This window comes from Streptomyces griseosporeus, assembly GCF_014656055.1.
Lineage (GTDB): Bacteria > Actinomycetota > Actinomycetes > Streptomycetales > Streptomycetaceae > Streptomyces > Streptomyces griseosporeus.
Map to the genome: position 1 here is coordinate 1585121 of NZ_BNBR01000001.1, position 56968 is coordinate 1642088.

Below are 56968 nucleotides of genomic sequence, written 5' to 3' on the forward strand. Positions count from 1 at the left end.
CTCCCTCCCCCTGGAGGACCTGCTCGACCAGCTGAGGAAGGCGGGCTACGACGGCTGGGTGGGCCTGGAGTACAAGCCGGGCGACCGCCCGAGCGCCCAGGCCTTCGACTGGCTGCCCGCCGAGGCCCGCGCCGCCCGCTGAGGCCCGCGCGGCCCGCTGACCACCCCCGTTTTTCAGAAAGGCCCTCATATGTCCCTCCCCAAGATCGCCTGGATCGGCCTCGGCATCATGGGCTCGCCCATGTCCGAGAACCTCGTCAAGGCGGGCTACCAGGTCACCGGTTTCACGCTGGAGCAGGAGAAGCTGGACCGCCTGGCCGCCGCCGGCGGCACCGCGGCCGGCTCGATCGCCGAGGCGGTGAAGGACGCGGACGTGGTCATCACCATGGTCCCCGCCTCCCCGCAGGTCGAGGCCATCGCGTACGGCCCGGACGGCATCCTGGAGAACGCGAGGTCCGGCGCGCTGCTGATCGACATGTCCTCGATCACCCCGCAGACCTCGGTCGACCTGGCGAAGGCCGCGAAGGACAAGGGCATCCGCGTGCTGGACGCCCCGGTGTCCGGCGGCGAGGCCGGTGCCATCGAGGCCGTGCTCTCCATCATGGTCGGCGGCGAGAAGGCCGACTTCGAGGAGGCCAAGCCGATCTTCGAGGCGCTCGGCAAGACCATCGTGCTGTGCGGTCCGCACGGCTCGGGCCAGACCGTGAAGGCCGCCAACCAGCTGATCGTCGCCGTGAACATCCAGGCGTGCGCCGAGGCCGTGGTCTTCCTGGAGAAGTCCGGTGTGGACCTGAAGGCCGCGCTCGACGTGCTCAACGGCGGCCTGGCCGGCTCGACCGTGCTGACGCGCAAGAAGGACAACTTCCTGAGCCGCGACTTCCGGCCGGGCTTCCGCATCGACCTGCACCACAAGGACATGGGCATCGTCACCGACGCCGCCCGCAACGTCGGTGCCGCGCTGCCCGTCGGCGCCGTGGTGGCGCAGCTCGTGGCGTCGCTGCGCGCCCAGGGCGACGGCGGCCTGGACCACTCGGCCCTGCTGCGGGCCGTGGAGCGCCTCTCGGGCGCCCAGGTCTGACGCGACCGGCCGGACGCCTCCGTCCGGCCCCTGTGAAGACTTCCGGGCCGCGGCGCCGTCGACACCTGTCCCGTCGCGCCCAAGCGGCGCCGCGGTCCGGAAACCACTTCAACAAACTGTTGACGCCCTGATCGCCCCCTCCTAGGCTCCACGAAGCGGAAACAGTTTTCCGCTGACTCTCGTACGGAAGGTCCCCCGATGTCGAAGCGCGTGCTCACGACCGAGTCCGGCGCCCCCGTCGCCGACAACCAGAACTCCGCCTCCGCCGGCGTCGGCGGGCCGCTCCTGATCCAGGACCAGCAGCTCCTGGAGAAGCTGGCGCGCTTCAACCGCGAGCGCATCCCGGAGCGCGTGGTGCACGCCCGCGGCTCCGGCGCCTACGGCCACTTCGAGGTGACCGACGACGTCACCGGCTACACGTTCGCCGACTTCCTCGGCACGGTCGGCAAGCGCACCGAGGTGTTCGTGCGCTTCTCCACCGTGGCCGACTCGCTCGGCGGCGCGGACGCCGTCCGCGACCCGCGCGGCTTCGCGGTGAAGTTCTACACCGAGGAGGGCAACTACGACCTCGTCGGCAACAACACCCCGGTGTTCTTCATCAAGGACCCGATCAAGTTCCCCGACTTCATCCACTCGCAGAAGCGCGACCCGTTCACCGGCAAGCAGGAGCCGGACAACGTCTGGGACTTCTGGGCCCACTCCCCCGAGGCCACGCACCAGGTGACCTGGCTGATGGGCGACCGCGGCATCCCGGCGTCGTACCGCCACATGGACGGGTTCGGCTCGCACACCTACCAGTGGACGAACGCCAAGGGCGAGGCCTTCTTCGTCAAGTACCACTTCAAGACCGACCAGGGCATCCGCTGCCTGACCGGCGAGCAGGCCGCGGAGATCGCGGGCAAGGACCCCAACTCGCACCAGACGGACCTGCTGCAGGCCATCGAGCGCGGGGTGCACCCGTCCTGGACGCTGTACGTGCAGCTCATGCCGGCGGCCGAGGCGGCGAACTACCGCTTCAACCCGTTCGACCTGACCAAGGTGTGGCCGCACGCCGACTACCCGCTGAAGCGCGTCGGCAAGCTGGTGCTGAACCGCAACCCCGACAACGTCTTCGCCGAGGTCGAGCAGGCCGCGTTCTCCCCGAACAACTTCGTCCCGGGCATCGGCCCGTCGCCGGACAAGATGCTCCAGGGCCGTCTGTTCGCCTACGCGGACGCCCACCGCTACCGCCTCGGCGTCAACCACACCCTGCTGCCGGTCAACTCGCCGAAGGCGGTGCCGGGCGGCGCGCAGAACTACGGCCGCGACGGCTTCATGGCGCTCAACCCGCAGGGCCGCCACGCCAAGAACTACGAGCCGAACTCCTACGACGGCCCGGCCGAGACCGGCCGCCCGCTGTCGGCGCCGCTGCCGGTGTCCGGGTACACGGGCAACCACGAGGCCCCGCAGCACACCAAGGACGACGACTTCATCCAGGCCGGCGCGCTGTACCGGCTGTTGTCCGAGGACGCGAAGTCCCGTCTGGTCGCGAACATCGCCGGCGGCCTGTCGCAGGTCTCCCGCAACGACGTGATCGAGAAGAACCTCGCGCACTTCCACGCCGCCGACCCCGAGTACGGCAAGCGCGTGGAGGAGGCGGTCCGCGCCCTGCGCGAGGACTGAGACTCCCTGGCCGCGTCCCGGCCGGCACCGAGCGACCCGGATGAGGGGTGGTCACCGGTGTCGGGGACGCGGCCCGGGTGAGGACCGCGGCGGCCTGCGAGCCAGTGCGGTGGTGAAGGACTCCGGTTCCCCTTCTCGACCTGAGGGAAGTGCGTCCCGGGGCTCCGTCGCAGCCGCCGCGGTCCCGGCATCACCCCCACCCCTCCCCCAGACCCCGTCCGGCGGCGCGAACGACCTGTCGCGCCCAGCCTCGCGCCGTCGGACGGTCACCAGGCTTTCACCACAGGCCCCGAAGCGCCGGGTACGGACGGTCCCGTACCCGGCGCTTCGGCGTGCGTACCGGCGGCTGCGGCAGCAGCCTGAAGGCATGGCACATCCGACGCAGCACCCGCACGTCGTGGTGCATCCCCCGGCGCTGGACGGCTCGCGGCGCGTCACCGCGGGCGAGGAGACGCTGGGGGTCGCCACGCACGCGGACGACGTGAGCGAGATCCTGCGGCTGGCCGACCTGTACGTCACCGATGTGGCGGCGAGCGACATCGTCGAGTGGCAGGGCGGCGGCCCCGACGACTGGCCGGGACTGTCGGAACACCACGAGCAGCACCACGAGCAGCGCGGCGGGCAGCAGGGCGTACAGAAAGGGTCGTAGCCGCCCCTACGGCACCCTCAGATCCTGCTCTGAACCCGGGCCCGGGGGGCTTGGACCGCCCTCGGCCCCGGGCACACCCCTGTCACACGGGGGTGAGGACATGAGCACGGATACGACGACGAAGCCGCCGGGGCCGCACGAGATCGCCCTGCTGCGGGCCGGGCCGCGGGCCGCGGTGACGGTGGCCGTGGTGGCGCTGCACCTGCGCGGCGCGGTCGGCGCGGGACGGCGGGGGACGCTGCGCAGGACGCCGGGGGGCGCCGCCGGGGCCTTCCGGCACCCGCTGGAGAAGGCGGTGCGCTCGGCGCTCTACCGGCCCGCGGGGCTGCGGGAGCTGCCCGGCCGCCTGATGGTGGCCCGCGCACTGGCCCGGATGCGTGCCGAGGCGGTGGCGGCCGGGCTGTCGCGGTCGGTGCCGCCGCGCCGCACCCGCGCCTGGCGCCGCCGGCTGGCCGAGCTGCGCGCGGCACACCCGCTGCCCGGGGGCCCGGAGGGGCTGGGCGAGGACGAGATCGTGCTGGCGGTCGCGCTGTACGGCGAGCCGGCGCTGACCGCCCTGGTGCCGCGCTTCGCCCGCGAGGCGGGACTGACCGGACGCGGCGCGCTCGCCGACGCCGGCCGGTTCCCCTTCGGCCGGAGCGACGACCTGCGGCTGCTCTCGGGCGGCGAGTCGTACGACGGCACGGACGGCGACCGGGGATACGGCGGTCACGGCGGCCACGACCACGCCTCGGGCGGCGGCTTCGGCTGCGGCGGGGGCGGCGGGGGCTTCGACTGACCGCCCGCGGGCACGCCGAAGGGGCGGTCCAGCCCCCCGGGTGGACCGCCCCTTCAACGGGTCGGAGTCGGTGTGTCAGACCTTCAGCGGCTTGATCGAGGTCGGCGCGTGGCCGGGCTCGGTGGCCAGGTCCTCGAACTCGCTGATGTCGCTGATGTCCATCGTGCGGCTCATCGAGATGTTGGTGATCCGCTCCAGGATCGCCTCCACGACGACCGGCACCCGGTACTCCGCGGCCAGCTTCTTGGCCTGCTCGAAGGCGGCGCCCAGCTGCTCCGGCTCGGTGACGCGGATGGCCTTGCAGCCCAGTCCCTCGGCGACCTTGACGTGGTCGACACCGTAGACGCCGATCTCGGGCGAGTTGACGTTCTCGAACTCCAGGTTGACCTGGAAGTTGATGTCCAGGCCGAGCTGCGCCTGGCGGATCAGACCGAGGTAGGAGTTGTTGACCAGGACGTGGACGTACGGGATGCGGTGCTGGGCGGCGACGGCCAGCTCCTCGATGAGGAACTGGAAGTCGTAGTCGCCGGAGAGCGCGACGACCTGGGCGTCCGGGTCGGCCTTGGCGACGCCGATCGCGGCCGGGATGGTCCAGCCGAGCGGGCCGGCCTGGCCGCAGTTGATCCAGTGGCGCGGCTTGTAGACGTGCAGCATCTGCGCGCCGGCGATCTGGGAGAGGCCGATGGTGGTGACGTACCGCGTCTCCGGGCCGAAGGCCTTGTTCATCTCCTCGTAGACGCGCTGCGGCTTCAGCGGCACGTTGTCGAAGTGCGTACGGCGCAGCAGCGTGGCCTTGCGCTCCTGGGTGGAGGCGACCCACTCGCCGCGGTCGGGCAGCCTGCCGGCGGCCTTCAGCTCCTTCGCCACCTCGACGAACAGCTCCAGCGCGGCCTTGGCGTCGGAGACGACGCCGTAGTCCGGCGGGAAGATCTTGCCGATCTGGGTGGGCTCGATGTCGACGTGGACGAACTTGCGCTCGCCGCGGTAGACGTCGAGCTTGTAGCCGGTGTGGCGGTTGGCCCAGCGGTTGCCGATGCCGAGGACGAAGTCCGACTCCAGGAAGTTGGCGTTGCCGTAGCGGTGCGAGGTCTGCACGCCGACCATGCCGGCGTTCAGCTCGTGGTCGTCGGGCAGGGTGCCCCAGCCCATCAGGGTGGGGATGACCGGGGTCTGGGTCAGCTCGGCGAACTCGACGAGCAGGTCGGTGGCGTCGGCTCCGATGACACCGCCGCCGGCCACGATGACCGGGCGCTGCGACTCCAGAAGAAAGGTGATCGCCTTCTCGATCTGGGCGCGGGTCGCGGCCGGCTTGTAGACGGGCAGCGGCTCGTACGTCTCCGGGTCGAACTCGATCTCGGTGAGCTGGACGTCGATCGGCAGGTCGATGAGGACCGGGCCGGGGCGGCCGGAGCGCATCAGGTGGAAGGCCTGCTGGAAGACGCCGGGGACCTGCGCGGCCTCCAGGACGGTCACGGCCATCTTGGTGACCGGCTTGGCGATCGACGCGATGTCGACGGCCTGGAAGTCCTCCTTGTGGATCACGGAGGTGGGCGCCTGGCCGGTGATGCACAGGATCGGGATGGAGTCGCCGATGGCCGAGTACAGGCCGGTGATCATGTCGGTGCCGGCGGGACCGGAGGTGCCGATGCAGACGCCGATGTTCCCCGGCGAGGTCCGCGTGTAGCCCTCGGCCATGTGCGAGGCGCCCTCGACGTGGCGGGCGAGCGTGTGGTGGATGCCGCCGCCCTCCTTGAGCGCCTTGTAGAAGGGGTTGATCGCGGCGCCCGGCACACCGAAGGCGTCCGTGACGCCCTCGCGCTTGAGGATCTCAACTGCCGCGCGGGCAGCGGTCATACGAGCCATCGAGTACTCCTGCTTCGACTGCTTCGGCTGTCGGATTCGCACTCCCGTCGCGCCCCGCGGTGAGCCGTATTCCGTATAGCGGAAAGTAATTTCTACGATCTGGAAGCAATGTAGGCGGGCGGGCGAAGAGCCGTCAAGAGACGGACAAGCGGGGGGCCGGGCGGGCGATGGGTGGAGCACCATGGGGGCGCTGTCCGACGAGCCGTGCTGGAGGGGCCGTGACCGAGAGCGTGCCGGTGCGCTGTCCGGCCTGCCGCCGCGAGCGCCTGTTCACGGCTCCCGGCTATCCGTGCGTGTGCGGGACCCCGGTCGCCCCGCCCCTGGACCCCACGGTCCCGCCGGTGCCGGTGACGCACCGGAGCTGGGAGGACCAGTGGGTGACGGTCCGCTGCCCGGCCTGCGACCGCCGCTCGCAGTGGCCCCGGCCGGAGCTGGGGTGCGCGTGCGGGGCGGTGCTGCGGATCGCGGTGTCGGGGGCGGCGCGGGACACGGAAGCGGCGGAGTCGGACTGGGGACCGACCGAGGAGGCACCGGGGAACGGGCCGCGTTCGGAACCGCCTCGGCAAGGGGCGCCGGAGCGCGAGCCGGAGCCAAGGGCACCGGAGAACGATCGGGAGCCACGTACGCCGGAGAGCGAGCCGGAGCAAGGAGCGACGAGAGGCGAGCGGCGGCGGGGCGTCTTCCGGCCGGTGCCCGTCCGCACCGCGCGGGACGCCGTGACGGTCGCCGCGCTCTATCTGCGCTGGCTCGGCCACGACGACGTGCGGCGGGCCGACCAGCGGCCCCCGAGCGGCATCGGGCTGGCCGCCCGCGGCATGGTGGCGCAGGTCGACCCGTCGGCGCGTCCGGCGTCCCTGCGGGACGTGGAATGCCTGTGGCTGACGGCGATGACGGAGTCGGCGGCCTGCGCCTTCTTCTCGCTCAGCGGCTACACGGCCGGGGCGCGGGCCGGCGCGGACGGCCTGGGCGTCGCGCTGTTCGTCCTGGCCCCCACGGGAAAGGTCCTGCCGGTGAACGCGCCGGCCCGCGCACTGGCCTCCGGGGACCCGGGCTGACCTTCAGCGGCGGGTCCCCGGAGGCCGGGAGACGGTTCAGCCGGCGTACTTCTCGCGCAGCTCCACCTTCCGGACCTTCCCGGACACGGTCATCGGGAAGGCGTCCAGCACCTGGAGCCGGGTCGGGACCTTGTAGTGGGCCAGCCGGTCCGCGCAGAAGGCGCGTACGTCGTCCAGGGTCGGCGGGTCCGCCGGGTCGAGCGGGATGACGCAGGCCAGCACCTCCTCGCCGTACCGCTCGTGCGGCACCCCGACCACCTGGACGTCCCGGATCTTCGGGTGGCCGTAGAGGAACTCCTCGATCTCGCGCGGGTAGATGTTCTCGCCGCCCCGGATGATCATGTCCTTGATGCGGCCGACGATCTCGACGTAGCCGTCCTCGCGCATCACCGCGAGGTCCCCGGTGTGCATCCAGCGGCCGGCGTCCACGGCCTCCGCGGTCTTCTCCGGCTCGTTCCAGTAGCCGAGCATCACGCTGTACCCGCGCGTGCACAACTCCCCCGCAGCGCCGCGCGGTTGGGTGACGCCGGTGGCCGGGTCGACGACCTTGACCTCGATGTGCGGCAGGACGCGGCCGACGGTGCCGGTGCGGTGCTCCAGGTCGTCGTCCATGCGGGTCTGCAGGGACACCGGCGAGGTCTCGGTCATGCCGTAGCAGATGGAGACCTCCTCCATGTGCATCTCGGCGACCACCCGCTTCATCACCTCGACCGGGCAGGGCGAGCCCGCCATGATGCCGGTGCGCAGGGAGGTGAGGTCGTAGGAGGCGAAGTCCGGCAGGTTCAGCTCCGCGATGAACATGGTCGGCACGCCGTACAGCGAGGTGCACCGCTCCGCCTGCACGGCCTCCAGCGTCGCCTTCGGGTCGAAGGACGGCGCCGGGACGACGATGCAGGCGCCGTGCGAGGTGGCGGCCAGATTGCCCATGACCATGCCGAAGCAGTGGTAGAACGGCACCGGCACGCACACCCGGTCCTGCTCCGAGTAACCGATCAGCTCCCCCACGAAATAGCCGTTGTTGAGGATGTTGTGGTGGGAGAGCGTGGCGCCCTTGGGGAAGCCCGTCGTGCCCGAGGTGTACTGGATGTTGATCGGGTCGTCGCAGGACAGCTCCGGCCAGGGCGCGGGGACCGCCCGGCCGAGCAGCGCCTCCCAGCTCGGGTCGCCGAAGTACACCGTCTCGCGCAGCCCGGGGCAGCGGCCCCGGACCTCCTCGATCATCGCCCGGTAGTCGCTGGTCTTGTGGCTGACGGACGCGAACAGCAGCGAGACGCCCGACTGGTTGAGGACGTACTCGACCTCGTGGGTGCGGTAGGCCGGGTTGATGTTCACCATGATCGCGCCGATGCGCGCGGTGGCGTACTGGACGAGCACCCACTCCGGGCAGTTGACCGCCCAGATGCCCACCCGGTCGCCCTTGGCGACCCCGCTCGCGAGCAGCGCGTACGCGAGCCGGTCGACGTCCGCCGCGAACCGCGCGTACGTCCAGCGCCGCCCGGAGGGCACGTCGACGAGGGCCTCGCGGTCCGGCCAGGCCGCCACCGCGCGGTCGAGGTTGGCGCCGATGGTGTCGCCCAGCAGCGGGGTGGCACTGGTGCCGTGGGTGTAGGAGTTCACCGGAAGTCCTCCTCGCGGTACTCGGCGTCCGATCCCGCTGCCGTCGCCTCGCGCAGCTCGATGCGGCGGATCTTGCCGGAGACGGTCTTGGGCAGGGCGCCGAACTCCAGCCGGCGGATGCGCTTGTAGGGGGCGAGGACCTGCCGGGAGTGCTCGAAGATCACCTTGGCGGTGTCCGGGCCCGGCTCCCAGCCCTCCGCGAGGACGACGTACGCCTTCGGCACGGCCAGGCGCAGCTCGTCCGGCGCGGGCACGACGGCGGCCTCGGCGACCGCCTCGTGCTCCAGCAGGGCGCTCTCCAGCTCGAACGGGGAGATCTTGTAGTCGCTCGCCTTGAACACGTCGTCGGCCCGGCCGACGTAGGTGATGTAGCCGTCCTCGTCGCGGGAGCCGATGTCGCCGGTGCGGTAGTAGCCGCCGGCCATCGCCTCCGCCGTGCGGTCGGCGTCGCCGTGGTAGCCGGTCATCAGGCCGACCGGGCGCTCGGACAGGTCCAGCGCGATCTCGCCCTCCCGGGCGCCGGGCGCGCCGGAGACCGGGTCGAGGAGTTCCACGCGGTAGCCGGGGCTGGGGCGGCCCATGGAGCCGGTCTTCAGCGGCTGGCCGGGCGTGTTGGCGACCTGCACGGCGGTCTCGGTCTGCCCGAAGCCGTCCCGGATGGTGACGCCCCAGGCGCGCCGCACCTGCTCGATGACCTCCGGGTTCAGCGGCTCACCGGCGGCCACGACCTCGCGGGGCCTGCTGCGCAGCTGGGTCAGGTCGGCCTGGATGAGCATGCGCCACACGGTCGGCGGGGCGCAGAACGTGGTCACCCCGGCCCGGTCCATCTCGGCCATCAGCCGGGCCGCGTCGAAGCGGGTGTAGTTGTGGATGAAGACGGTCGCCTCGGCGTTCCAGGGGGCGAAGAGGTTGGACCAGGCGTGCTTGGCCCAGCCGGGTGAGGAGATGTTCAGGTGCACGTCGCCGGGCTTGAGGCCGATCCAGTACATGGTGGCCAGGTGCCCGATCGGGTACGAGGTGTGGGTGTGCTCGACCAGCTTGGGCCGGGCGGTGGTGCCCGAGGTGAAGTACAGCATGAGCGGGTCGTCGGCGAGGGTCGGCCCGTCCGGGAGGAACTCGGCGGGGGCCGCGTAGGCGTCCTCGTACGGCTCCCAGCCCTCGGTGGGCAGGCCGCCGACGGAGATCCGGGTGTAGGCGCCGGGCACCTCGTCGAACTTGCCGGTGTCGTCCGCCCGCACGATGACGTGCTTGACCCGGCCGCGCTCGACGCGGTCGCGCAGGTCGGCGGGGCCGAGGAGCGGGGTGGCGGGGATGACGACGGCGCGCAGCTTCATCGCCGCGAGCGCGGTCTCCCACAGCTCGGCCTGGTTGCCGAGCATGACCAGCACCCGGTCCTCGGCGGCCACGCCCCGGTCGCGCAGCCAGTTCGCGACGCGGTCGGACCGGTCGGACAGCTCGGCGAAGGTCAGCCGGGTCTCGGCGCCGTCCTCCTCGACGATGTGCAGGGCGGTGCGGTCGTTGCCGTCCGCGATGACGTCGAACCAGTCCAGGGCCCAGTTGAACCGTTCGGGCCGGGGCCAGGCGAAGCCCTCGTAGGCCGCGGTGTAGTCCTCGCGGTGCTGCAGGAGAAAGTCCCGCGCCCTGCGGAAGTCGTCTGTGGCCGTCATCTGTGCTCCCTGATCGCGTACTCCGGCGGTTCCGGACCATTGCCGGGCGGCTCACGGACATCGTGTAATCCGTGATGCAGGTCTCACTACCCCCGAACGGGGGTGGAGGCGGCACAGGGGCCGCGGCGAAAGGGCGAAACGGGTGGCAGCGCACGCGACGGGGACGGTGGAGATCCAGGCAGCGCTGGCGCGGCTGCGGCGGGCGACCGGGCTGCCCGTGGCCTTCGGCGGGCTGGTCGACCCCGGGCGGCGGCAGATGCGGATCAGCGAGCTGAGCGGCAACGCGACCGTCGCGCTGCGGGCGCTCGCGGTGACCTCAGGCAGCGGCCTGGGCGGCAAGGCGGTGGCGCTGGCCCGGCCGTGCGCGGTGACCGACTACTCGGCGTCCCGGCAGATCAGCCACGAGTACGACGCCGCCGTCGCCGAGGAGGGCCTGCGCTCGGTGCTCGCGGTGCCGGTGGTGGTGCGGCGCCGGGTGCGCGGTGTGCTCTACGGCGCCCTGCGCACGGCCCAGCCGCTGGGCGACCGCACGCTGAGCGAGGCCGTGGCGGCGGCGCGGGACGTGGAGCAGGCGCTGGTGGTGCGGGAGGAGGCGGGCGACCTGCTGGCGGCGGCCCGCGCGGAGCCCGCCGCCCCGGCCGGGTCGGCCGCCGCCTGGGAGCAGGTCAGGGAGGCGCACGCGGCGCTGCGGGCGCTGGCGCCGCGGATCGCCGACCCGGGGATGCGCGCGGAGCTGCTCGCGGCGTGCGGGCTGCTGGCGCCGGCCGGCGGGGCGAGCGCCGTGAGCCTCGCGCCCCGCGAGCTGGACGTCCTGGCGTGCGTGGCGGCCGGGGCGACCAACGCGGCGACCGCGGAGCGGCTCGGGCTGCGCCCGGAGACGGTGAAGTCCTACCTGCGCGCGGCCATGCGCAAGCTGGGCGCCCACACCCGGGGCGAGGCGGTGACGGCGGCCCGGCGTGCGGGACTGCTGCCGTAGCCTCCGGCGGGGCCTACCCTGGACGCCGGTCGGGGCGACGGGCCGCAGGCACGGGCGAAGGGTGTGAGATGAGCGGTGACCATTCAGTGGACAGCATCTTGAATTGTCATATGCGTACCGTTGTTATATCCCTCACCACACCGTCCGCCCGGATTTCCGCAGCTGTTGCCTAGAATTTGGCCCGGACACGACACTCGGAGGGAGCGGTGACCGTGCGACGGGACTTCCAGGAGTCTGCGAGATGCCGCCCCGACCTGGTCATCGGCAGGGAGGAGCTGTTCGGCGCGGCGCGCGAGCAGCTTGGCTCGGGCGGCAGCGTGCTGCTCCACGGGCCCGCCGGAATAGGAAAATCGACCGTGCTGCGGGCAATCGCCGCGGAATACGGCCGCACGGCCCGGACCGTGTTGCGCTGCTCGGCCACCGAGTCGGAATCGCACCTGCCGTTCCTCGCCCTGGCCGACCTCTTCGGCCTGGTCCTCGACGAGGTCGCCGACCGGCTGCCCGCCGCCCAGCGCGACGCCCTGGAGTCCGCGCTCACCGGCCGCGGCGAGCCCACCCTGCGCGACGGTCTGGCCCTGCGGCTCGCGGTGCTCTCGGCGCTGCGCGCGCTGGCCGCCGACGGGCCCGTCCTGCTCGTCGCCGACGACCTGCAGTGGCTGGACGCGGCCAGCGCCGAACTGCTCGGCTTCGCCGCCCGCCGCCTCGGCGACACCCCGGTGCAGATGCTCTGCGCGGTCCGCACCGAGGGCCAGGAGTACGACCGCTTCCTGAACTCCTCCCCGCCCGACACCCTCGCCGTCCGCCTCGGCCCCTTCACCCGCACCCAGGTCTCCGCCCTGCTCGACCACCGCGGCTACACCGGTCTGTCCCGCACCACGGTCCGCGACATCCACCGCACCAGCGGCGGCAACCCCCTGTTCGCCCTGGAGCTGGGCCGCGCCCTCAGTGAGAACCCCACCCCGCCCCGGCCCGGCGAGCCGCTGCCGGTGCCGACCTCGCTGCGGGCCCTGGTCCTCAAACGCCTGGACATGCTCTCCGAGGAGGCGCGCCGCACCCTGCTCGTCGCGAGCGTCGGCGCCCGTCCCACCCAGGCGCTGCTGCACGCGGCCGGCCGGGACAACGCCGAGGCGGAGTGCGCGCAGGCCGCGGCGCTGGGGCTGCTGGCGACCGACCCGGAGGGTCCCGCCGTACGGTTCGCGCACCCGCTGATCTCCGCCGCGCTGTACGCGGAGGCCCCGGCGCAGGAGCGGCGGGCCGCGCACGCGGCGCTGTCCACGGCCGCGTCCGACCCGATCGAGCGGGCCCGGCACCTGGCCCTGGCCACCACCGGCACCGATCCGAAGGTCGCGGCCCGGCTGGCGGAGGCCGCCGCACTCGCCCGGGACCGCGGGGCGCCCTCGGTGGCGGCCTCGCTGGGGCTGCTCGCCGCCCGGCACACCCCGGCCGGCAGCGTGCCCGGCGCCGACGACCGGCGGCTGCAGGCCGCGGAGGACGCGATCACCGCCGGCGAGGTGGACCTCGCCCGGGACATCGCGCGGGAGGTGCTGACCCGGGCCGCCGCCCCGACCCAGCGGGTGCGGGCCTGGATGGTGGTGATCGAGTCGGCCGGGCAGGCGCTCGGCGACGTCGACGCGGTCTTCCCGCAAGTGCTCGCCGACGCGGGCGACGACCCGCGGCTGCTCGCCCAGGTGCACTACCAGCTGGCCTGGCGCGGACTGGTCGTCGAGGGCGACTTCGCCGAGGCCCGCGAGGAGGCCGCGCACGCCGCCGAGCTGGCCGCGCGCGGCGCGGACCGCCGTACCGAGCTGATGGCGCTCGCCTTCCAGGCCTCCACCGAGACGCTGATGGGGCATCCGAACGCGCCCGTGACGATCAAGCGGGCCCTGAAGGAGCCTCAGGACCCCTACGTGGCCTGCCACCACAACGGGGCGGGCGCGGCCCGCTTCCGCTGGCTGCTGATGAGCGACCAGCTGCCCGAGGCCCGTACGGTCATCACCTCGCTGCTGCGCGAAGTGCAGCGGCGCGGCATGGTCGAGTCCGAGGTGCACTTCCAGCGGTTCCTCGCCGACACCGAGCTGCGCTCCGGGCACTGCGGGCGCGCGCTCGACCTGGCCCGGGAGAGCCTCCGGCTGGCCCGCGACTCCGGGATCGGGCTGGGCGCGTCGGCGATGCTCACCTCCCTCGCGGAGGCCTCCGGCGGCGAGGTCGACAAGGCGCTGGCGCTCGCCCGGGAGGCGGCCGAGCACGCCGAGGAGGACGGCGACCAGATGTACCTCTCGCGCGCCCTGGCCGCCCTGGGCTACGCCCATCTGGTCGCCGGGGACGCGCAGGCCGCGGTGGTCGCGCTGCGCCGGGTGCGGGAGCTGGAGCAGGGCCTCGGCATCCACGACCCGGCGCGCGGGCGCTGGCAGGGCGATCTGGCCGAGGCGCTCGTGGCCGTCGGCGAGATCGGCGAGGCGCAGGACGTCGTCGACGTCACCCGTGAGCACGCGCTGCGGCTGGGCCGGGAGAGCGTCCTCGCCGTCCTGGACCGCGCCGAGTCGCTGGTGCGGGCCGCGCGCGGCGACCACGACGCCGCCGTCGCGCAGCTGACGAGCGTTCAGGACCGGCTCGCCAAGCTGGGGTACGGCCTGGAGGAGGCGCGGACCGCGTTCGCGCTGGCCCGGCTGCGCACCCGGCCGCGCCCGCTCGGCGCACCGCGTGAGGGCGGGGCCGGTGCGGCGCCGGCGGGTGCGGGGGCGGCCGGCCCGGCGTCGACGGGTGCGGCATCGGCCGGTTCGGCGTCGGCGGGTCCGGCGGCGGTGGGTCCGACCTCGTTCGACGAGGCGGCGCGGCTGTTCCGCCGCTGCCGTGCGCTGCCCTGGCTGCGGCAGGTCGAGGCCGCCGTCGCGGCGGGCCCGGCGCTGCCCCCGCCGCCGGCCGGCGAGCGGGAGTCGGCGCTGGAGGGGCTCGCCTCGATGGAGCGTCAGGTGGCGGCGCTGGTGATGGAGGGCGCCACCAACCGGGAGATCGCGGCACGCCTGTTCATCAGCGTCAAGACGGTCGAGGCGACCCTCACCCGGGTCTACCGCAAGCTGGGGATCCGCTCGCGGGTGGACATCGTCCGGCTGGCGGCGGGGCACCACGCGAAGTGAGCCCGGCGGGGTTTTACTGCCCTGACGGTTCGGACGGGCCCCCCAGGGGCGGACCGAGGGTTTTCCCTGCCCAACTCCCCTAGGGGGTTTCCCTCATTGGGAGGAGCGCGGGCCGGGTTCTAGCGTAAGGGCGTGCCGCTCGCCGGGCATACGGGGGCCGGTCCCGAGGCCCCCGTGTTCACCCCCCACACCCGCGCGAACCCCCCACCGGCAACGCCACTGAGGAGACTCATGTTCGGGCTCACCCGCGCAAGACAGACCGCCGCCGCGCTCGCCGCGACCGCTGCCGCCGCCGCGACAGCGTTCCTCGGCGCGCCGTCCGCGGTCGCCGCTCCGCAGCCCATCGTCGGCGGCACCACGACGACCACCACGGCCTACCCGTTCATGATGCAGATCACCGACGCGTCGCAGAACCAGTTCTGCGGCGGCACCCTCGTCGCACCCACCAAGGTGGTCACCGCGGCGCACTGCATGGCCGGCGAGACCACCAGCAGCATCCGGGTGGTCGGCGGCCGCACCTACCTGAACGGCACCAACGGCACGGTCAGCCGGGTCAGCAGGATCTGGGTCGACCCGGACTACCGGGACGCCACGCGCGGCGACGACGTGGCCGTCCTGACGCTGTCCACGGCGATGCCGTACACCGCGGCGAAGTACGTCTCGGCGTCCGACACCTCGGTGTACGCGGCGGGCACCACGGCCCGCATCCTCGGGTGGGGCACCACCCGCGAGAACGGCAGCTCCTCCAACCAGCTGCGGACCGCGACCGTCCCGGTCGTGTCCGACTCCGGCTGCAGGACTGCGTACGGCTCGGACTTCGTGCAGTCCGACATGGTGTGCGCCGGATACACGTCCGGCGGCGTGGACACCTGCCAGGGCGACAGCGGCGGTCCCCTGCTCATCGGGGGCGTCCTGGCAGGGATCACTTCCTGGGGAGAGGGGTGCGCGGAGGCCGGTTACCCGGGTGTCTACACCCGGCTGACCACGTTCTCCGCCCTGGTGACCGCGCAGGTCACCTCCTGACTCCGGAGGTCTCCTGAGTACCCCTCAGGTGAGTAACCAGGGGGGCGTTGCGAGCTTCCACGAGCAGCCCGCAGCGCCCCCCTATCCATGGGCGCACGGCTTCACGTCCGTACGGTCCCGAAGCGGATGTCGTACGACGCCCCGGGGTGCAGGACCGTCAGCAGACGCTCGGCCTCGGCGACGACGTCCTCCCGCCGGTCCGCGCCCAGCCTGCCGAACGGCTCGATGACGAGGGCGTCGTCCCGCAGCGCCCACAGCCCGGCGAGGAAGCCGTCGACGAGGAGGGTGCGGTAGGCGACGTTGCCCTGCCAGCTGCGGCCCCAGTGCTCGGGCGGGATGACGCGGGTGCGGTCGGCGTGGGACAGCAGCAGGTTGTCGAACTCGGGCAGGAAGCGGGGCGGGGCCGGGGTGTCCGGGTCGGGGCGCGGGGCGTCGGGCAGGTCGTACAGCTCGACGCCGTTCGGGTCGCGGAAGGTGACCAGCTCCGGGCGCAGCCGTTCGAACGCGGGCCGCAGCCGGGTCAGCCCGGACCAGGTCTGCATGTCCTTCACGGAGGCGGGACCGAACGCGGCGAGATAGCGCCGTACGACGGCCTCCTGCGCCGGGGGTTCCTCGGCGGGCCGGCCGAGCCAGTGCTCGGCGGTGGTGAGGGCGACGCGGCCGCTCTCGCCCCACAGGCCGCGCGGGGTGACCTGGACCAGCGGGAGCCGGCAGCGGGCGGCGATGCCGAGGGCCTGCGGGTCGGCGTCCGGCCACTCGGCGCTCAGCGCCTCGCGCAGCTGCTGCGGGGTGCGCGGCTCGGCCTCGACGAGCTCGCGGGCGAGCGCGGCGAGCCGGTCCAGATCGACGCCGACGAGCCCCTTGCGGAAGACGGTCACCTCGCGTTCGCGGGCGGGCTGCACGAACGGGCGCAGGGTGAGGCAGTCCTCGGCGGTGTGGGTGTGGATGGTGGACCGCATGGTCACGATCCGCACGGCCGCCCGCCCGGCCATCGCGGCGGACAGCTCCGCGGGCGCGAACCCGTCGAGCCGTGCGGCGAGCGCGTAGTACGGCGGCCGGACGTTCTGCGCCTGCAGCCCGAGCAGATGCCCGACGGTGTCGAGCGCGGAACGCCGCTCACGCCGCAGCAGCCACTGCCGGGCGAGCGTGGCCCGGTTGAGGGCGCGGGTGCCGAGGACGGGGGCCGGGGAGGCCGCGGTCTTCCTCATGTTCCTCATGAGGGCACGCTAGCGGCGAAGTAGGACAGATATCGTCCGCTTGTGCAACGGACTGGTGCGGAGCGACCACTTGGCCGTCCGGGGCGCCACACTGCTGAGGTGGACCCCGATCTCTATCCCGACCTGGTGGCCGTGGGCGGCCTGGCCGCCGCTCTGGAGCGCGCGGCGGGTGAACGCGCCGTGCACGTGACCGTCGTACCCGAGAGCGGGGGCGCGTCCGTCGCGCCGGTCAGCCCGCCGCCGGTGCCGTTCCGTCGCCCTCTGTCCGTCGCTCTGGCAGCGGAGAAGCGCCTGTTCGTGGTGTGGGGCAGGAGCCGAGGGGTCGAGCTGGTCAGGGGGGCGACAGCCGACCTGAGGGACGTCGTAGGGGCGGCCGTGGCCTGGGGGGAGGGCAGGAGCCTGAGCGAACTGCGGGAGCTGTTCCCCTTTCTGTCCTCCGACGAGCGCGCGCGGGCCCATGAACGGGGACCGGCGGCGGTGGTCGACCTCCAGTGGCGTCAGCTGAGGGAACAGGCAGCCGGCGAGCGGGGGTTCCCGGAGTTCGCCCTGCTGGTGGAAGCGGCGTATGCCGATCCGCGGCTCAGGCGGCTGTCCGCGTTCTCGAGCCACTGGACGCTGGGCTTCAGCGCCGGCACCGGCCAGTCGTCGGGGGTGGAGGTCGCCATCGCCCCCGCGCACGACGGCCGCCCCTACCGGGTCCGGGCGTCCCTGCACGACGGCGACCTCATCGGTGAAGCCGACACCGCGGACGAGGCTGTGGCCCTGGCCGTGGCCCACCTTCCGGTGGGCCTCGGTCCGGCCGTCGCCGGAGCCGACGACGCCCTCTGACCGGCGGCGCCTTGCCCCGTCAGCGGTCGGCGCTTCCCTCCGCCGTCTCGGGGTCCGCAGGACGCTCCGCCAGTTCCTTGAGGCGCAGCAGGCGGGTCTCCCAGGAGCGGCCTATCCGGTCCAGTTCGCGGGCCAGGGCGCCGAGGCGGGCGCCGACCGCGACGTGGACGACCTCGCGGCCGCGCTGTTCGGACTCGACCAGGCCGACCTCGCGCAGCACCTCCAGGTGCTTGCCGATGGCCTGGCGGCTCACCGGCATCACCTTGGCCAGCGCGGACGCGGACATCGGGCCCTCGCCGAGGCGGGTGAGGATCTCCCAGCGCGTCGGGTCACCGAGCGCGGCGCACACGGTCGGCAGCGGGGCGGGGGCCGTCACGGGCGGCCCGCCGGGGCCTGCGTGTCCGCCTCGACGAAGGTCTTCGCCGCCTGCAGTTCGGTGAGCCAGCCCTTGTCGTTGCCCTCGCGCTGCTTCAGCCAGTCCGCCGGGTCGTCGGCGAGCCCGGAGAAGCCGCTCTCGACCACGCGCAGGGTGACCCCGCCGCCGTCCCGTTCCTCGATCCAGAACTCGACGAGGGTGGAGGGCGTCGACTCGTCCCGGGACGGGGTGCCGATCCAGCGGAACGCCGCGTAGCGCGGCTTGTCCAGCTCGACCGTGCGGAAGCGGAACTCGCCCATCTCGGGATGGCGGACCACCGCCACGTCGTCCTCGTAGCGCAGGTCCGGCTCGGCGTCGACCGTGCCGTCGTTGATGTACCAGCCGGGCCGGGCGACCAGCTCCCAGACGCGCTCGGCCGGGGCGTCGATGTCGATCTGCCGCGCGATCCGGTCCAGCTCGGCCAGTTCCGCGGCGGTGTGGGTGGCGTCGGTCATGGGTCTCTCCTTCGAAGCGGATACGCGATGCGCAATGTGCAATTCAAAGGTTGCACATCGAGGGGCTGCGCGCAACCCGTGGGTTGCATGTGCTGGCTCGCCGTCTTCCTTACCGACCGGTGACATGTCCGGCGGGGTCCTGCGCCCCGCCCCCTCCCGCGCCCTAGCCTGCGGTCCATGCGCGTACTGGTCACCGGCGGTGCCGGGTTCATCGGGTCCCATGTCGTCGAGGCGCTCGCCGCGCGCGGGCACGAGCCCGTGGTGTTCGACGTGCGGGCCGACGCGGCGGCGGACGTACGCCACCGCGACGCCGTGGAGCGCGCGCTCGTCGGCGTGGACGCCGTGTGCCACCAGGCGGCGATGGTCGGGCTCGGCGACGGCGTCGCCGACGCGGCCGAGTACGTCTCCCGCAACGACCTCGGTACGGCCGTGCTGCTCGCCGCGATGGCCGACGCGGACGTGCGGCGCCTGGTGCTGGCCGGGTCGATGGTGGTGTACGGCGAGGGACGGTACGAGTGCGCCCGGCACGGCGTCGTACGGCCCGGGCCGCGGGATGTCGCCGGCCTGGACGCCGGGCGGTTCGAGCCGCTGTGCCCGCTGTGCGGTGCCGAGGTGACGCCGGGGCTGGTGGGCGAGGACGCGCCGCTCGACCCGCGGAACGTGTACGCGGCGACCAAGGTGGCCCAGGAGCATCTGGCGGCGGCGTGGGCGCGCGCGACGGGCGGGTCGGCGGTGTCGCTGCGGTACCACAACGTGTACGGGCCGCGGATGCCGCGAAACACGCCGTACGCCGGGGTCGCCTCCCTCTTCCGGTCCGCGCTGGCGCGCGGCGAGGCGCCGCGGGTGTTCGAGGACGGGCGGCAGCGACGGGACTTCGTGCACGTGCGGGACGTGGCGGCGGCCAACGCCGTGGCGCTGGAGGCCGATCAGGCCGGCGGGGTGCTCGCCGCGTACAACGTGGGCAGCGGTGAGCCGCACACCGTCGGTGAGATGGCGCGGGCGCTGGCCGCCGCGTACGGCGGGCCCGAGCCCGTCGTCACGGGCGAGTACCGGCTCGGCGACGTCCGGCACGTCACGGCCGACTCCTCACGGCTGCGGGACCGGCTGGGCTGGAAGGCGGAGGTGGGCTTCGCCGACGGCATGCGGGAGTTCGCGGCGGCCCCGCTGCGCGGCGAGTGAGCCTCAGCCCGGTGCCGTGGGCAGGGTGACCTCGAAGCGGCAGCCGCCGGGGATGTTGCGGACGGTCGCGCGCCCCTGGTGGGCCTCGACGATGCCCCGCACGATGGCGAGGCCGAGTCCCGCGCCCGCCGGGGGCGTACGGGCGTGGCTGCCGCGCCAGCCGGTGTCGAAGACGCGCGGCAGGTCCTCCTCGGGGATGCCGCCGCAGCCGTCGGTCACGGACACCACGACGCCGTCGGGCGAGCGTTCGGCGGCGACGGCGACCGTGCCGTCGGCGGGGGTGCGGCGGATGGCGTTGACGAGGAGGTTGCCGAGGACGCGGCTCATCTCCCTGCCGTCCACCTCGACCGGCACCGGTTCGATGCGGTCCCCGACCAGCCGTACGCCGTGCTCGCGGGCGAGCGGGTCGGCGCCCGCGAGGGCGTCGCCGACCAGGTCGTACAGGGAGATCCGGGCGGGCGCGAGGGCGAGCGTGCCGGCGTGGATGCGGGAGAGTTCGAACAGGTCGCCGACCATGTCGTTGAGGCGTTCCACCTCGGTGCGGATCTGCCGCAGATACCGGTCGGGGTCGGCGGCGACGCCGTCCTCCAGCGCCTCGGCCATGGCGCGCAGTCCGGCGAGCGGGGTGCGCAGGTCGTGGGAGATCCAGGCGACGAGTTCGCGCCGGGAGGACTCCAGGGCCCGCTCCCGCTCCCGGGACGCCGCGAGGCGGGCGCTGGTGGTGGCCAGCTCCCGGCTGAGCGCGGCCAGTTCGGCGGTGGCGGGGCCGTCGGGGGCGGCGAAGGAGCCGTCGTCGCCGAGCGCGCGGGCGGCCAGGGCGAGGGCGTGGCTGCGGGCGACGACCCAGCGACCCAGCAGCAGCGCGGTCGCCAGCGACACCACGGCGGCCATCGCGACGACCGTGGTGACGACGGTCAGGTCGTGGCCGGAGAGGAACATCGCCCGGGCGACGGCGAGCGTGCCGGCCAGCATCGCGGTGACCGCGACGGCGGCGACCACCGCGAGGGAGGCGGTCAGCGAGCGGCGCCGGATCAGCAGCAGCACACCCGCGCCGAGCACTCCGGCCGCGGTGGCGCCGAGGAAGGCGTACAGGGCGATGAGGAGCATGTCACGCACGGTCAGCTCCCGTTCGCCGCGGTCTCGAAGCGGTAGCCGACGCCCCACACGGTCTGGATCAGACGGGGGCGGCCCGGGTCGTCCTCGACCTTGCCGCGCAGCCGGCGCACGTGCACGGTGACGGTGGACAGGTCGCCGAAGTCCCACCCCCACACCTCGCGCATCAGCTCCTCGCGGGTGAAGGCGCGGCCCGGGTGCCGCAGGAAGAACGCCAGCAGGTCGAACTCGCGGATGGTCAGGGCGAGTTCACCGCCGTCCTTGACGGCGCGGCGGCCCGCCGGGTCGACCTCCAGTCCGCCGGCGCGCAGCATGCCGGGCGTCCCCGCGGGCCGGGTGCGGCGCAGCACGGACTCGACGCGCAGGACGAGTTCGCGGGGGCTGAACGGCTTGGTGACGTAGTCGTCGGCGCCGACCTCCAGGCCGAGGATGCGGTCGTCCTCGTCGCCGCGCGCGGTGAGCATGATGACCGGCACCGGCCCGTGGCCGCGCATCCGGCGGCACACCTCCAGACCGTCCATGCCGGGCAGCATCAGGTCGAGGACGACCAGGTCGGGCCAGTGCGCGGCGGCGCGGGCGAGGGCGGCCGGACCGTCGCCGGCGCGGTCCACGACGTAGCCGGCGCGGTCGAGGTAGCCGGAGACCACCTCGGCCACGGTGGGGTCGTCGTCGACGACCAGGACCCGGGCGCCCGCGTCCGCTTCGGCGCCCGGCGTGTCGTACGGCTGCTGCATGCCTCCAGCCTCGCACCGCGCCGCCCGGCGTGGCGCGGGCCTGCGCGGACGTCCGCGTTTCGTAAGACGGCGGCGCCCTTTTCGTCCGTTTCGCGTCCGTAGGGTGAGAGCCGTGACGACCCCTTTCCCGACTTCCCCGACGTCCGCGATCCCGGACGTCGACGTCGTACTGCCCTGTCTGGACGAGGCCGAGGCGTTGCCCTGGGTGCTGGAACGCATCCCGGACGGCTGGCGGGCCCTGGTGGTGGACAACGGCTCCACCGACGGCTCGGCCGACCTCGCCCGCCGCCTCGGCGCGACCGTGGTGCAGGAGCCGCGGCGCGGCTTCGGCGCGGCCTGCCACACGGGCCTGCTCGCGGCCCGCGCGGACATCGTGTGCTTCTGCGACTGCGACGCCTCGCTGGATCCGGCGCTGCTGGTGCCGTTCGTGGAGCAGGTGCGCGGCGGCGCGGCCGACCTGGTGCTCGGGCGGCGCCGGCCGCAGCGCCGCGGCGTGTGGCCCGCGCACGCCCGCGCCGGGAACCTCGTCCTCGCCCGGCTGCTGCGCCGCCGCACCGGCCTGCGCCTGCACGACCTCGGCCCGCTGCGGGCGGCCCGGCGCGAGGCGCTGCTCGGGCTGGGGCTGACCGACCGGCGCAGCGGCTACCCGCTGCAGATGGTGGTCCGGGCCGCGGACGCCGGCTGGCGGATCCGCGAGCGGGATGTGCCGTATCTGCCGCGCAGCGGCGCCTCGAAGGTGACCGGCACCTGGCGCGGCACCTGGCAGGCGGTACGCGACATGAGCCGGGTGCTGGCCGAACCGGCGGCCGAGGGGGCGGTGCGGTGACCACGCTGCTGGTGATCGCCAAGGAACCGCGCCCGGGCCGGGTCAAAACCCGGCTCACCCCGCCCTACACCCCCGAACAGGCCGCCGCGCTGGCGGCCGCGGCGCTCACGGACACACTGCGGGCGGTCGCGGCGGCGCCCGCGTCCCGACGGGTGCTCGTCCTGGACGGGCGGCCGGGCCCCTGGCTGCCGCCCGGCTTCGACGTCGTACCGCAGTGCGCGGGCGGCCTCGACGAACGGCTCGCCGCGGCCTTCGCCGCGTGCTCCGGCCCGGCCCTGCTCATCGGCATGGACACCCCCCAGGTCACCCCGGAACTGCTCACCGTCGAACCGGACGGCTGCGACGCGTGGTTCGGCCCCGCCGAGGACGGCGGCTTCTGGGCGCTGGGCCTGGCGGCCCCCGACCCGGCGCTGCTGCGCGGGGTGCCGATGTCCCGCCCCGACACCGGGGCGGTCCAGCGCGCCCGGCTGGTCGCCGCCGGCCTGCGGGTGCGGGACCTGCCGCCGCTCCGCGACGTGGACACGGCCACGGACGCGGAGGCGGTCGCCGCGACGGCCCCGCACGGCCGCTTCGCGGCGGAACTGGCCCGCGTCCGCGGGGAGCGCGCACGAGCGGGGGTACGGCGATGAGCCTCGCGGAGACACCGAGGACGACGACGGCCGACCGGCCCGGCACCCCGGACGCCGGGGGCAGCCTCGGCCGACCGGCCCTCGACGCCGATGCCACCGGACCACGTCCGGCACGAGCGCACACAAGAATCGCCGCCGCGCCGGCACACGTGCCGCCGGAGGCGGGCGGCGTGGGCCACGGGACCGTCACGGGCACCGTCACCGCGCCGACGGCGGCCCGCTGGGCTACGACCGGGACGCCGCGTCGGCGCACCGTCCAGCCCGCCGGGGCGGAGCGTGGTGGCGCCGCGTGTCCGGGAGCCGGGGTGGGGTCGTGAGTACCGTCCTGCCGTCGGAGGCCACCGCCGGTGCCTGGGGTGCCGACCCTTACACGTATGCCGTGCGGGCCGGGCGGGGGCCGCTGTTCCTCAGCCGGGGGGACGGATGGCTGCTGCCGCTGGAGGTGGAGCGGTGGTGTGCGCGGGCCGACGCGGACGATCTGGAGGTGCTGCGGCGGTGCGAGGGCGCCGTGCTGGACGTGGGGTGCGGGCCGGGGCGGCTGGTGGCGGAGCTGGCGGCACGGGACGTGCCGGTGCTCGGCATCGACGTCAGCGAGGCCGCCGTCGCCCGCACCGCCGCGCTCGGCGGGCGGGCGCTGCGCCGCTCGGTGTTCGCGCCGCTGCCCGACGAGGGCCGGTGGGGCACGGCGCTGCTGGTCGACGGGAACGTCGGTATCGGCGGGGACCCGCGTGCGCTGCTGGACCGGCTGCGCGGCCTCCTCGCGCCCGGCGGTCTGCTCATCGCCGAGACGGTCCCGGCCGACGTCGACGAGCGGGTCCTGGTCCGGGTCACCGACGCCCTCGGCCGCAGCAGCGCCCCCTTCCCGTGGGCCCGGCTCGGCACACCGGCGCTGCTGCGGCACGCCCGCCCGCTCGGGTGGCGTGCGGTCGATCAGTGGACGGCCGGCGGCCGCTGCTTCGTGGCCCTGCGGAGCCGCCGCAGCCGGCGCAGCCGCAGCAGGAGCAGCAGCGCGGAACCGCCGAAGAGCGCGGCGCTGATCAGCAGCCAGCGGGCGGCGAAGCCGTCCGGGGACAGCCCGGTCACCGCCCGGTAGCGGTCCTCGACCCGCCCGCTGATCAGCGGGAACCACACGAGGAGCAGAAGTCCGGAGAGGGCCGCGGGGACCCGCACGTACCCGGTCAGTTCGCGGCCGCCCCGCGCGCCCGGGCCGCGGACACGGTCCAGCGCCCGCACGAGCGCCTGGTCGGCCGCCGTGTACAGCGGCAGCAGCACCAGGTCGTGCACGAGCGCGGCGCCCACGAACCACAGCAGCACGCCGACCGGGTCGCCCTCCAGCAGCCGCACGCCCGCATACCCGGCGAGGGCGAAGGAGCAGGCGAGCAGCAGCGTCGCGAACGGGCTGCCGAGCGGCAGGCGGGGTCGGCGCATCACAGGTCTCCGAAGGTCAGCCGGGCCACCCACTTGGTGTTCAGCACACCGGGCGCGGCGGGCACGATGATCCGGGCCGGGTGGCCGTGGTCGGCGGTGAGGATCTCGCCGTTGACGGACAGGGCGAGCAGCGAGCGCGGGTCCGCGACCTGGTTGGCGCGCAGCGCGGCGCGGCGGAAGGGCCCGTGCCGTTGCAGGGACTCCACGAGCACGTCCGGCGGGTCGGTGTCGTACCCGACGAGCGCGGCGAGGTCGCGCAGCCGTACCCCGCGCCACCACTGGTCGGGCGTGGACCAGCCCTCCACGCAGGCGATGGGCAGCGCCGCGCTGTGCTGCGGCAGGCGCAGCAGGTCGGCGCGGGCGAGGCGGACGGTGCCGGTGCGGCCGGTGACGACGAGCCGCCAGGCGTCCTCGCCGGTCTCGGCGGGGCGGATCCCGGCGTAGGCGGCGGACTTGTTGATCTGGAAGCCGTTCGGGCCGCTGCCGGGGTCGGCGCCGCCGTGCGGGGCGAGCAGCGCGGTGCGCCGCCAGACGCCGCCGAGGCTCTGCCCCACGCTGGTGGCGAACAGCAGCAGCGACGCCCCGCCGACCAGCCCCAGCGCCCCGCGCCGGGACACGGTCGGCGGGGCGGGACGCGGGGAGACCAACTCGGCCGCCTCGCGCTCCCGGCCGCTCCTGAGCTGCCGGACGTTGCGCAGGGCCGCGGGCAGCCGCAGCGCCACGTGCACGGCGAACGCGGCGAAGAACACCCAGGCGCCGTAGAAGTGCAGGGCGTAGAACGAGCCGGGGAACAGGTAGTCCAGCTGGATGTTGAGCACGCCGGTGGTGAACTCGAACAGGGCGCCCCCGACGAGCAGCAGCAGGGAGATCCGCTCCAGGGCGTGGCTGACCGAGCGGGCGGGCGGCAGCGCGAACAGCTTCGGCACCACCGACCACAGCTTGGCCAGCAGCACGGGGATGAGGGTGAGGCCGAGGGTGACGTGGACGCCCTGGGTGAGCCGGTACAGCCAGTGCGGGCCGGTCGGCCAGGCGAACAGGTAGAAGCCGAGCAGGCCCTTGCCGGGGGTCTTGTCGTTCACCGGCGACAGGTCCGGGTTGTAGGCGGCGTACGACACCAGTCCCGTCACGAACAGCACGGTGATCCCGGCGAGCAGGACGAGACCGAGGACGGAGGTGAGCCAGGGGCCGCGCAGCGGGCTGCGCCAGAAGCCGGGCGAGGTGGGGAGCCGTGGGGCACGGTCGGGGCGGGGCATGGCACGACCGTAGGCCGAGGCGGGGCCGGTGACGTGGGTGCGACCCATGACGAAACGCTGACGTCCGGGCCGGGCGGCCGCCGTCCGCGGCCCCGGAGCCCTAGCGTTCGACGGTGTGATCCGCACCCGCACGCGCAGCCGCGCCGCTGCCCCCGACCGGTCCCGTCCCCCCGCCGGCGACCTCGCCGCCGTCCTCGTGGCGGTCCTCCTCGTCGTGGCCGCCATCGTCGTCGGCCGCCGCATCCAGGACACCCGGCACACCCTCTTCGTCGACTGGCCGCCACTGGTGGGCACATGGGAGCCGCACCTCGGCCCGGGCACACCGGCCGCCGTGGCGATCGCCGTCGCGGTGGTGGCGTACGGCCCCCGGGCCGCCGCCCGGCTGCCCTGGCGGGGCCTGCTCCTCGCCGCGTACGGCACCACCCTGGCCTGGATCTGGTCGCTGGCGCTGGTCGACGGCTGGCAGCGGGGCGTCGTGGACCGGCTGACCACCCGGCACGAGTACGTCCCCGTCGTCGGCCGCTTCCACGACATCCCGGCGGCCCTGCGGGACTTCACGCACCACATCCTGGTGCACTCCCCCGACAACTGGCCCGCGCACGTCGCCGGCCACCCGCCGGGCGCGGTCCTCACCTTCGTGCTGCTGGACCGGGCGGGCCTCGGGGGCGGCGGCTGGGCGGGCGCCTGGTGCATCACCGTCGGCGCGACGGGGTGCGTGGCCGTGCTGGTCGCGGTGCGGGCGCTGGCCTCGGAGGGCCTGGCGCGGCGGGCGGCGCCCTTCCTGGTGCTGGCGCCGGCCGCGGTGTGGGCGGGCGCGTCGCCCGACGCCTACTTCGCGGCGGTCGCCGCCTGGTCGCTGGCGCTCCTCGCGCTCGCGGTCACCGGGGGCTCGCGGTGGTGGGCGCTGGGGTCGGGGCTGCTGTTCGGCCTCACCTGCTACCTGTCGTACGGCCTGACGCTGTTCGCGGTGCCCGGGGCGGCGGTACTGCTGTTGGGGCGGGGGCGGCTGCGGGCGCTGCCCTTCCTCGTGGCGGGGCTCGTCGTGGTCCCGGCCGTGTTCACGCTCGCCGGCTTCGACTGGTGGGAGGCGTACCGACTCCTGGTGCGCCGCTACTACGAGGGGGCGGGCGGCGTCCGTCCGTACGGCTACTGGGTGTGGGCCAACCTGGCCTGCACGGTGCTGCTGGTCGGCCTCGCGACGGCGGCGGGTCTGGTGCGGGCCGGGGGCGCGCTGGGTGGTGCCGTACGGGCCCGCGGGCGGGGCACGCCCGAGGTGCGGCTCGCCGTACTGGTCGCGGCCGCCGCGCTCGCGCTGCTCGCGGCCGATCTGTCGGGGATGAGCAAGGCGGAGACGGAGCGGATCTGGCTGCCGTTCGCGCTGTGGCTGCTGCCGGCGTGCGCGTTCCTCACCGGCACGCGCGCGTGGCTCGCCGCCCAGGCGGTGCTCGCGCTGCTCGTCAACCACCTGCTGCTGACGGGCTGGTGAGCGGACCACAGCGCACCGATACGGCCGGGGGGGCCGCAGATCAGCACGGCAGTTCATACGGCGGCTCCGGGGCGGGCGTCCAGCCTGCGCGCGGCACGCTCCACGTGCGGGGGCAGCGGGCGGCGGTCGCGCAGCGCGGCCGGCAGACGGGCCAGGGTCTCGCGCAGGGCCTGCCGGGCCGCCGGGTCGTGGCGGGCGTCGGCGGCCAGGTCGCGGGTGCGGGCGAGGGCGTACGGCACGGGGCGGCGCAGCCAGGCGGTGAGGGCGGCGTTGCGCAGCAGGCGCGCCGAGCGGCCGGTGCGCGGGTCCGGGTCGGGGTGGTGGTGGGCGACGACCTCGGGGCAGTGGGTGACGCCCCAGCCGCGGGCGGCGAGGTCGTAGGCGAGCAGGGTCTCCTCGCCGGCGAAGAACAGCACGGGGTGGAAGCCGCCGGCGTCCAGGTAGGCGGTGCGGCGCGCCACGCTCGCGCAGGCGAGGAAGCCGAGCACCTGGGTGCCGGGCAGGTCGCCGGCGGGGCCGAGCGGGGAGCGGGCGAGGACGTCGTTGAGCGGGTCGGGTTCCTCGGCGGGGCCGACCAGGGTGCGGGCGGCGATCAGACCGAGCCGGGGGTGGGCCTCAAGCAGTTTGCCGGCGAGTTCCAGGGCGCCGGGCGCCCACCAGGAGTCGTCGTCGGCGAAGGCGACGTACGGCGTGGACAGGGCGCGCACGCCGTCGGTACGGGCGACGGCGCCCCGGTTCCCGGCCAGGGCGAGGACGCCCACCTGCGGGAAGTCGTGGGCGAGCAGGGTGCGGGTGTGGTCGGTGGAGGCGTTGTCGACGACGAGGATCTCCGGCCGCTCGGGCAGCTCCGTCAGGTGCCGCAGGGTGCGGGCCAGGCGGTCGGCGCGGTTGCGGGTGGCGATGACGACGCCGAGGCCGGTCATGGCGCTCACCCGCTCGGGGGGAGCCGGTCCAGGGCGTGCAGGACCTCGTCGGGGGTGATCCGCAGCAGGGCCGGGTCGGGACGGGTGCCGTGCGGGTCGCCCTCGTCGGGGCCGGGGTGCCACAGCGCGCGGTGCCGGGGGCCGGGGGGCGGGCCCCAGCGGCTCGGCGGGACCGGGCCGAACAGGGTCACCGACGGGGTGCCGTGGGCGACGGCGAGGTGGGCGATGCCGGTGTCGCCGCTGAGGACGGCGCGGGCGCCGGCAACCAGCGCGGACAGCCGCTCGAAGGGCGGGCCGCCGCCGAAGGTGTCGGTGTCCGGCAGCCGCGCCTGCTTGGCGAGGCGGGCGACGAGGTCGTCCTCACCCGGGCCGCCGGTGACGACGACGCGCAGGCCGCGCTCGCGCAGGGCGGCGGCGACGGCGGCGTACCGTTCCACGGGCCAGCAGCGGGCGGGTGCGCCGGCGCCGGGGTGCAGGACGACGGCGCCGGGGGCCGGGGAGGGCTGCGGCGGCGGGGGCAGGCGCAGGTCGGTGGGGTCGGCGGGGATGCCGTAGAACTCCAGGAACCGGCACCAGCGGTCCCGTTCGTGTTCCTCCGCCCACCAGGTCGGGCCCTCGATCTCCGGGGTGCCGGGGTGCGCGAAGGCGAACAGGCGGCGCGGGCGCAGCCCTTGGAGCAGCCGGTGGCTGGGCGGCCCGTTGCCGTGCAGGTCGACGGCGACGTCCGGCGGCGGCCCGTCCCAGTCCAGGGCGGCGGGTACGGCACGGCCGGGCGCGGAGGCGGGCAGCAGCCGGTCCACGGCGCCGACGGCGGCGACGGGCCCGGCGAGGTCGGCGGGGGCGGCGAGCACCAGCTCGGCGCCGGGGAACCCGCGGCGCAGCGCCCGCAGCGCGGGCACCCCGGCGAGCAGGTCCCCGAGGCCGAGGGCGCGCAGGACGAGGACGCGGGCGCGGTCCGTCATCGGGCACCTCCCCGCGCCGCCCGGGCCAGCAGCGAGGTCGAGGAGCGGCCGTCCAGGTAGGGCAGCAGGACCGCCTGCCCGCCCCACTCCTGAAGCAGGGCCGCCTCGGGCAGGTCGGCGCCCGCGTAGTCGCCGCCCTTCACCCACACGTCGGGCCGCAGGTCGGCGAGCAGCCGTTCCGGGGTGTCCTCGTCGAACACGGCCACGGCGTCCACGCAGGCCAGCGCGCGCAGCACCCGCACCCGGTCGTCGAGCGGGTTCACCGGCCGTCCCGCGCCCTTGCGGCGGCGGACGGAGTCGTCGGAGTTCACGCACACCACCAGGCAGTCCCCGATCCGGCGGGCCGCCTGCAGCAGTCCCACGTGCCCGGCGTGCAGGAGGTCGAAGCAGCCGCCCGTGGCGACCACGGTGCCTCCGGCGGCCCGGACGCGGGCGACGAGGGCGAAGGGGTCGTCGAAGGGCTCCGGGGCGGCGGGTGCTTGGGCGGGGCCCGTGGGACGCCCCGTCGTACGGACGGCGTGACCTGTCCCGGAAGCCTGCCCGGCGCCCGGGGCGTGGACCGCCCCCGCACCCGGCCCGGCGTCGGAGGCGGGCCGTCCGGCGGTGGGCCGCAGCGCGTCCGGCAGGCGCAGGGCCGCCGCGCCGCCCTCGCCGACGAACGCCGTCGCCGCCGCCACGGCGCCCTCGACGGCCTCGCCGACCAGCGCGCCGTCGGCCAGCAGCCCGGCCGCCGTCGCGGCGAAGGCGTCCCCGGCACCGCAGGGGTCGCCGTGGTGGGCCACCGGCGCGGGGACGAGCAGCGGATGCTCGCCGTACGACAGCAGGACGCCCCGCTCGCCGAGGGTGACCGCCACGGCTCCGGCCCGCCAGTGCCGTACCAGCACACCGGCGTCCCGGGCGGCGTCCCGCAGCTCACGCCCGGCACCCGCCCCACGGCCGTGCGGCCCTCCGGTACGGGCGCCGCGCGCGGGGTCGGCGGGCGGTGCGCTGTCGCGGGTGTCGGCGCCGGTGCCGCTGTCGCGCGCTTCTGTGCCGCTGCCGCGGGTGCCGGTACCGCTGCCACGGGTGTCGGCTTCGGTGCCGCTGTCGCGCGTTTCGGTGCCGCTGCCGCGGGTGCCGGCACCCGTGCCACTGTCACCGGTGTCCGTGCCGCTGTCGGCCACCGCCCGCGCGGCGAGGGCCGCGGCCTCCGCCCGGGCCGGGGTGACGAGCCGTACCCCCGGCACCGGAGGGCCGCCCCGCGGATGCGGGTCCCAGACCGCGGGCGGGCGTGCGGTCAGCTCGGCGCGCAGGGCGTCGGCGGCGCCCCGCCCGTAGTCCGCGACCAGGACGGCCGGGGCCGCGCGCAGCGCCTCGCGGGCCTCGTCCGTCGCGGCGCGGGCGCGGCCGTCGCCGCGGTCGAGGCGGACGACGGGGCGGCCGCGGGCCAGGACGCGGGTCTTCTCCGGGAGCGGCCCGGTCAGCGGCAGGGCGATCAACCGCACCCGCCCGTCGAGCAGTGCACGCAGCGCCTCGCTCGCCTCGTCGTCGCCGAGCCCGGTGATCAGGGTGACGTCCCGGCCGTCGCGCGCGGCCAGGCAGGCGGCGAGGGCGGCGCCGCCCGGGCGCAGGCGTTCCGCGCAGTCGGCGACGACGGGTACCGGCGCGTCGGGGGCGAGGCGGTCGGCGGTGCCGGTCAGGTCGCGGTCGAGCAGGGCGTCGCCGACCACGACGAGGGGGGCCTTGCGGGCGCCGGACATGATCACCTCCGGTTCCTGTCCTGCCGCTCGGGTGCCCGCTGTCCGGGTTCCCGCCGGTCGAAGCCCCGCTGCCGTTCCGGCCGCCCGGACGCGGGCTGCCACCGCTCCACGGCCGCGTCGAAGGCCTCGCAGATCATGTGCACGGCCACCAGGTGGACCTCCTGCACCGTCGCGGTGGAGGCGCCGGGCACGCACAGGGCCTCGTCGCTGCCGGCCATCAGCGGGTTGGGGGCGGGCCCGGTCAGCGCCCACACGCTCAGCCCGGCCGCGCGGCCCGCGTCGGCGGCGGAGAGCAGGTTGGCGCTGGCGCCGGAGGTGGACAGCAGCATCAGCACGTCGCCGGGGCGTCCGTGGGCGCGTACCTGGCGGGCGAACACCTCGTCGACGCCGTAGTCGTTGGCGATCGCGGTGGTGGAGGAGGTGTCGGCGTGCAGCGCGAGCGCGGAGAACGGCGGCCGGTCGTCGCGGTAGCGGCCGACCAGCTCGGCGGTCAGGTGCTGCGCCTGGGCCGCGCTGCCGCCGTTGCCCGCGGCGAGCAGCCGTCCGCCGCCGCCGAGCACGGCGGCGAGCCGCTCGCCCCACCGCTCGGTGAGCTGGGCGCGCTCACGGAACCGGTGCAGGGCGTCGAGGAGTTCGTCGCAGTGCCCGGCGACGGACGAGGAGGGTACGTGCAGGGTCATCAGGCCACCTCCCAGGAGACCGCGCGGTCGGCCGTGACCCGCCGGTAGACCTGCTCGACGCCGTCGGCGACGCGCCGCCAGGTGTAGCGGGCGAGGACGCGTTCGCGTCCCGCGGCGCCGTAGCGCCGGCGCAGCCGCCCGTGGCCGAGGAGTTCGCGGACGGCGTCGGCGATCGCCCAGGCGTCGCCGGGCGGCACCAGCCGGCCCGTGCGGCCGTCGGCGACGGTGTCGCGGTGGCCGCCGACGTCGGTGGCGACGACGGGCACGCCGCACGCCATGGCCTCCAGCGGCACGATGCCGAACGGCTCGTACACGGGGGTGCACAGCACGAGGTCGGCGCTGTTCATCAGCTGCGGCATGTGCCGCGGGTCGACGGCGCCGACGAGGCGGACGCGGTCGGCGACGCCGGCGCGCTCGGCGAGGTCGAGCAGGCGCTCGGCCTCCGGGTCGGCCTCCAGCAGCTCGGCCGGGGGCCCGCCGGCGATGACGAGTTCGGTGTCGGGGATCCGGGTGAGGGCGCGGATGGCGCGGTCGTAGCCCTTGCGGCGGACAAGGCGGCCGCAGGACAGCAGCCGGTGCCGCTCGCGGCGAGGCGGTACGCCGGGCCCGTCGGCGCCGGGCCGGAAGTGGCCGGCGTCGACGCCGCAGGGCACGACGGAGACGTGGCCGGGCGGCACGCCCATCTCGGCGAGTTCGTGCACCTCGTCGGTGCAGGTGGCGAGGACGCGGGTGCAGGTGCGGCCGATCTGGCGCTCGATGTCGACGCGTTCGGCGGGGCTGGTGTCCAGCTGCCCCTGGTGGCGTCTCTTGACGGTGCCCAGGGCGTGGAAGGTCTGCACGACGGGGATGCCGTGGGGGTGGGCGCCGATCTGGGAGGCCATGCCGGACATCCAGAAGTGGGCGTGCACGGTGTCGGGCCGCTCGCGTTCGAAGGCGCGGGCGAGGTGGGCGCCGAAGCCGGGCATGTACGGGAAGAGGTCGTCCTTGGGGACGGGTTCCGGCGGTCCGGCCGGGACGTGCTCCACCACGGCGCCGCCGGGCAGCGGCACCCGGTCGGGCAGGTCGGTGGAGTCGCGCCGGGTGTAGACGGTGACGTCGTGGCCGCGACGCGCCAGTTCCTCGGAGAGGCGGGCGACGTACACGTTCTGGCCGCCGGCGTCGACGCCGCCGAGCGCGGCGAGCGGACTCGCGTGCTCGGACACCATGGCGATCCTCATCGGGTCACCTCCTTCAGCAGCCGCTCCCAGTCGTCCAGGAAGCGGGTCAGTCCGTAGCGGGCGAGCGCCGCGGCGCGTGCGCTCTCGCCGACGGCACGGGCGTGCGGCGGGTCGGCGACGAAGTCCCGTACGGCGTCGTGCAGGACGTCGGGGCGGTTGGAGACCACGCCGGCGCCCGGGGGTACGGCCTCGGCGACCTCGGTGGTGGCGAGCGCGACCACGGGCATGGCCAGGTGCATCGCCTCCAGCAGGGACAGGCCGAGGGAGGTCCAGCGCACGGGGTGCAGGTAGAGGCGGCGGCGGGCCATCTCGGTGTGCAGGTCGGCCTGGACCAGGTCGTGGGTGGTGACGCCAGGCACGTCCAGCTGGTCGGTGCGCATGCCGAAGACGTCCAGGGGGGCCACGCGGGCGAAGTCCGCCAGCAGGTCGGTGCCGGTGGTACGGCCGCGGCGGACGGGGTCGTTGACGACGACTGCGGCATGCGGGAGTTCGCCGGTCCAGCGCGGGCCGGGGTCGACGATGCCGTGTTCGATGACGGTCGCGGGGGCGCGGCCGTTGTCCCACATCAGCCGGTTGAAGTGGGTGACGTGGACGAGCGCGGCGACCGGCAGGCCGGCGGCCGGGTGGCGGGTGTCGGGCACGTCGCCGTGCGGGGCGTTGTGCTCCAGGTACACCAGCGGCGGGCGGCGGCCCAGCCACGCGTCGACGAGGGCGAGTTCATGGGGCCGCTGGAGCACGACGAGGTCGATGCCGGCGTCGCGCAGCTGCTCCGGCGGGAGTTCGATCACGCTGTCGGGCCAGTCGAAGGTGCGGGCGCGGCCGAGGCCGTCGGGGCCGCGGTCGGGGGTGACGGGGACGACGTAGGTGTGCGGGCCCTGCACGAACGCCGTGGTCCAGGAGCCGTGCACATGCCAGATGAGGATCCTCACCTCGCGCTCACCACCTTCTCTACGGCGGCGACCACGTCCTGCGCGGTCACCGACTCAAGGCACGGGTGCCCGGGGACCGGGCAGGTGCGGGCGCGGCTGTCCGCGCAGGGCGCCCGCTGGTCGCCCAGCAGGACGTGGGGGACGCCGTAGGGCCGCCAGCGTTCGGCGGGTACGACGGGGGCGAAGAGGGAGACGACGGGGGTGCCGGTGGCGGCGGCGAGGTGGGCGGGTCCGGTGTTGCCGGTGACCACCGCGTCGGCGCCCGCGAGGACCCCGGCGAGCAGCGGGGCGTCGGTGCGTCCGCCGAGGTCGAGGCCGGTGCCGCCGGCGACGTACGCGGTCAGGTCGCGTTCGCCGGGGCCGCCGGTGACGACGACGCGGTGTCCGGCGGCGGTCAGCTCGCGCACGGCCTCGGCGCAGCGGCCGGGGCTCCAGGCGCGGGCGGGGACGCTGGCGCCGGGGTGCAGGACGACGTACGGGCCGTCGCCGGTCAGGGCGGTGGTGCCGGGCGGGGGCAGGACGCGCAGCCGGCCGTCGTCGACGGGCGGGAAGCCGGCCGCCGCCGCGAGGTCGAGGGCGGCCTCGGCCTCGTGGGCGTGCGGGGCGCGGTGGTGCCGTACGTCGAGCAGGGAGCCCGGGTAGTCCTCGCTGTCGGCGGCGATGCGGGCGACGCCGGCCAGGCGCAGCAGCAGCGCGGTGGGCAGCGGGGACTGGTGGAAGGAGGTGAGCACCAGCGCGGTGTCGGCGGCCAGCCGGGGCAGCAGGGCGGCGATCTCGGCGGGCCGCACGGGCGGCGGGTCGAACCCGGCCCAGGGCGCGTCCCAGACGACGACCTCGTCGACGCCGGGGAGCATCCGGGCGGCGGGTTCCCCGAGCGGCCCGCACAACAGGGTGACGTGGTCGGCGCGGGCCGCGACGGCGCGCACCGCGGGCCCGGCGAGGAGCACGTCGCCGAAGCTGTCGAGACGGCTGACCAGGGCTTTCATCCGCATCTCCCGGCGGCGAGGGGCTGCTCGCGCAGCAGGCCGCGCACGGCGGCGGCGAGGTTCTCGGCGACGCGGGGCGCGGCGGTGATCTCCTCGGGGCGGGTCACCGGGGTGGGCACGAGGATGCCGTGGGCGCCGGCCCGGCGGGCGGCCTCCACGTCGGCGCCGATGTCGCCGACGACGGCGATCCGGTCCGGCGGGGTGCACAGCCGTCCGGCCGCCCAGAGGACCAGGCCGGGCCGCGGTTTGCGGCAGTGGCAGCCGTCGTCCGGGGCGTGCGGGCACACCGCCCACGCGTCGAACGGGCCGAGCAGTTCGTCGACGCGCTCGTTGACGCGGCGCATGTCGGTCTCGCTGATCAGCCCGCGCCCGACGCCGGACTGGTTGGTGACGACCCCGGTCCGCAGCCCGTACGAGCGCAGCAGCTCCAGCGCCTCCCGGGCCCCGGGCACGGGACGGACCTGCTCCGGGTCGCCGTTGTACGGCACGTCCTCGACGAGGGTGCCGTCGCGGTCGAAGAGCACGGCGCGGATGCGGTGGCCCGCGCCGGTCCGGGGCGCGGTGGGGTTCATGACGCCACCTCCCGCCAGGGGGCCGCGTTCCGGTGGCGCCACACGCCGCGCAGCCAGTGCCAGGTGGCCGCGGGCGGGATCAGGGCGCTGGTGGCGAGCATCGTGGTGACCTCGTGCCGGGTGCGCGGGCCGGGGGCGATGCGGGTCCAGGCGAACTCGGCGGTGCCGGCCGCCCAGGCCGCCGTGGCGCCCGCGGCGGCGGCGCGACGGCCGGCGAGGGCGCAGCCGACGGCGGTGAGCCCGGCCGCGGTGGTGGCGAGGTGGCCGCGGAGCCGGCCGCGCGGGGCGAGCGCCCGGTGCCACCAGTCGGGCCCGTGCAGGCGCCGCATGAGGGCGTCGTCGGCGTTGCCGCGCTGGGCGCGCAGCGAGACCCAGCGGTCGGCGTCCCGCACCGGGTGCCGGGTGGTGCGCCGGCCCTGCCGGACGCGCCAGCCGGCGTCGAGCATGCGCAGGGCGAGGTCGGCGTCCTCGCGGAAGGCCCGCGGGAAGCGTTCGTCGAAGCCGCCGACCTCCTTGAGGGCCTCGGTGCGGTAGGCCATGTCGGCGGTGATCCAGCGGGCCTGCGCGAGCGCGGCGGTGGACCGCTCCCAGTCGGTGGGGCGGCGCTCGCCGGGCAGCGGCACGGCGATGACGCCCTGCACGCCGCCGGTGTCGGGGGTGGCCTCGGCGAGGTCCTGGCTCAGCTGCTCGCACCAGTGCGGGCCGACCTGCACGTCGTCGTCGAGGAACGCCACCCACGGCTGCACGACCGCGCGCCAGCCCGTGTTGCGGGCGGCGGCCGGTCCGCGCCCGCCGCTGGTGAGGACGAGGGTGCGGGCGCGCAGGTCGCCGAGGACGCTCAGCGGGTGTTCCAGCCGGGCCGGGTCGGGGTCGGGACGGTCGTCGACGAGGACGATGTCGGTGGGTCGTGGCCCGGTCGCGGCGGCGAGCGCGGCCAGGCAGTCGGCGAGCGTGTCCCGCGCGAGCGTGGGGATCACGACGGCGTAGGGGGTGCTCATACGGCGGCGCTCCCGGGGCGGCGTACGCCCGGCCGCGGCGTACCGCGTACGGTCCGATGGCGAGGAGGTCCACGGGCGCGGAGCCGAAGCACTCCAGCGCGTCGCGCGGGTCGTCGACCATGGGCCGTCCGGCGGTGTTGAGGCTGGTGTTCACCACGACGGGCAGTCCGGTTCGGCGCTCGAAGGCAGCAAGCATGCGTGCGACGAGGGGTTCCTCGCGGGCGTCGACGGTCTGGATGCGGGCGGTGCCGTCGACGTGCACGACGGCCGGGATGCGCGCCCGCCACTCCTCGGCGACGTCGTGCACGAAGAGCATGTACGGGCTGGGCAGCGGCCCGGTGAACAGGTCGGCGGCGCGTTCGGCGAGGACCATGGGCGCGACCGGCCGGAACTCCTCGCGGCCCTTGACGTGGTTGAGGCGTTCCAGGTTCTCGGCGCGGCCGGGATGGGCGAGCAGGGAGCGGTGCCCGAGGGCGCGCGGCCCGTACTCGCTGCGGCCCTGGAACCAGGCGACGACGCCGTCCCGGGCCAGCTCCTCGGCGACGGTCCCGGCGATGTCGTCGGGGCGCTCGTAGGGCACGCCGGCCGTCTCCAGCCAGGTGCGCAGCTCCTCGTCGCTCCAGCCGCGCCCGAGGTCGGCGCCGGGCATCCGCTCGGGGTCCTCGGCGAGGTGCAGGGCGCCGCCGAGCGCCGTACCGGCGTCCCCGGCCGCGGGCTGCACCCACACGTGCCGGTACGGCCCGCGCGCGGCGATCTTCGAGTTGGCGACGCAGTTCAGGGCGACGCCGCCGGCCATGGTGAGGGCGTCGCCGCCGGCCTCGCGGTGCAGCCAGTGCACGAGGTCGAGCAGGACCTCCTCCAGGACGGCCTGGGTGCTCGCGGCGAGGTCGGCGTGGTCGCGGGTCCAGGGCTCGCCGGGGGCGCGGGGCGGGGCGAACGCGGCGAAGTCGACGCCGTGGGCGCGGAAGCCGCCGTCGCCGGTGGCGTGGACCTGCTCGCGCAGCCGGTCCAGGAAGCGGGGGGTGCCGTAGGAGGCGAGCGCCATGACCTTGTACTCGTCGCTGCTGCGCAGGAAGCCCAGGTACTGGGTCAGCTCCTCGTAGACCAGGCCGAGGGAGTCCGGCAGGGCCTGGGTGCGCAGCGGGTCGAGCTTGCCGTCGCGGTAGCGTCCGGCCAGGTGGGAGGCGGACTCGCCGCGGCCGTCGAGGACCAGGACGTCGTTGTCGGGGTGCGGGGAGGCCACTCCGGCGGAGGCGGCGTGCGCGACGTGGTGCGGCACGAAGACGACGCGCTCGGGGTCCAGGCCGGGCAGGGCCTCGGCGAGAAACTCGGGGGCGCGGCGGGCGTACTCCAGGCGCAGCGGGTCCCACGGGTCGTCCAGGCCCAGCTCGGCGGCCGGGCGGGCGAGCGCCGGGTCGAAGGAGTAGGTGACGGCGTCGAGCTGGTCGGGGCGCAGACCGCCGTACTCCAGGCACCAGCGCGCGGACAGTTCGGGCAGTTCCCACGCGGAGAACGGCAGGGGCCGCTTGCCGTGCTTGCGGCGGCTGAACCGCTCCTCCTCGGCCGCCGCGACGGTGCGGCCGTCCACGACGAGGGCGGCGGCCGGGTCGTGGAACAGGGCGTTGATTCCAAGGATGCGCATGCGGTGTGCTCCGTCCCGGGAGGCGGGTCGCGGGCTCCGGACTCGCCGGGTGCCGCGGGGGCTGCTGTCTCAAACACTTGGAGACAACTCGGCACGAAAAGTGCCCATCAATCACTCTTTAAGGGGCGCGCGGGTGCGCTGGGTGAGCCGTGTGAGGGCGTTCAGGCGGCGACGGACCGCGAGAACCAGCCGATCGTGCGGCGCAGCCCCTCGGTCCACTCCACGCGCGGCCGCCAGCCGAGCAGCTCACGGGCGAGGCGGGTGTCGGGGCGGCGCCGGCCCGGGTCGTCGACCGGCCGCTCCACGAACCGGATACGCGACGCGGAACCGGTCAGTTTGATGATCGTCCGGGCCAGCTCCAGCATGGTGATCTCGTCGGCGCCGCCGATGTTGACGGGCCCGGTCTCGCCGGACGCGGCGAGGGCGAGGATGCCGTCGACGGTGTCGTCGACGTAGGTCAGCGAGCGGGTCTGCGCGCCGTCGCCGGCCACGGTGAGCGGCATGCCGTCGAGGGCCTGCGCGATGAAGGTGGGCACGGCGCGGCCGTCGCCGGTGCGCATGCGGGGCCCGTAGGTGTTGAAGATGCGGACGATGGCGGCGTCGGTGCCGTGCACCGCCCGGTGGGCGGTGACCAGGGCCTCGGCGTAACGCTTGGACTCGTCGTACACGCTGCGCGGCCCGACGGGGTTGACGTTGCCCCAGTAGTCCTCGGGCTGCGGGTGCACCAGCGGGTCGCCGTACACCTCGGAGGTGGAGGCGAGCAGGAAGCGGGCGCCGTCGGCGTGGGCGCGCTCCAGGGCGAGGCGGGTGCCGGTGGCGCCGACGTCGAGGGTCTCCAGCGGCAGCCGCAGGTAGTCGGCGGGCGAGGCGGGGCAGGCGAAGTGCAACACGAGGTCGAACCGGCCGGGCAGCGCCCGCCAGGCCGCGGGGTCGGTGGCGTCGCCGTGCACGAAGCAGAAGGCGGCGCCGTGCCGGTGCAGGTCGGCGACGTTGGCGCGGGAGCCGGTGGCCAGGTTGTCCAGGCAGACGACGTCGCAGCCGCTGTCGAGGAGCCGGGCGCACAGATGGGATCCGACGAATCCCGCTCCCCCGGTGACCAGGACCCGCTGCCGGGTGCGCCCGCCCCCCTGGACGCGTGTGGGGACGGTCATGGGGCTCTCTCCTCGCTCTCTGCCATCACTTGTGTCGTCGCAAGTAACCACATCACCTCACCCCATACTCGAACAATCAGCCGATTCATGCACATGCCAGGGCAAAGCCGCACATCAGAGGCGGAAAGCGGGCACTGGGCGGCACCCTGGATCCCTAAGATCGTCAGGTGGCCCAATTCCTCCTCGAACGCACCGCGCCGCTCCCCCTCGACGAGGCCTGGCGCAGGCTCACCACCTGGCCCCGGCACGGGCAGGCGGTCCCCCTCACCCGCGTCACGGTCCTCACACCGCCGCCCACCGCCGAGGGCACGGTCTTCGTCGCCCGCACCGCCCTCGGCCCCCTCGGCTTCGACGACCGCATGGAGGTCACGGTGTGGCGCCCTCCGTCCGGCGGTGAACCGGGCCACTGCCGCCTGGAGAAGCGCGGCCGCCTGGTCCGCGGGTGGGCGGAGATCGAGGTACGGCCGGGTCCGGGCGGGCGGACACGGGTGACCTGGCGCGAGGAACTGGACGTGCGGCTGCTGCCGGGGGTGTTCGACGGGGTGCTGCGGGGGGCGGGGCGGTGGGTGTTCGGGAGGGCGGTGAACCGGCTGCTCAGGCAGGGGCTCAGTCCTTCGGCGCCTCCTGCTTGAACGCCAGGGACACGTGGAACCGCTTCAGGTCGATGGAGCGGACCTCGACATCCACCATCTGCCCGACGACCAGCGGCCGGGAGGAGGAAGAGGAGCGGAGCAGACCGTGGATGTTGCGCCCCAGGTGCACCAGAGCGCCGTAGGGTCCGATCGCGCTGACCGTACCTGGCAGGATCATTCCCCTCCTGAGGGTGGTGAGGAACCGCTCAGCCGCTCCCTGCCTATGACGGATCGACATACCCTGGCGGGACAGCAGCACCTGCCTGCGCCTCCGGTCCAGGTGAACGATGTGCGCCGACAGCTCGGTGCCCGGCAGGATCTGCGGGGTGCTGCCCCCTTGCCGGGGCTGGCCCCACATGAGCTGGGTGGGCAGAACAGCGGACACATGGCTCGCGATCTGGAGCACAAGGCCCTCCCGACCAGCGCGTACCACCCTTCCAGTGACGGCTTCACCTCTCCTGTACCGCTCTTCGACGGCGTTCCAGGCCCACGCCTCGGCCGGCAGCTTCATCGAAAGGATCAAGTCGCCGGTGTGGCGGTCGACGTCTGTCACCATGACCTCGACCGCCTGACCGATCCGCATCTCCTCACGACGGGTGCCGTACTGGTCGACGGGGACGAAGCCGTATCCCGCACCGACTTCCAGCACTGCGCCCTCCTGGTCCATCTCCACGACGGTGCCGATGACCAGGTCCCCGATTCCGTAACGCCTCGGTGCCGAGGCGGCCTGCACCGAGTACAGCCGCTGGAGGGTGTGGGCCACCAGGGAGGCGTGGTTCCCCAGAAACCAGTCGGGCTCCCGCCCAGAGCCGACGTCGCCCAGCCGGCGCAGTGTCTCCGCGTAGCTGCGATAGACGGCGCCCTCTGTCGCCCAGTCGCCATAGGAGTCGGTCAGCGTGAGCAGCAGCGTCGAGCCCCCTCCTAGCGTCTCCTCTCCGTCGGCGATCCTGCGGCAGGTGAGCCAGGAGGCCCGTGCCAGCCGGGTCACCGGGTGGGCCTCACCCAGGACGCGGCCCGCCCGGCGGACCTGTTCGTCCAGTGCCTCGGCCGTCCGGTCGGCTGTACCGGGTTCGTCCCTGGCCCGCACCACCTCCACCTGGGCGGTGACCAGATTGGCGAGCGCCGCCACCGAGCGCGGGTGCGCGGGCCCCAGCCGGGCGTCGAGCCGTTCGGTGACCGTGGCCAGTTCCGCGACGGCCCGCTCCAGCCGGGCGGCTGAGCGGACGACCCGCGCCGCCTCGATATGGACCGCCGCGAGGTCGGCCCGTAATCCGAGGGCCTTGGGGTGATCGGCGCCCAGCAGGGCGGACAGCCGCTGAGCGGCCACTTCCAGGACCCCGACCGCTCTTTCCAGAGTCTGCGCGTCCGAGGCTTCCACCGCGGCCTCGATCCGGGCCATCGCCGCGTCGGCCACGGCCAGGAACGAACGTGCGTCGTTGCCGCCGTACTTGCGCACCACCGCTCGTGCGCTGTCGTCGAGTTGCGGCAGATGCCGCGCGCGCCGGGAGCCCGCACCCAACCGGAACTCCAAGGTGTCCAGCAGTTCCCGCACTTCCAGGCAGTGCGCGGGAGGAACCTCGGTCAACTCCCTGCGTGCCGCCGCGAGGTTGTCCCTCGCCAGGATCATTTCTCCGAGGCTCAGCTCCAGGGCGGCGAGGTTCGCGTGCGTCACGGCCCGCGCCAGTGGATCTCTGGTACCGCCGACCGACAGTGCCGCGACCAGCAACGACCGCATCTTGTGCTGCTGCCCCGGGGATGTAGCCACAACCGCCAGGGCGTTGCGGAGCGGAATGCTCTCGGCCGCCGGTAAGGGAGCGCCGAGGAACTGTTCGTACAGGGTGTCGAACAGCGCTGTCGCCTCACCGCGCAGCCCCAGCTCCCACAACAGCCGGTTCAGGCGGACGGCCGAGGCCAGTTCATGCGGGCTCCAGTCCGCGGGGCGCGTACCCACCTCGAGTGACGACACGAACGCGACGAGGGACGGGACATGCGCGAACCGCAAGCCTCCGGGATCGGCCAGTGCCTCCTCGGCGCATTCGACAGCAGCGTGGAAGGAGTCGATCACGGGGCTTCCTCCCCCCACGCACGCTGGGAGATCTCTTCCAGAACGCGGATCTGGTAGGGCGACAGGTCTCTGGGGTCGACGAGGCTCTCCTCGGCCATCTGTTTGAACGCCCGCAGCAGCAACCTGCCCGTGTCGAGCGCCTCCCGCACAGCCTCGGCTCGACCGGGCGCGGCCGGGCACGGCGGCGACTGAGGTGTGGTGCCCGGCACCTCGGTCGGGGGAAGGGCCGCTGACGGGACCTCCTCCACACCGGCCAGGAGGCCCATGAGTTGTTCCGCGGACAACGCGTGGAACGCCTCGACGGCGCTGTTGATGGCCCCCGCCGTCAGGATGTTCTCGGCGCCGTCCCGCAACCGGCAGGCGTCTTCGGGCGTGAGAAGAATGCCGACGACGGCTACGTCCCTGCCTTCCGTGCGCCGTTCCACGGGCCCGCCGGCGTATCCGCCGTAGTCGTTGGCGCCCCGCTCAGGGGTGAGTTCCACGAGGCTCACCGGACGGCCGTCGCCGTCCCGTCTGTCGTGCGCAACGGCGTCGACCGTGCCCATGAGGGCGGCGGCCACCGGACTCGGGCGGTACGGCGCCCGCCAGGCGTCCCCCTTGACGGCGTGGTCGGCCTGCGGAGTGGCGTAGTCGGCGAGCGGGTCGGGCCGGACTCCCAGGAGGGCGAGCCCGATGTCGTCCGCCACCTCGAACACCTGGCCCTCCAGCGGCAGACCGGTGGCCGTGTGCAGGTCGACGGCGTCGCCGGGAGCCAGCCCGCGCACACAGGCCGCGGTGGTCAGGGCGTAGAACCTGGTGACGAAGAATCCTCCGCCCAGCAGGGTCCCGTCCCGGGATATGGCCAGCCAGTAGTCCTCGTGCCCCATCGAGTACCTCAGGTCCCCACTCTTAGGCGACAGCCCCGCCCCCGAGCGTACTGGCCGCCGCCCCTGCGCGTCCCGGTCCCGCCGGCGATCGGTGAGGGCGGATCGGTGCACAAAGTTAGTCGCACCCCTAACCTCGCCCGAGGACCCGCCGTGCCCCTGCGATGACCGCCGTGACAAGGGTCCAGCCGGAGACGATGAGGACGACTGCGACGACCTTGCTCGGGCCGGTCGGGTCGAAGGCGCCGCGGTAACCGAGGCTCGCGACCGGGACGAGCAGGTCCAGGCTGTACAGAATGGGGTCCCAGGCCCGGTTGTTGTCGCCGCCAACCCGCTCCGGTGGATGACCGGCAAACCACAGGGACCCGGCGGCCACCAGCGTCAGCAGCCACATCAGGGCGCGGCGCGGAGCATAGCCGTAGCCGAACAGCACGTCCTGCAGGAGACCCCACAGCCGCCCGGACAGCCGGTCCTGACGGCTGAGGTGGCGCTCACGGGCGTGGCGCACGGTACGCGCCGCACGCTCGTCGCCGCCGTTCTCGTACGATCTCGCCAGCTGTTCGAAGGCACTGGCTCCCACGCGGGGGTCACGTGTCAGCCAGCCGATGCGGGAGCGGACCTGCACGGGAACCTCGGTCTCCAGACGCTGGTAGGAGAACCCCTCCAGGGAGAGCCGGCCGGATCCCGGCCAGGTGGCCTCGGCATCCACCAGGACGTCCACGGCCGCGTCCTGGAGGATCACCCGCCCGGCCGGGGGTTGCCGGAGGTCCAGCCGCAGGCGCGGCACGCGCAGGCGGCTGAGCAGCAAAGCACCCGCCGGCTCGGCCAGCACGGCGTCGTGGAAGGTGACGACGCCACCGATCTCCGCGGCCCGCAACAGTACTTGGCCGCTGCTGTGGAAGCCCCAGTCCGCGTAGAAGCCGCCGCCGCACACGAGGCCGGTCGCTTCGATGCCGCCGACGTCGGCCGCGTGCAGGTTGACGGCGTAGGTCACGCGGGCGTCCCGCAGGTAGAGCGAGCCGGAGGCGGTCAGGTCGCGGGCGTGCAGGGAGCCGCCGACGGCGAGCCGCGGGGCGAGCAGTGACCAGTCGCCGCTGTCGGCGACGGTGAGCCCGTCCAGCACCAGGTTGCCGTCGATCCGCGAATCAGCCAACTGCACGGTCCCGACGGCGGTGTCCTCCTGAAGCCGGCGCGGACGGCGCGCGCCGGTGCCGTCGACGGAAGGGTCGGTCATGGGCTGGCGTTGCTCGCTGCCGTCACCCAACCGGGCTCCCACGAGTCGCAGTTCGCCGCTCACCGTGATGCGGTCGGCGCGCAGCGCGGGCAGGACCGAACCCGAGAGGTCCAGCGACGGTACGGTCAGTTCGGTCAGGTCGACGGGAAGCTCGAAGACGCAGTCGATGAGAGCGAGTGGGGCCTCCAGACGGCGGTGCCCGAGGTCGAATACGCCGGTGACCCGCAGTCCCTCACAGTGGAACGGCCCGCTCTGCGGATCGTGGGCGGCGAGCGCGGCGGCGAGTGCCGCGGCGTCGACCCTGCCGGACAGGACGGTGTTCCGGAGCCGGCGTCGACTCCCCCAGGTGCGTGCCATGCCCAATCCCCCTTTTCCCCCTGGCATATCACAGCAACGGGCAGCTCCCGCACGGCCGTTCGCAGCGCGATCGTCGTGGCCATACTGGAGGGATGACGCGCACCCCTTCCCCGGCGCAGGTCGTCTTCGGTGACGAGGACCTCGACCGGGAACTGGCCGAGTGGCTCTCACAGAACGGCCTGGAGCTGGAGGGGCCGGAGCAACTGGAGACGGGCAGGAGCGGTGGCAGGCTCGTCTCCGCCTACCTGAACGTCAAGAGGGGGCGGCGCACCGGAGGTGTGCGGATCGTCAAACTGGTCGGTCCCTCGCCGGACGCGGCGGCCGAGCCGGAGAACCACCTGACGGCCCTGGATCTGCGGATGCCCGGCACGGAGGAGTTCACCGAGCGGCACATCGTGCGGCTGGACGAGATGAGCACCGGGAGGCTTGGTGACTCCTGGGTGATGTTCCAGTTCCCCGCGGGCGACGGCAAGGAGGACACCGCGACGCTGGCCTCGCTCGGCCGCACGCCCCGGCTGCCCGCACTCGCCGCGCACATCGTCGAGGGGGTCCTCCGGGGCTGGAACCCGAATCCCACGACCCGCGAGAAGGACCAGCTCGGCCGCCCGCTCCCCCTGCCGACCGGGGCGGAGTTCGTGCGGGGACTGCTCGGGGCGCGCGCGGACGACGGCAGTGCCCTGCGGTCCTGGGCCCGCTCGTGCTTCGGCACCGCCGTGACGGGCGAGGAGTGGGTCACTTTCCCCGACAGCGCCCATCCCCTGCCCAACCCTCTTGCCCTGCACGGCGGTTCGACCCTGGACCGGTACACGTTGCGCTTCGTCCCGCGCGGTCAGGCCCACGGTGACCTGCACCCCGGCAACATCATGGTGCCTGTCCGCGAGGATGCCTCCGCCGAGGACTTCTGGCTCATCGACCTCTCCCGGTTCTCCGAGACGGCGGCGCTGGCCCGGGACCCCGCCCATCTGCTGGTGTGTCTGATCGCCGACCTGTATCTGCCCCATCTGTCCGGCGACGCCCGTGACGAGCTGCTCGTCGCCCTGACCGCGGACAGCCCAGAGTGTTCCGGTCCGCTGGTCCCGCAGGGGCTGGCCGACACTGTGACCCGGGTGCGCGAGGTCTGGATCGACTGGGGCGCCCTGCCGCACATCGGCATCAACACGGTCTGGCGCCAGCAGTGGTTCCTGGCGCTCCAGGCGTGCGCACTGATGGTCTGCACGCGCGAACGCTACCCCGATACGGACCGCCGGTGGTTCTTCCGTCTGGCAGCAGAAGCCTGCTGGGCGTACCTGGAGAAGCAGGGTGTGCGGCCTCCCGCCGAGGCACCGGCGCTGACGGCATCGATGGCACCGCAGTCCGCTCCGCGTGCACCGCAGTCCGCTCCGCCTGCGCCGCGGCCCGCGTCGGTGCAGGCGCTGCCAGCCCGGCTCCCTTCCGGTGTGCGGCAGGCACCGCCGTCCGCGGGGCCGACCGTCCTGGACATGCTCAAGGAGATCTGGGACACCTTCGAACGCCCTCGGCGCCAGCTACCGGCTGCGGACAGCCAACACGCACTCGGGGCCCTGGCCAAGTCGATCCGGGTACGCGCCACCGATCTCGCACTCGCCCTGACCGGGGTACCGATGACAGCGAGCCGACCTCAGGCTCCACAGGCCCGGGAACGGGTGAAGCGGACGGCGGCCCTCCTGCGCCGGGTGGAGACCTTGGCGGGCGAGCTGGAACTCCCCGGGCAGCGCCGGACGCCAGGGCCGTACGACGACTTGGTCCGGCAGCAGCCCGCCGTCACGGACGCCCTCCTGGAAGCCCTTGACGCTCTGCTCGACGAGGTCGGCGTGGCGGCGGCAGCGCTGTCAGCCGACGGGCCGTGACACCTGGGGCCACCTGGCATCCGGACCATGACAAGCGCGCCAGACGCGGGCCCTCTCAGGCCACCGACCCGATCCGCCCCGCCGCCACCCCCGCCGACGTCGTGTCGTGGTGGATCGGCGTGTGCGCGCCGGTCAGCGCGACGCCGCTGCCGCCGCGCCGGTTCGCGACGATCTCCGCGGCGATGGACAGGGCCGTCTCCTCCGGGGTGCGGGCGCCGAGGTCGAGGCCGATCGGGGAGCGCAGGCGGGCCAGTTCGAGGTCGGTGACGCCGACCTCGCGCAGCCGGCGGTTGCGGTCCAGGTGGGTGCGGCGGGAGCCCATCGCGCCGACGTACGCCACCGGCAGCCGCAGGGCCAGCTTCAGCAGCGGTACGTCGAACTTGGCGTCGTGGGTGAGGACGCACAGGACCGTGCGGGCGTCGACGGCCGTGTGCTCCAGGTAGCGGTGCGGCCACTCGACGACGATCTCGTCGGCCTCGGGGAAGCGGGTCCTGGTGGCGAACACCTCGCGGGCGTCGCACACCGTCACGCGGTAGCCGAGGAACTTGCCGATCCGCACCAGCGCCGACGCGAAGTCGATCGCACCGAAGACGATCATGCGGGGCGGCGGGACGGAGGACTCGATCAGGAGGGTCAGCGGCGCTCCGCAGCGGGAGCCCTGCTCGCCGATCTCCAGGGTGCCGGTGCGGCCGGCGTCGAGGAAGGCGCCCACCTCCGCGGCGACCGTGCGGTCCAGCTCGGGGTGGGCGCCGAAGCCGCCCTCGGAGGAGCTGTCCGCGCGGACGAGCAGGGCCCGCCCGCGCAGCTCCGCCGGACCCGACACGATCCGCGCGACCGCCGCCGCCTCCCCTCGCGCGGCGGCGGCCAGCGCGGTCGCGAGCACCGGCCGGGCCGGATCGGCGGCCCGGACCGGTGTGACGAGGATGTCGATGACGCCGCCGCAGGTGAGGCCGACGGCGAAGGCGTCCTCGTCGCTGTAGCCGAAGCGCTCCAGGACCGTCTCGCCGTCCTCGAGCGCCTGCCGGCACAGTTCGTACACGGCTCCCTCCACGCAGCCGCCGGAGACCGACCCGATCGCCGTGCCGTCGGCGTCCACCGCGAGCGCGGCGCCGGGCTGGCGGGGGGCGCTGCCGCCGACGGCCACCACGGTGGCCACGGCGAAGTCGCGTCCCTGCTCGACCCACCGGTTGAGCTCTTCGGCGATGTCCAGCATCTGTCGGTCTCCTTCGGAGGCGGTTGCGGAGAGGGTTTCCACGGAAGGGCGGGCTCAGCCGTGTCTTTCGGATCACCCCGGGGCCGCGGGGCTTGGCACGCACATCTGCCGCGTTGTCGTCGGTCGCCGACGCGCCGCGTCGACTCCCTCCTCCGCCTTGCAGCTGCACGCACCAAGCCCCGCTCACCGGCACCATGAAGGCACCGCGCCCCGGAGTCGGGCTGATCCGAAAGACACGGCCTAGTGCACGCCCAGCCAGCTCTCGATCGGGTGGAGGGCGAAGTAGATCAGGAAGATCACCGTCAGGCCCCACATGAAGGCGCCGATCTCGCGGGCCTTGCCCTGGGCGCTCTTGATGGCGACGTAGGAGATGACGCCGGCCGCGACACCCGTGGTGATGGTGTACGTGAACGGCATCAGGACGACCGTGAGGAACACCGGGATCGCGGTGGCCCGGTCGGCCCAGTCGACGTGCCGGGCGTTCATCAGCATCATCGCGCCGATGACCACCAGCGCGGCGGAGGCGACCTCCTGCGGCACGATCGCCGTCAGCGGGGTGAAGAACAGGCAGGCCGCGAAGAACAGGCCGGTGACGACGGAGGCGAGGCCGGTGCGGGCGCCTTCGCCGACGCCGGTCGCCGACTCGATGAACACGGTCTGCCCGGAGCCGCCGGCCACGCCGCCGATCGCGCCGCCCGCGCCGTCGATGAACAGCGCCTTGGACAGGCCCGGCATACGGCCCTTGTCGTCGGCGAGCTTGGCCTCGGTGCCGACGCCGATGATGGTGGCCATCGCGTCGAAGAACCCGGCGAGCACCAGCGTGAAGACGATCATGCCGACGGTCATCGCGCCGACCTCGCCCCAGCCGCCGAACTCGACGTCGCCGAAGAGCGAGAAGTCGGGCATGGAGACGGCGCTGCCGTGCAGTTCGGGCGCGCCGTTGGCCCAGGCGCCCTCGCCGATGACGCCGGCGGCGTTGAGGATCGCGGCGACGACGGTGCCGGAGACGATGCCGATGAGGATCGCGCCGGGCACGTTGCGGGCCTGGAGCATGAAGATCAGCAGGAGGGTGCCGGCGAACAGCAGGACCGGCCAGCCGGCCAGCTCACCGGCGGGGCCGAGGGTGAGCGGGGTGGCCTTGCCCTGGTGGACGAAGCCGGACTTGTAGAAGCCGATGAGGGCGATGAACAGGCCGATGCCCATGGTGATGCCGTGCTTGAGCGCGAGCGGGATCGCGTTCATGATCATCTCGCGCAGGCCGGTGACGACGAGCAGCATGATGACGCCGCCGTACATCACGCACATGCCCATCGCCTGCGGCCAGGTCATCTCGGGCGCGACCTGCGAGGAGAGGACACCGGAGACGGAGAGGCCCGCGGCGAGGGCGAGGGGCACCTTGCCGACGAAACCCATCAGCAGCGTGGTGAAGGCCGCGGCGAACGCGGTGGCGGTGATCAGGGCCTTCTGGCCGAGCGTGTCCCCCGCCGCGTCCTTGCCGGACAGGATCAGGGGGTTGAGCAGCAGGATGTACGCCATCGCCATGAAGGTGGTGATGCCGCCGCGCACCTCACGTGCGACGGTGGACTCCCGCCGGGATATGTGGAAGTACCGGTCGAGCCAAGAGCGTCCGGCCGGAACGCGGGTGCCGTGGCCCGCGTCCTCCGCGACGGTCTTCGGCTCCAGTGACTGCTGGGTCATGTGGGCCTACTCCCAAGGTTCATAGGGGCACCCGCATAGGAACCGCCTGACGGCTTCTCGCCGCTCGGGGCGGCTGCGGGATTTGGGAAGGTGCTTCGGCCGCACGACCCGGGGGACGGCCCGAGACGAACGAACAGGATCTGGTGCTGGCTGGTGGTGCTGTCCGAGTGCCGCGAGCGGTGCGGCACTTGGGGGTACTCCGGGCGGCGCGGGGAGGCTGTGACGTTCCGTGCGCCGCCCGGAGAGACTTGCGGTACTTCCTGGTTACGCCGTGCCGGTCAGGTGCTCGGGCCGCACCGGGGTGCGGTTGAGCTCCAGGCCGGTGGCGTTGCGGATGGCCGCGAGGACGGCCGGCGTCGACGACAGGGTCGGCGCCTCACCGATGCCGCGCAGGCCGTACGGGGCTTGGTCGTCGGCGAGTTCGAGCACGTCGACCGGGATGGTCGGGGTGTCGAGGATGGTGGGGATCAGGTAGTCCGTGAAGGAGGGGTTCTTCACCTTCGCCGTCTTCGGGTCGACGATGATCTCCTCCATCACCGCCACGCCCAGGCCCTGGGTGGTGCCGCCCTGGATCTGGCCGATGACGGAGAGCGGGTTGAGCGCCTTGCCGACGTCCTGGGCGCAGGCCAGCTCGATCACCTTCACCAGGCCCAGCTCGGTGTCGACCTCGACGACCGCGCGGTGGGCGGCGAAGGAGTACTGGACGTGGCCGAAGCCCTGGCCGGTGCGCAGGTCGAAGGGCTCGGTCGGGCGGTGCCGCCACTCCTCCTCGACCTCGACGGCCTCGCCCTCCAGCACGTCGACGAGGTCGGCGAGGACCTCGCCGCCGTCGGTGACGACCTTGCCGCTCTCCAGCAGGAGTTCGGCGGTCGCCCAGGCCGGGTGGTAGGAGCCGAACTTGCGGCGCCCGATCTCCAGGACCTTCTCGCGGACCAGTTCGCAGGCGTTCTTCACGGCGCCGCCAGTGACGTACGTCTGCCGGGAGGCCGAGGTGGAGCCGGCCGAGCCCACCTGGGTGTCGGCGGGGTGGATGGTCACCTGCTGCACGCCCAGCTCGGTGCGGGCGATCTGCGCGTGGACGGTGATGCCGCCCTGGCCGACCTCCGCCATCGCGGTGTGCACGGTGGCGACGGGCTCGCCGCCGACGACCTCCATGCGCACCTTGGCGGTGGAGTAGTCGTCGAAGCCCTCGGAGAAGCCGACGTTCTTGATGCCGACCGCGTAGCCGACCCCGCGGACGACGCCCTCGCCGTGCGTGGTGTTGGACAGGCCGCCGGGCAGCTGCCGTACGTCCGCGCCCTCGCTGGACTCCCACTGGCGCTCCGGCGGCATCGGCATCGCCTTGACGCGGCGCAGGAGTTCGGCGACGGGGGCGGGCGAGTCGACGGGCTGGCCCGTCGGCATGAGCGTGCCCTGCTCCATCGCGTTGAGCTGCCGGAACTCCACCGGGTCCATGCCGAGCTTCTTGGCCAGCTTGTCCATCTGCGCCTCGTAGGCGAAGCACGCCTGGACCGCGCCGAAGCCGCGCATGGCGCCGCAGGGCGGGTTGTTGGTGTAGAGGGCGATGGCCTCGATGTCGACGTCGTCGATGACATACGGCCCGACACTCAGCGAGGAGGCGTTGCCGACGACCGCCGGGGAGGCGGAGGCGTAGGCGCCGCCGTCCAGGACGATCCGGCACTTCATGTGCGTGAGCTTGCCGTCCTTGGTGGCGCCGTGCTCGTAGTAGAGCTTCGCCGGGTGGCGGTGGACGTGCCCGAAGAAGGACTCGAACCGGTTGTAGACGATCTTGACGGGCTTGCCGGTGCGCAGCGCGAGCAGGCAGGCGTGGATCTGCATCGACAGGTCCTCGCGGCCGCCGAACGCGCCGCCGACGCCGGCCAGCGTCATCCGCACCTTCTCCTCGGGCAGCCCGAGGACGGGGGCGATCTGGCGCAGGTCGGAGTGGAGCCACTGGGTGGCGATGTAGAGGTGGACGCCGCCGTCCTCCTCCGGCACGGCGAGGCCGGACTCGGGGCCGAGGAAGGCCTGGTCCTGCATGCCGAAGGTGTACTCGCCCTCCACGATCACGTCGGCCCGCTTGCGGGCCTCCGCCACGTCGCCGCGCACGATCGGCTGGCGGTGGACGATGTTGGGGTGCGGGACGTGCCCGATGTGGTGGTCGTCGCGGCCCTCGTGGACGAGGATCGCGTCCGGGGCGAGGGCGGAGGCCTCGTCGGTGATGACGGGCAGCTCGCGGTACTCCACCTTGATCTTGGCGGCGGCGCGGCGCGCGGTCTCCGGGTGGTCGGCGGCGACGATCGCCACGGGCTCGCCGTGGTGGCGTACCTTGCCGTGCGCGAGGACGGGGGTGTCCTGGATCTCCAGGCCGTAGTTCTTCACCTCGGCGGGCAGGTCGTCGTACGTCATGACGGCGTACACGCCCGGCGTGGCGAGCGCCTCGGCCGTGTCGATGGACACGATCTCGGCGTGTGCGACGGTGGAGCGCAGGATCTGGCCCCAGAGCATGTCCTCGTGCCACATGTCGGACGAGTACGCGAACTCGCCGGTGACCTTGAGGGTGCCGTCCGGGCGGAGCGTGGACTCGCCGATGCCGCCCTTGGTCTGCGCGCCCTGGGTGATCTTCGTGGGGGTTCCGCTGGGGGAAGCCATGGTCAGACCGCCTCTCCCTGCCGTGCGGCCGCCAGGCGGACCGCGTCCATGATCTTCTCGTAGCCGGTGCACCGGCACAGGTTGCCCGACAGCGCCTCGCGGATGTCCGCGTCGGTCGGGTTGGGGTTGCGCTCCAGCATCTCGTCCGCGGCGACCAGCAGGCCCGGGGTGCAGAAGCCGCACTGGACCGCGCCGGCGTCGATGAACGCCTGCTGGATCGGGCTGAGTTCAGTGCCCTCGCCGGTCTGCGAGTCGGTGCCCTTGGCCTGCCACTGCTGGGCCTCGTCGAGGGAGGTGCCGCAGGCGCCGGAGGCGCAGCCGCCGTGCTCGGCGCGCTGCTTGGCGTAGTCCGCGAGGCCCTCGACGGTGACGACGTCACGGCCCTCGACCTGGCCGGCGGCGACCAGGCAGGAGCAGACCGGCACGCCGTCCAGGCGGACCGTGCAGGAGCCGCACTCGCCCTGCTCGCAGGCGTTCTTGGAGCCGGGCAGACCGAGCCGCTCGCGCAGCACGTACAGCAGGGACTCGCCCTCCCACACGTCGTCGGCCTCCTGCGGACGTCCGTTGACAGTGAAGTTGACGCGCATTACGCAGCTCCCTCCGAGGCGCGGCGGGTGCCGCGGTACGACTCCCAGGTCCAGGTCAGCGTCCGGCGGGCCATGACGCCGACCGCGTGGCGGCGGTAGCTCGCGGTGCCCCGGACGTCGTCGATCGGGTTGCAGGCGGCCGAGCACAGGTCGGCGAACTGCTTGGCGACCGACGGGGTGATGATCTTTCCGTTGTCCCAGAAGCCGCCCTCTTCGAGCGCCGCGTTCAGGAACTCCTCGGCGGCCTTGGCCCGCACCGGGGTCGGCGCGGCCGAGCCGATGCCGGTGCGCACGGTCCGGGTCTCGGGGTGCAGGGCGAGACCGAAGGCGCACACCGCGATGACCATGGCGTTGCGGGTGCCGACCTTGGAGTACTGCTGCGGGCCGTCCGCCTTCTTGATGTGCACGGCGCGGATCAGCTCGTCGGGCTGGAGCGCGTTGCGCTTCACGCCGGTGTAGAAGTCGTCGATCGGGATCAGGCGGGTGCCGCGCGCGGCGGAGGCCACTTCGACCTCGGCGCCGGCCGCCAGCAGGGCGGGGTGGGCGTCACCGGCCGGGGAGGCGGTGCCGAGGTTGCCGCCGACGCCGCCGCGGTTGCGGATCTGCGGGGAGGCGACCGTGTGCGAGGCGAGCGCCAGGCCCGGCAGCTCGGCCCGCAGGTTGTCCATGATCTTCGTGTACGGCACGGAGGCGCCCAGCCGTACGCTCTCCTCGCCGACCTCCCACTCGTAGAGGTCGCCGACGCGGTTGAGGTCGAGGAGGTACTCGGGCCGGCGGTGGTCGAAGTTGATCTCGACCATCACGTCGGTGCCACCCGCAATCGGCACAGCGGTGGGGTGCTCTGCCTTCGCGGCGAGCGCCTCCTCCCAGCTGGCGGGGCGAAGGAAGTCCATGACCGGCTCTCTTCTTCGTCTCAGTGCTCTTGGAAGTCGTGCTTTTGAGCCAATCCGTGTGCGGCGGGCCAGGCTCGTTCATGTGCTGTTCACGTGGAGTGGGGCCAGTACACAGCGCCGTACTCCACCGGGGTCAGTCACCGAAACCATGAAGGAGTTGGCTGGCCACGACGGTCATCTTGTAGATTCGTATGAAGGGAGGCCATCAGTAACCTCTGCGTTTTCCTGTGGAAACGCCAGACCCAGCAGGTCCGCGCCACGCGGGCCGCCCTCCGCAGGCCGGCGCCCCGTCCGCCCGGCCCACCGCCACAGGACCCACACCATCGATCGTAGATTTCGAGACAGAGAACGGCGGCGACGAGAATGCGGCTGCGCGCACTGCTGGACACCGACGCGCTGGGCCTCAGGCTGCTCGGCGGCGAGGACGAGCTGGACCGCACCGTCCGGGGCGTGATGACCACCGACCTGCGGGACCCCAGCCGCTACCTCTCGGGCGGTGAGCTGGTCCTCACCGGCCTGGCCTGGCGCCGGGACGCCGACGACTCGGAGCCGTTCGTCCGGATCCTGGTGCAGGCCGGGGTGGCCGCGCTGGCGGCCGGCGAGGCGGAGCTGGGCGATGTCCCCGACGACCTGGTGGTGGCCTGCGCCAGGCACCGGCTGCCGCTGTTCGCGGTGCACGAGTCGGTGGCCTTCGCGACCATCACCGAGCACGTCGTACGGCAGGTCAGCGGCGAGCGCGCCGGGGACCTCGCGGCGGTCGTGGACCGGCACCGGCGGATGATGACCTCCGGCCCGGCGGGCGGCGGCCCGGACGTGGTCCTGGACCTGCTCGGCTCCGACCTGGACCTGCGCGCCTGGGTGCTCTCCCCCACCGGGCGGCTCATCGCCGGCCCGAAGCCGGGGGGCCAGCAGCCGGCGGGCCCGGAACTGCCCGGCGAGGTGTGCGCCCAGCTCGCGGGCGAGCACCTGGCGGCCACCCGCACCGGGCGGCGCGGCCCGCACCGGGTGACGCTCGGTACGACGACGTACTCGCTGTTCCCGATCCGGACCAACGGGCGCTCCCCGCAGCCCTCCCGGGACGTGCGCGAGACGGTCCTGTCGGAGTGGCTGCTCGCGGTGGAGGCGGACGCCTCCGACTGGCCCGAGGAGCGGCTCGACCTGCTCCAGGGCGTCACCCAGCTGATCGCGGTCGAGCGGGACCGGCGCGACGCCGCCCGCACGGTGCGGCGGCGGCTCGCGCAGGAGGTGCTGGAGCTGGTCCAGACCGGCGCGGCCCCCGCCGAGATCGCGGCCCGGCTGCGGGTCGCCGCGCCCGTGCTGCTGCCCGGGCTCGGGGCCGCTCCGCACTGGCAGGTCGTCGTCGCCCGGGTGGAGTGGGACGGCGGGGAGATCGACGGCGGCCCGGTCGCCCAGTCGCTCCTGGAGGAGGTCCTCGTCGACCCGCTGTCGACCGGGCCCGAGCCGTCCGACCGGATCGCCGTCGCGCACACCGGCGACGAGGCGATCGCGCTGGTCCCGCTGCCCGCGGTGGGCGGCGAGGCCGACGGCTCCGAGACGGGCGTCCTCGCCGACCAGCTGCTGCGGTCCGTACGGGACCCGCTGACGGCGGGCCTCGACGGCGACGGGCGGCTCACCCTCGGCGTCAGCGCGGCCGTGCACTCGGCGGAGGGGCTGCGCGGCGCCCTGGAGGAGGCCCGGCACGCCCGCCGGGTCGCCGCCGCCCGGCCCGGCCGGGTCTGCGCCGCCGGGCACCAGGAGCTGGCCTCGCACGTGCTGCTGCTGCCGTTCGTCCCCGACGACGTGCGGCGCGCGTTCACGGCGCGGCTGCTGGACCCGCTGCGCGACTACGACCGTCGGCACCGGGCCGAGCTGATCCCGACGCTGGAGGCGTTCCTCGACTGCGACGGGTCCTGGACGCGCTGCGCGACCCGGCTCCACCTGCACGTCAACACGCTGCGCTACCGCGTCGGGCGGATCGAGCAGTTGACGAGCCGTGATCTGTCGCGGCTGGAGGACAAGCTGGATTTCTTCCTGGCGCTGCGGATGAGCTGAGGTCGCGGGGGGTCGGCCGGGGGTCGGGCGCCGGTCGGGCGCCGGCTGCGGGTGGCCGGGAGTCGGCTCCGTGTCCCACGACTTTGTGAAATCCTTCACCCACCCTCTTGGCCCCGTGCCGTGATTGGTGCTGGAATGCCGCCACCACTCAAAGCTCGATGGCGTGCTCGGGGAGGGCAACGTGGCGCATACCGCCATGTCTGATACGGGAACGACCGCCGGTGACGATCCGCTCCAGACCGCGGTATGGAGGCTGCGCTCACGCGCCTGCTGGACCGACGCGGCGGCCCTGCTGAGCCCGGTCACGCCGGGCGCGGCGCTCCAGCGGGCCGCGCTGCTGGTGGAGCGGTGCCTGTACACCGAGCAGGGCTGGGAGGACGCCGAGGACGCGCTGCGCACCGCGGAGGCGCTGGCGCTGGGCGACGAGGAGCGGGGGGCGGCCGCTTGTGAACGCGGGTACTTGGCCTACGCCGCCACGCTGCTCGGCGTGCGGGACCGGGCCGACGAGGCGCGGGCGGCGCTCGGGCGGGCCGCGGCGCTGATCCCTCCGGGGGGTGCGGGGAGGGCCCTGCTGGACTTCCGGCGCGGGTTGCTCGCGGAGAACCTAACGCGGTCCCCGCAGGCGGCGCGGGCCGCGTACCGGCGCGCGCACGCGGGGGCGATCGCGGGGTCGGACGCGCTGCTGCTGTCCTTCACATGGCGCCACCTGGCCGGACTGGCCCTCCGTGACGGGGAGTTGGCGGAGGCGCGGCAGGGCTTCGCCGAGTCGCTGCGGATCCGGGAGGAGCTGGGGTACCTGGTGGGCACGGCGCCGGCACTGGCGTCCCTGGCGGACACGGAGACGGAGCCGGAGGCGTCGCGGCTGCGGGAGGAGGCGCGGCGGTTGTTCCGGCTGCTGGGGGGCGTGCCGACATGGCTGGCCCGCCAGCTGACGCCTCCTGCTGCGGCGTAGCGCTGCGCGGCTTGGCGGGGGGGCTTGCTGTTTCGCGCCGACTGCGGGCCGGTGGGGGCTGGCCGCGCAGTTCCCCGCGCCCCTGAATGCCTGCGGCAGCCCGTGCGGGTGTGTGGGTGGTTGCGGTAGCGCCTCCCGCCGGTGGGTGGGTCGGGGCCGCGCCGGGGGGTGTCCGTCCTCGGTGCGCCGCTGCGTCGGTCAAATCCTTACCGCCACTTTCCGCCGCCCGCTGCGGGCGGACACCCCCCGACACGTCCCCTTCCCGCCGCGGGCGGCTCTTCCACTTAGCTGCGGGCAGTCGTGCCGCTGGGGCGATGGGGGTCCCCCCTGCTCGAGCGAAGCCGAGAGCTTGGGGGAGGGTGGGCGCAGCGGCACCCCGTCGCGCCGGGCTGCGCCACCCACACCCGGCCCGCACCAGCGCCGGGCGCCCGATCGGCCTGGCTGCGCGCCGACCGCCGGTCAGGTCGCTCCTGCGAAGTGTTCGCTTACCAGGGCGCGGACCACGTCCACGTTTCCCGCGATCAGGGCGTCCAGGAGGGCCGTGTGTTCCGCCGCGTCGGCTATCAGGTCCGCGCGGCCCCAGCGGCCCGCCGCGCCGATGAGGGGCCACTGGGCCCGGCGGTGCAGGTCGTCGGCGATGCGGACCAGCTGGGCGTTGCCCGCGAGGCCGAGCACCGCGCGGTGGAAGGCGCGGTCCGCCTCGGCGTACGTGGCCCGGCAGCCGGACGACGCCGCCCGCACCGTCGCCTCCGCGAGCGGCCGCAGCTCGGCCCACCGCTCCACCGGCACGGTCCGCGCCAGCCGCAGCATCACCGGCATCTCGATGAGCGACCGTACCTCCGCCAGCTCGGCCAGCTCCCGCGCGTCCCGCTCGACGACCCGGAAGCCCCGGTTGGGGACCACCTCGACGGCCCCCTCCAGGGCCAGCTGCTGCATGGCCTCCCGCACCGGCGTGGCCGACACCCCGAAGCGGTCGCCGAGCGCGGGCGCGGAGTACACCTCGCCCGGCTTCAGCTCCCCGGAGACCAGCGCGGTGCGCAG

General features: G+C 74.2%; 47 protein-coding genes and 1 pseudogene (2 of these 48 cut by a window edge). 19 read left to right on the forward strand and 29 right to left on the reverse strand.

Going from position 1 to position 56968, the window contains the following annotated elements; translation table 11 throughout:
• From IE308_RS06980 to IE308_RS07000, 5 genes are all read left to right on the forward strand, one after another.
• Positions 1–142: the end of a TIM barrel protein gene (locus IE308_RS06980; protein ID WP_190217013.1), read on the forward strand. It extends 698 nt beyond the left edge of the window; 142 of the gene's 840 nt are visible here — the last part of the coding sequence; its start codon lies beyond the left edge, outside the window; it ends in the stop codon at positions 140–142.
• 48 nt (positions 143–190) lie between these two features.
• Positions 191–1078 carry a 2-hydroxy-3-oxopropionate reductase gene (locus tag IE308_RS06985; RefSeq protein ID WP_110632459.1) on the forward strand — a complete coding sequence of 296 codons (888 nt, stop codon included), beginning with the start codon at positions 191–193 and terminating at the stop codon, positions 1076–1078.
• Positions 1079–1276: 198 nt separating this feature from the next.
• Positions 1277–2740, forward strand: a complete 1464-nt coding sequence (locus IE308_RS06990; RefSeq protein ID WP_190217014.1) for a catalase — start codon at positions 1277–1279, stop codon at positions 2738–2740.
• Positions 2741–3107: 367 nt separating this feature from the next.
• Positions 3108–3389, forward strand: coding sequence for a hypothetical protein (locus IE308_RS06995; protein WP_190217015.1), 282 nt, complete (start codon positions 3108–3110; stop codon positions 3387–3389).
• Between the two features lie 100 nt (positions 3390–3489).
• Complete coding sequence (locus tag IE308_RS07000; protein WP_190217016.1) at positions 3490–4167, forward strand: TIGR04222 domain-containing membrane protein; 678 nt, start codon at positions 3490–3492, stop codon at positions 4165–4167.
• A gap of 75 nt (positions 4168–4242) precedes the next feature.
• Here IE308_RS07000 and gcl read toward each other — a convergent pair whose 3' ends face one another.
• The gene (gene gcl / locus IE308_RS07005) at positions 4243–6030 is read right to left on the reverse strand and encodes a glyoxylate carboligase (protein ID WP_190217017.1); all 1788 of its coding nucleotides are present in this window, start codon (positions 6028–6030) and stop codon (positions 4243–4245) included.
• Positions 6031–6248: 218 nt separating this feature from the next.
• On the opposite strand from gcl, the gene IE308_RS07010 reads away from it, so the two are divergent.
• Positions 6249–7085 (forward strand): hypothetical protein, encoded by an 837-nt coding sequence (locus IE308_RS07010; protein ID WP_190217018.1) that lies wholly within the window; start codon positions 6249–6251, stop codon positions 7083–7085.
• A 36-nt stretch (positions 7086–7121) separates the two neighbouring features.
• Here IE308_RS07010 and IE308_RS07015 read toward each other — a convergent pair whose 3' ends face one another.
• A complete protein-coding gene (locus IE308_RS07015) occupies positions 7122–8735 on the reverse strand; it encodes an AMP-binding protein (protein ID WP_373314483.1) in 1614 nt (537 codons plus the stop codon).
• Complete coding sequence (locus IE308_RS07020) at positions 8699–10369, reverse strand: AMP-binding protein (RefSeq protein WP_190217020.1); 1671 nt, start codon at positions 10367–10369, stop codon at positions 8699–8701. The genes IE308_RS07015 and IE308_RS07020 overlap by 37 nt, the downstream gene beginning before the upstream one ends.
• A gap of 142 nt (positions 10370–10511) precedes the next feature.
• Here IE308_RS07020 and IE308_RS07025 point away from each other — a divergent pair, with 142 nt between their 5' ends.
• From IE308_RS07025 to IE308_RS07035, 3 genes are all read left to right on the forward strand, one after another.
• The gene (locus tag IE308_RS07025; protein WP_190217021.1) at positions 10512–11345 is read left to right on the forward strand and encodes a helix-turn-helix transcriptional regulator; all 834 of its coding nucleotides are present in this window, start codon (positions 10512–10514) and stop codon (positions 11343–11345) included.
• A gap of 206 nt (positions 11346–11551) precedes the next feature.
• Positions 11552–14479, forward strand: coding sequence for a helix-turn-helix transcriptional regulator (locus tag IE308_RS07030; RefSeq protein ID WP_190217022.1), 2928 nt, complete (start codon positions 11552–11554; stop codon positions 14477–14479).
• Between the two features lie 231 nt (positions 14480–14710).
• Positions 14711–15502, forward strand: a complete 792-nt coding sequence (locus IE308_RS07035) for a S1 family peptidase (RefSeq protein ID WP_110632433.1) — start codon at positions 14711–14713, stop codon at positions 15500–15502.
• Positions 15503–15603: 101 nt separating this feature from the next.
• On the opposite strand, the gene IE308_RS07040 is transcribed toward IE308_RS07035, so the two are convergent.
• Positions 15604–16710, reverse strand: a complete 1107-nt coding sequence (locus IE308_RS07040) for a winged helix DNA-binding domain-containing protein (RefSeq protein WP_190217401.1) — start codon at positions 16708–16710, stop codon at positions 15604–15606.
• A gap of 108 nt (positions 16711–16818) precedes the next feature.
• On the opposite strand from IE308_RS07040, the gene IE308_RS07045 reads away from it, so the two are divergent.
• Complete coding sequence (locus IE308_RS07045) at positions 16819–17547, forward strand: DUF6193 family natural product biosynthesis protein (protein ID WP_190217023.1); 729 nt, start codon at positions 16819–16821, stop codon at positions 17545–17547.
• Between the two features lie 19 nt (positions 17548–17566).
• Here the strand turns inward: IE308_RS07045 and IE308_RS07050 are convergent, their stop codons facing one another.
• Both IE308_RS07050 and IE308_RS07055 read right to left on the reverse strand, forming a co-directional pair.
• On the reverse strand, positions 17567–17923 hold the full coding sequence (locus tag IE308_RS07050; RefSeq protein WP_190217024.1) for an ArsR/SmtB family transcription factor: 357 nt from the start codon (positions 17921–17923) through the stop codon (positions 17567–17569).
• The gene (locus IE308_RS07055) at positions 17920–18417 is read right to left on the reverse strand and encodes an SRPBCC domain-containing protein (RefSeq protein ID WP_190217025.1); all 498 of its coding nucleotides are present in this window, start codon (positions 18415–18417) and stop codon (positions 17920–17922) included. Before IE308_RS07055 ends, IE308_RS07050 begins: the two co-directional genes overlap by 4 nt.
• A 177-nt stretch (positions 18418–18594) precedes the next feature.
• Here IE308_RS07055 and IE308_RS07060 point away from each other — a divergent pair, with 177 nt between their 5' ends.
• Positions 18595–19596 carry an NAD-dependent epimerase/dehydratase family protein gene (locus IE308_RS07060; protein ID WP_190217026.1) on the forward strand — a complete coding sequence of 334 codons (1002 nt, stop codon included), beginning with the start codon at positions 18595–18597 and terminating at the stop codon, positions 19594–19596.
• A 3-nt stretch (positions 19597–19599) separates the two neighbouring features.
• On the opposite strand, the gene IE308_RS07065 is transcribed toward IE308_RS07060, so the two are convergent.
• Both IE308_RS07065 and IE308_RS07070 read right to left on the reverse strand, forming a co-directional pair.
• Positions 19600–20712, reverse strand: coding sequence for a sensor histidine kinase (locus IE308_RS07065; RefSeq protein ID WP_110632415.1), 1113 nt, complete (start codon positions 20710–20712; stop codon positions 19600–19602).
• 2 nt (positions 20713–20714) lie between these two features.
• On the reverse strand, positions 20715–21443 hold the full coding sequence (locus tag IE308_RS07070; protein ID WP_190217027.1) for a response regulator transcription factor: 729 nt from the start codon (positions 21441–21443) through the stop codon (positions 20715–20717).
• A 103-nt stretch (positions 21444–21546) separates the two neighbouring features.
• On the opposite strand from IE308_RS07070, the gene IE308_RS07075 reads away from it, so the two are divergent.
• From IE308_RS07075 to IE308_RS07085, 3 genes are all read left to right on the forward strand, one after another.
• A complete protein-coding gene (locus IE308_RS07075) occupies positions 21547–22269 on the forward strand; it encodes a glycosyltransferase family 2 protein (RefSeq protein WP_229908723.1) in 723 nt (240 codons plus the stop codon).
• On the forward strand, positions 22266–22898 hold the full coding sequence (locus tag IE308_RS07080; protein WP_190217029.1) for a TIGR04282 family arsenosugar biosynthesis glycosyltransferase: 633 nt from the start codon (positions 22266–22268) through the stop codon (positions 22896–22898). Before IE308_RS07075 ends, IE308_RS07080 begins: the two co-directional genes overlap by 4 nt.
• Before the next feature lie 313 nt (positions 22899–23211).
• Positions 23212–23991 (forward strand): class I SAM-dependent methyltransferase, encoded by a 780-nt coding sequence (locus IE308_RS07085; RefSeq protein ID WP_190217030.1) that lies wholly within the window; start codon positions 23212–23214, stop codon positions 23989–23991.
• 334 nt (positions 23992–24325) lie between these two features.
• Here the strand turns inward: IE308_RS07085 and IE308_RS07090 are convergent, their stop codons facing one another.
• Positions 24326–25579 carry a molybdopterin-dependent oxidoreductase gene (locus IE308_RS07090; RefSeq protein ID WP_229908724.1) on the reverse strand — a complete coding sequence of 418 codons (1254 nt, stop codon included), beginning with the start codon at positions 25577–25579 and terminating at the stop codon, positions 24326–24328.
• 118 nt (positions 25580–25697) lie between these two features.
• Here IE308_RS07090 and IE308_RS07095 point away from each other — a divergent pair, with 118 nt between their 5' ends.
• Positions 25698–27065: a hypothetical protein gene (locus IE308_RS07095; RefSeq protein ID WP_373314484.1), complete on the forward strand. Its 1368-nt coding sequence runs from the start codon at positions 25698–25700 to the stop codon at positions 27063–27065.
• Positions 27066–27118: 53 nt separating this feature from the next.
• Here the strand turns inward: IE308_RS07095 and IE308_RS07100 are convergent, their stop codons facing one another.
• The 11 genes and pseudogenes from IE308_RS07100 to IE308_RS07150 form a co-directional block, all read right to left on the reverse strand.
• Positions 27119–27988, reverse strand: a complete 870-nt coding sequence (locus IE308_RS07100; RefSeq protein ID WP_190217032.1) for a glycosyltransferase family 2 protein — start codon at positions 27986–27988, stop codon at positions 27119–27121.
• 5 nt (positions 27989–27993) lie between these two features.
• Positions 27994–28950: a glycosyltransferase family 9 protein gene (locus IE308_RS07105; RefSeq protein WP_190217033.1), complete on the reverse strand. Its 957-nt coding sequence runs from the start codon at positions 28948–28950 to the stop codon at positions 27994–27996.
• On the reverse strand, positions 28947–30689 hold the full coding sequence (gene rfaE2, locus IE308_RS07110) for a D-glycero-beta-D-manno-heptose 1-phosphate adenylyltransferase (protein ID WP_190217034.1): 1743 nt from the start codon (positions 30687–30689) through the stop codon (positions 28947–28949). The genes IE308_RS07105 and rfaE2 overlap by 4 nt, the downstream gene beginning before the upstream one ends.
• A gap of 2 nt (positions 30690–30691) precedes the next feature.
• On the reverse strand, positions 30692–31369 hold the full coding sequence (locus tag IE308_RS07115; protein ID WP_190217035.1) for a D-sedoheptulose-7-phosphate isomerase: 678 nt from the start codon (positions 31367–31369) through the stop codon (positions 30692–30694).
• Positions 31369–32586 carry a glycosyltransferase gene (locus IE308_RS07120; RefSeq protein WP_110632389.1) on the reverse strand — a complete coding sequence of 406 codons (1218 nt, stop codon included), beginning with the start codon at positions 32584–32586 and terminating at the stop codon, positions 31369–31371. Before IE308_RS07120 ends, IE308_RS07115 begins: the two co-directional genes overlap by 1 nt.
• Positions 32583–33515 (reverse strand): glycosyltransferase, encoded by a 933-nt coding sequence (locus IE308_RS07125; RefSeq protein ID WP_110632386.1) that lies wholly within the window; start codon positions 33513–33515, stop codon positions 32583–32585. The genes IE308_RS07120 and IE308_RS07125 overlap by 4 nt, the downstream gene beginning before the upstream one ends.
• Positions 33512–34501 (reverse strand): glycosyltransferase family 9 protein, encoded by a 990-nt coding sequence (locus IE308_RS07130; RefSeq protein WP_190217036.1) that lies wholly within the window; start codon positions 34499–34501, stop codon positions 33512–33514. The genes IE308_RS07125 and IE308_RS07130 overlap by 4 nt, the downstream gene beginning before the upstream one ends.
• Entirely contained in the window at positions 34498–35073 is a 576-nt protein-coding gene (locus IE308_RS07135) for a D-glycero-alpha-D-manno-heptose-1,7-bisphosphate 7-phosphatase (RefSeq protein ID WP_190217403.1), read from the reverse strand. The genes IE308_RS07130 and IE308_RS07135 overlap by 4 nt, the downstream gene beginning before the upstream one ends.
• Entirely contained in the window at positions 35070–36071 is a 1002-nt protein-coding gene (locus tag IE308_RS07140) for a glycosyltransferase family 2 protein (protein ID WP_190217404.1), read from the reverse strand. The genes IE308_RS07135 and IE308_RS07140 overlap by 4 nt, the downstream gene beginning before the upstream one ends.
• Before the next feature lie 19 nt (positions 36072–36090).
• Positions 36091–37713, reverse strand: a pseudogene (locus IE308_RS07145) (carbamoyltransferase family protein); the annotation flags it as partial.
• Between the two features lie 161 nt (positions 37714–37874).
• Positions 37875–38864: an NAD-dependent epimerase/dehydratase family protein gene (locus tag IE308_RS07150; protein ID WP_190217037.1), complete on the reverse strand. Its 990-nt coding sequence runs from the start codon at positions 38862–38864 to the stop codon at positions 37875–37877.
• Between the two features lie 167 nt (positions 38865–39031).
• Between IE308_RS07150 and IE308_RS07155 the strand changes: the two genes are divergently transcribed.
• Entirely contained in the window at positions 39032–39496 is a 465-nt protein-coding gene (locus tag IE308_RS07155) for an SRPBCC family protein (RefSeq protein ID WP_190217038.1), read from the forward strand.
• Here IE308_RS07155 and IE308_RS07160 read toward each other — a convergent pair.
• The 3 genes from IE308_RS07160 to IE308_RS07170 form a co-directional block, all read right to left on the reverse strand.
• Positions 39471–41561 carry a S1 RNA-binding domain-containing protein gene (locus IE308_RS07160; protein ID WP_190217039.1) on the reverse strand — a complete coding sequence of 697 codons (2091 nt, stop codon included), beginning with the start codon at positions 41559–41561 and terminating at the stop codon, positions 39471–39473. The two genes, IE308_RS07155 and IE308_RS07160, sit on opposite strands and share 26 nt — an antisense overlap.
• Positions 41558–42427, reverse strand: a complete 870-nt coding sequence (locus IE308_RS07165) for a serine protease (RefSeq protein ID WP_190217040.1) — start codon at positions 42425–42427, stop codon at positions 41558–41560. The genes IE308_RS07160 and IE308_RS07165 overlap by 4 nt, the downstream gene beginning before the upstream one ends.
• A 127-nt stretch (positions 42428–42554) precedes the next feature.
• Complete coding sequence (locus IE308_RS07170; protein WP_190217041.1) at positions 42555–44015, reverse strand: hypothetical protein; 1461 nt, start codon at positions 44013–44015, stop codon at positions 42555–42557.
• A gap of 92 nt (positions 44016–44107) precedes the next feature.
• Here IE308_RS07170 and IE308_RS07175 point away from each other — a divergent pair, with 92 nt between their 5' ends.
• Positions 44108–45880 carry a hypothetical protein gene (locus IE308_RS07175; RefSeq protein WP_190217042.1) on the forward strand — a complete coding sequence of 591 codons (1773 nt, stop codon included), beginning with the start codon at positions 44108–44110 and terminating at the stop codon, positions 45878–45880.
• A 55-nt stretch (positions 45881–45935) separates the two neighbouring features.
• Here the strand turns inward: IE308_RS07175 and IE308_RS07180 are convergent, their stop codons facing one another.
• From IE308_RS07180 to IE308_RS07200, 5 genes are all read right to left on the reverse strand, one after another.
• Positions 45936–47093 (reverse strand): XdhC family protein, encoded by a 1158-nt coding sequence (locus tag IE308_RS07180; RefSeq protein ID WP_190217043.1) that lies wholly within the window; start codon positions 47091–47093, stop codon positions 45936–45938.
• A 240-nt stretch (positions 47094–47333) separates the two neighbouring features.
• The gene (locus IE308_RS07185) at positions 47334–48791 is read right to left on the reverse strand and encodes an NCS2 family permease (protein WP_190217044.1); all 1458 of its coding nucleotides are present in this window, start codon (positions 48789–48791) and stop codon (positions 47334–47336) included.
• 264 nt (positions 48792–49055) lie between these two features.
• A complete protein-coding gene (locus IE308_RS07190; protein WP_190217045.1) occupies positions 49056–51443 on the reverse strand; it encodes a xanthine dehydrogenase family protein molybdopterin-binding subunit in 2388 nt (795 codons plus the stop codon).
• A gap of 2 nt (positions 51444–51445) precedes the next feature.
• On the reverse strand, positions 51446–52030 hold the full coding sequence (locus tag IE308_RS07195; RefSeq protein WP_110632348.1) for a (2Fe-2S)-binding protein: 585 nt from the start codon (positions 52028–52030) through the stop codon (positions 51446–51448).
• Entirely contained in the window at positions 52030–52923 is an 894-nt protein-coding gene (locus IE308_RS07200; protein WP_110632345.1) for an FAD binding domain-containing protein, read from the reverse strand. The genes IE308_RS07195 and IE308_RS07200 overlap by 1 nt, the downstream gene beginning before the upstream one ends.
• Before the next feature lie 363 nt (positions 52924–53286).
• On the opposite strand from IE308_RS07200, the gene IE308_RS07205 reads away from it, so the two are divergent.
• Positions 53287–54975: a PucR family transcriptional regulator gene (locus IE308_RS07205; protein ID WP_110632342.1), complete on the forward strand. Its 1689-nt coding sequence runs from the start codon at positions 53287–53289 to the stop codon at positions 54973–54975.
• Between the two features lie 181 nt (positions 54976–55156).
• Positions 55157–55927: a hypothetical protein gene (locus tag IE308_RS07210; RefSeq protein WP_190217046.1), complete on the forward strand. Its 771-nt coding sequence runs from the start codon at positions 55157–55159 to the stop codon at positions 55925–55927.
• Positions 55928–56386: 459 nt separating this feature from the next.
• Here IE308_RS07210 and IE308_RS07215 read toward each other — a convergent pair whose 3' ends face one another.
• On the reverse strand, positions 56387–56968 hold the 3' portion of the coding sequence (locus tag IE308_RS07215; protein WP_229908725.1) for a GntR family transcriptional regulator. 192 nt of this gene lie beyond the right edge of the window; the window shows 582 of its 774 coding nt (coding positions 193–774); its start codon lies beyond the right edge, outside the window — the gene reads right to left on this strand; it ends in the stop codon at positions 56387–56389.

Coding starts and splice junctions, on each gene's coding strand:
- IE308_RS06985 (WP_110632459.1), top strand. CDS start 191: ATGTCCCTCCCCAAGATCGCCTGGATCGGCCTCGGCATCATGGGCTCG.
- IE308_RS06990 (WP_190217014.1), top strand. CDS start 1,277: ATGTCGAAGCGCGTGCTCACGACCGAGTCCGGCGCCCCCGTCGCCGAC.
- IE308_RS06995 (WP_190217015.1), top strand. CDS start 3,108: ATGGCACATCCGACGCAGCACCCGCACGTCGTGGTGCATCCCCCGGCG.
- IE308_RS07000 (WP_190217016.1), top strand. CDS start 3,490: ATGAGCACGGATACGACGACGAAGCCGCCGGGGCCGCACGAGATCGCC.
- gcl (WP_190217017.1), bottom strand. CDS start 6,030: ATGGCTCGTATGACCGCTGCCCGCGCGGCAGTTGAGATCCTCAAGCGC.
- IE308_RS07020 (WP_190217020.1), bottom strand. CDS start 10,369: ATGACGGCCACAGACGACTTCCGCAGGGCGCGGGACTTTCTCCTGCAG.
- IE308_RS07035 (WP_110632433.1), top strand. CDS start 14,711: ATGTTCGGGCTCACCCGCGCAAGACAGACCGCCGCCGCGCTCGCCGCG.
- IE308_RS07040 (WP_190217401.1), bottom strand. CDS start 16,710: ATGAGGAAGACCGCGGCCTCCCCGGCCCCCGTCCTCGGCACCCGCGCC.
- IE308_RS07055 (WP_190217025.1), bottom strand. CDS start 18,417: ATGACCGACGCCACCCACACCGCCGCGGAACTGGCCGAGCTGGACCGG.
- IE308_RS07060 (WP_190217026.1), top strand. CDS start 18,595: ATGCGCGTACTGGTCACCGGCGGTGCCGGGTTCATCGGGTCCCATGTC.
- IE308_RS07070 (WP_190217027.1), bottom strand. CDS start 21,443: ATGCAGCAGCCGTACGACACGCCGGGCGCCGAAGCGGACGCGGGCGCC.
- IE308_RS07090 (WP_229908724.1), bottom strand. CDS start 25,579: ATGCCCCGCCCCGACCGTGCCCCACGGCTCCCCACCTCGCCCGGCTTC.
- IE308_RS07100 (WP_190217032.1), bottom strand. CDS start 27,988: ATGACCGGCCTCGGCGTCGTCATCGCCACCCGCAACCGCGCCGACCGC.
- IE308_RS07105 (WP_190217033.1), bottom strand. CDS start 28,950: ATGACGGACCGCGCCCGCGTCCTCGTCCTGCGCGCCCTCGGCCTCGGG.
- rfaE2 (WP_190217034.1), bottom strand. CDS start 30,689: ATGTCCGGCGCCCGCAAGGCCCCCCTCGTCGTGGTCGGCGACGCCCTG.
- IE308_RS07115 (WP_190217035.1), bottom strand. CDS start 31,369: ATGACCCTGCACGTACCCTCCTCGTCCGTCGCCGGGCACTGCGACGAA.
- IE308_RS07120 (WP_110632389.1), bottom strand. CDS start 32,586: ATGAGGATCGCCATGGTGTCCGAGCACGCGAGTCCGCTCGCCGCGCTC.
- IE308_RS07130 (WP_190217036.1), bottom strand. CDS start 34,501: ATGAAAGCCCTGGTCAGCCGTCTCGACAGCTTCGGCGACGTGCTCCTC.
- IE308_RS07135 (WP_190217403.1), bottom strand. CDS start 35,073: ATGAACCCCACCGCGCCCCGGACCGGCGCGGGCCACCGCATCCGCGCC.
- IE308_RS07140 (WP_190217404.1), bottom strand. CDS start 36,071: ATGAGCACCCCCTACGCCGTCGTGATCCCCACGCTCGCGCGGGACACG.
- IE308_RS07150 (WP_190217037.1), bottom strand. CDS start 38,864: ATGACCGTCCCCACACGCGTCCAGGGGGGCGGGCGCACCCGGCAGCGG.
- IE308_RS07165 (WP_190217040.1), bottom strand. CDS start 42,427: ATGGGGCACGAGGACTACTGGCTGGCCATATCCCGGGACGGGACCCTG.
- IE308_RS07170 (WP_190217041.1), bottom strand. CDS start 44,015: ATGGCACGCACCTGGGGGAGTCGACGCCGGCTCCGGAACACCGTCCTG.
- IE308_RS07175 (WP_190217042.1), top strand. CDS start 44,108: ATGACGCGCACCCCTTCCCCGGCGCAGGTCGTCTTCGGTGACGAGGAC.
- IE308_RS07180 (WP_190217043.1), bottom strand. CDS start 47,093: ATGCTGGACATCGCCGAAGAGCTCAACCGGTGGGTCGAGCAGGGACGC.
- IE308_RS07185 (WP_190217044.1), bottom strand. CDS start 48,791: ATGACCCAGCAGTCACTGGAGCCGAAGACCGTCGCGGAGGACGCGGGC.
- IE308_RS07190 (WP_190217045.1), bottom strand. CDS start 51,443: ATGGCTTCCCCCAGCGGAACCCCCACGAAGATCACCCAGGGCGCGCAG.
- IE308_RS07195 (WP_110632348.1), bottom strand. CDS start 52,030: ATGCGCGTCAACTTCACTGTCAACGGACGTCCGCAGGAGGCCGACGAC.
- IE308_RS07200 (WP_110632345.1), bottom strand. CDS start 52,923: ATGGACTTCCTTCGCCCCGCCAGCTGGGAGGAGGCGCTCGCCGCGAAG.
- IE308_RS07205 (WP_110632342.1), top strand. CDS start 53,287: ATGCGGCTGCGCGCACTGCTGGACACCGACGCGCTGGGCCTCAGGCTG.